General features: G+C 44.8%; 56 protein-coding genes, 1 tRNA gene and 1 other annotated feature (1 of these 58 running past the window's edge). Of the genes, 44 read left to right on the top strand and 13 right to left on the bottom strand.

Features of this window, described 5'->3' with window-relative positions:
• Positions 1-11 precede the first annotated feature (11 nt).
• From PIL01S_RS05470 to PIL01S_RS05500, 7 genes are all read left to right on the top strand, one after another.
• Positions 12-92, top strand: a tRNA-Leu gene (locus PIL01S_RS05470).
• Positions 93-315: 223 nt separating this feature from the next.
• Positions 316-1098, top strand: a complete 783-nt coding sequence (locus PIL01S_RS05475; protein ID WP_127536635.1) for a cupin domain-containing protein — start codon at positions 316-318, stop codon at positions 1096-1098.
• Between the two features lie 92 nt (positions 1099-1190).
• A complete protein-coding gene (locus PIL01S_RS05480) occupies positions 1191-1637 on the top strand; it encodes a carboxymuconolactone decarboxylase family protein (protein ID WP_127536636.1) in 447 nt (148 codons plus the stop codon).
• 35 nt (positions 1638-1672) lie between these two features.
• Positions 1673-2602: a sigma-70 family RNA polymerase sigma factor gene (locus PIL01S_RS05485; RefSeq protein ID WP_127536637.1), complete on the top strand. Its 930-nt coding sequence runs from the start codon at positions 1673-1675 to the stop codon at positions 2600-2602.
• 258 nt (positions 2603-2860) lie between these two features.
• Positions 2861-3544 carry a DUF1361 domain-containing protein gene (locus PIL01S_RS05490; RefSeq protein ID WP_127536638.1) on the top strand — a complete coding sequence of 228 codons (684 nt, stop codon included), beginning with the start codon at positions 2861-2863 and terminating at the stop codon, positions 3542-3544.
• Positions 3545-4257: 713 nt separating this feature from the next.
• Positions 4258-4740, top strand: coding sequence for a hypothetical protein (locus tag PIL01S_RS05495; RefSeq protein WP_127536639.1), 483 nt, complete (start codon positions 4258-4260; stop codon positions 4738-4740).
• Positions 4741-4817: 77 nt separating this feature from the next.
• A complete protein-coding gene (locus PIL01S_RS05500; RefSeq protein ID WP_127536640.1) occupies positions 4818-5846 on the top strand; it encodes a serine hydrolase domain-containing protein in 1029 nt (342 codons plus the stop codon).
• Between the two features lie 96 nt (positions 5847-5942).
• Here the strand turns inward: PIL01S_RS05500 and PIL01S_RS05505 are convergent, their stop codons facing one another.
• Positions 5943-6965, bottom strand: a complete 1023-nt coding sequence (locus PIL01S_RS05505) for a serine hydrolase domain-containing protein (RefSeq protein WP_127536641.1) — start codon at positions 6963-6965, stop codon at positions 5943-5945.
• 184 nt (positions 6966-7149) lie between these two features.
• On the opposite strand from PIL01S_RS05505, the gene PIL01S_RS05510 reads away from it, so the two are divergent.
• From PIL01S_RS05510 to PIL01S_RS05525, 4 genes are all read left to right on the top strand, one after another.
• Positions 7150-8217: an ankyrin repeat domain-containing protein gene (locus tag PIL01S_RS05510; protein WP_371859918.1), complete on the top strand. Its 1068-nt coding sequence runs from the start codon at positions 7150-7152 to the stop codon at positions 8215-8217.
• Positions 8218-8521: 304 nt separating this feature from the next.
• Entirely contained in the window at positions 8522-9826 is a 1305-nt protein-coding gene (locus tag PIL01S_RS05515; RefSeq protein ID WP_127536642.1) for an SPFH domain-containing protein, read from the top strand.
• The gene (locus tag PIL01S_RS05520; RefSeq protein ID WP_127536643.1) at positions 9826-10557 is read left to right on the top strand and encodes a hypothetical protein; all 732 of its coding nucleotides are present in this window, start codon (positions 9826-9828) and stop codon (positions 10555-10557) included. The genes PIL01S_RS05515 and PIL01S_RS05520 overlap by 1 nt, the downstream gene beginning before the upstream one ends.
• 19 nt (positions 10558-10576) lie before the next feature.
• Positions 10577-10981: a hypothetical protein gene (locus PIL01S_RS05525; protein WP_127536644.1), complete on the top strand. Its 405-nt coding sequence runs from the start codon at positions 10577-10579 to the stop codon at positions 10979-10981.
• A 237-nt stretch (positions 10982-11218) separates the two neighbouring features.
• On the opposite strand, the gene PIL01S_RS05530 is transcribed toward PIL01S_RS05525, so the two are convergent.
• Entirely contained in the window at positions 11219-11941 is a 723-nt protein-coding gene (locus tag PIL01S_RS05530) for a hypothetical protein (protein WP_127536645.1), read from the bottom strand.
• Between the two features lie 181 nt (positions 11942-12122).
• Here PIL01S_RS05530 and PIL01S_RS05535 point away from each other — a divergent pair, with 181 nt between their 5' ends.
• Positions 12123-12695, top strand: coding sequence for a cupin domain-containing protein (locus tag PIL01S_RS05535; protein ID WP_127536646.1), 573 nt, complete (start codon positions 12123-12125; stop codon positions 12693-12695).
• Positions 12696-12847: 152 nt separating this feature from the next.
• Complete coding sequence (locus PIL01S_RS05540; protein ID WP_127536647.1) at positions 12848-13528, top strand: hypothetical protein; 681 nt, start codon at positions 12848-12850, stop codon at positions 13526-13528.
• Positions 13529-13668: 140 nt separating this feature from the next.
• On the opposite strand, the gene PIL01S_RS05545 is transcribed toward PIL01S_RS05540, so the two are convergent.
• Complete coding sequence (locus tag PIL01S_RS05545; RefSeq protein ID WP_095286386.1) at positions 13669-14553, bottom strand: LysR family transcriptional regulator; 885 nt, start codon at positions 14551-14553, stop codon at positions 13669-13671.
• A 112-nt stretch (positions 14554-14665) separates the two neighbouring features.
• Between PIL01S_RS05545 and zwf the strand changes: the two genes are divergently transcribed.
• The 9 genes from zwf to PIL01S_RS05590 all read left to right on the top strand — a co-directional run bounded on the left by zwf (position 14666) and on the right by PIL01S_RS05590 (position 25783).
• Positions 14666-16189: a glucose-6-phosphate dehydrogenase gene (gene zwf / locus PIL01S_RS05550; protein WP_127536648.1), complete on the top strand. Its 1524-nt coding sequence runs from the start codon at positions 14666-14668 to the stop codon at positions 16187-16189.
• A gap of 32 nt (positions 16190-16221) precedes the next feature.
• The gene (gene fsa, locus PIL01S_RS05555) at positions 16222-16887 is read left to right on the top strand and encodes a fructose-6-phosphate aldolase (RefSeq protein WP_095357317.1); all 666 of its coding nucleotides are present in this window, start codon (positions 16222-16224) and stop codon (positions 16885-16887) included.
• 72 nt (positions 16888-16959) lie between these two features.
• Positions 16960-18378 carry an NADP-dependent phosphogluconate dehydrogenase gene (gene gndA / locus PIL01S_RS05560; protein ID WP_127536649.1) on the top strand — a complete coding sequence of 473 codons (1419 nt, stop codon included), beginning with the start codon at positions 16960-16962 and terminating at the stop codon, positions 18376-18378.
• A gap of 308 nt (positions 18379-18686) precedes the next feature.
• Positions 18687-19790 carry a metallophosphoesterase gene (locus tag PIL01S_RS05565; RefSeq protein WP_127536650.1) on the top strand — a complete coding sequence of 368 codons (1104 nt, stop codon included), beginning with the start codon at positions 18687-18689 and terminating at the stop codon, positions 19788-19790.
• 155 nt (positions 19791-19945) lie between these two features.
• Positions 19946-20386 carry a hypothetical protein gene (locus tag PIL01S_RS05570; protein ID WP_127536651.1) on the top strand — a complete coding sequence of 147 codons (441 nt, stop codon included), beginning with the start codon at positions 19946-19948 and terminating at the stop codon, positions 20384-20386.
• A 313-nt stretch (positions 20387-20699) separates the two neighbouring features.
• Positions 20700-21542 (top strand): BglG family transcription antiterminator LicT, encoded by an 843-nt coding sequence (gene licT / locus PIL01S_RS05575; protein WP_127536652.1) that lies wholly within the window; start codon positions 20700-20702, stop codon positions 21540-21542.
• 127 nt (positions 21543-21669) lie between these two features.
• Positions 21670-23586, top strand: a complete 1917-nt coding sequence (locus PIL01S_RS05580) for a beta-glucoside-specific PTS transporter subunit IIABC (RefSeq protein ID WP_127536653.1) — start codon at positions 21670-21672, stop codon at positions 23584-23586.
• Positions 23587-23616: 30 nt separating this feature from the next.
• Positions 23617-25080, top strand: a complete 1464-nt coding sequence (locus PIL01S_RS05585) for a glycoside hydrolase family 1 protein (protein ID WP_127536654.1) — start codon at positions 23617-23619, stop codon at positions 25078-25080.
• A 136-nt stretch (positions 25081-25216) separates the two neighbouring features.
• Positions 25217-25783: a 5' nucleotidase, NT5C type gene (locus PIL01S_RS05590; protein ID WP_127536655.1), complete on the top strand. Its 567-nt coding sequence runs from the start codon at positions 25217-25219 to the stop codon at positions 25781-25783.
• 29 nt (positions 25784-25812) lie between these two features.
• Here PIL01S_RS05590 and PIL01S_RS05595 read toward each other — a convergent pair whose 3' ends face one another.
• Positions 25813-26682: a helix-turn-helix domain-containing protein gene (locus PIL01S_RS05595; protein WP_127536656.1), complete on the bottom strand. Its 870-nt coding sequence runs from the start codon at positions 26680-26682 to the stop codon at positions 25813-25815.
• Between the two features lie 136 nt (positions 26683-26818).
• Here PIL01S_RS05595 and PIL01S_RS05600 point away from each other — a divergent pair, with 136 nt between their 5' ends.
• From PIL01S_RS05600 to PIL01S_RS05640, 9 genes are all read left to right on the top strand, one after another.
• Positions 26819-29515 (top strand): alpha-L-rhamnosidase, encoded by a 2697-nt coding sequence (locus PIL01S_RS05600; protein ID WP_127536657.1) that lies wholly within the window; start codon positions 26819-26821, stop codon positions 29513-29515.
• A 111-nt stretch (positions 29516-29626) separates the two neighbouring features.
• On the top strand, positions 29627-30166 hold the full coding sequence (locus PIL01S_RS05605) for a GNAT family N-acetyltransferase (RefSeq protein WP_127536658.1): 540 nt from the start codon (positions 29627-29629) through the stop codon (positions 30164-30166).
• A gap of 133 nt (positions 30167-30299) precedes the next feature.
• On the top strand, positions 30300-31388 hold the full coding sequence (locus tag PIL01S_RS05610) for an acyltransferase (protein ID WP_127536659.1): 1089 nt from the start codon (positions 30300-30302) through the stop codon (positions 31386-31388).
• Positions 31389-31543: 155 nt separating this feature from the next.
• Complete coding sequence (locus PIL01S_RS05615) at positions 31544-32104, top strand: DEAD/DEAH box helicase family protein (protein ID WP_127536660.1); 561 nt, start codon at positions 31544-31546, stop codon at positions 32102-32104.
• A 45-nt stretch (positions 32105-32149) separates the two neighbouring features.
• Positions 32150-32788: a pyridoxamine 5'-phosphate oxidase family protein gene (locus PIL01S_RS05620; RefSeq protein ID WP_174818669.1), complete on the top strand. Its 639-nt coding sequence runs from the start codon at positions 32150-32152 to the stop codon at positions 32786-32788.
• 30 nt (positions 32789-32818) lie between these two features.
• Positions 32819-33124, top strand: a complete 306-nt coding sequence (locus tag PIL01S_RS05625; RefSeq protein ID WP_127536661.1) for a hypothetical protein — start codon at positions 32819-32821, stop codon at positions 33122-33124.
• A gap of 383 nt (positions 33125-33507) precedes the next feature.
• The gene (licT, locus tag PIL01S_RS05630) at positions 33508-34347 is read left to right on the top strand and encodes a BglG family transcription antiterminator LicT (protein ID WP_127537188.1); all 840 of its coding nucleotides are present in this window, start codon (positions 33508-33510) and stop codon (positions 34345-34347) included.
• Between the two features lie 355 nt (positions 34348-34702).
• Positions 34703-36625 (top strand): beta-glucoside-specific PTS transporter subunit IIABC, encoded by a 1923-nt coding sequence (locus PIL01S_RS05635; RefSeq protein WP_127536662.1) that lies wholly within the window; start codon positions 34703-34705, stop codon positions 36623-36625.
• A gap of 31 nt (positions 36626-36656) precedes the next feature.
• Positions 36657-38099, top strand: coding sequence for a 6-phospho-beta-glucosidase (locus PIL01S_RS05640; protein ID WP_127536663.1), 1443 nt, complete (start codon positions 36657-36659; stop codon positions 38097-38099).
• A 134-nt stretch (positions 38100-38233) separates the two neighbouring features.
• On the opposite strand, the gene PIL01S_RS05645 is transcribed toward PIL01S_RS05640, so the two are convergent.
• On the bottom strand, positions 38234-39394 hold the full coding sequence (locus tag PIL01S_RS05645; protein ID WP_127536664.1) for a S8 family peptidase: 1161 nt from the start codon (positions 39392-39394) through the stop codon (positions 38234-38236).
• A 220-nt stretch (positions 39395-39614) separates the two neighbouring features.
• Here PIL01S_RS05645 and PIL01S_RS05650 point away from each other — a divergent pair, with 220 nt between their 5' ends.
• From PIL01S_RS05650 to PIL01S_RS05665, 4 genes are all read left to right on the top strand, one after another.
• Positions 39615-40139 carry a GNAT family N-acetyltransferase gene (locus PIL01S_RS05650; protein WP_246058101.1) on the top strand — a complete coding sequence of 175 codons (525 nt, stop codon included), beginning with the start codon at positions 39615-39617 and terminating at the stop codon, positions 40137-40139.
• A gap of 101 nt (positions 40140-40240) precedes the next feature.
• Positions 40241-40699, top strand: coding sequence for an SMI1/KNR4 family protein (locus tag PIL01S_RS05655; RefSeq protein ID WP_127536665.1), 459 nt, complete (start codon positions 40241-40243; stop codon positions 40697-40699).
• A gap of 116 nt (positions 40700-40815) precedes the next feature.
• Positions 40816-41676 carry a Cof-type HAD-IIB family hydrolase gene (locus PIL01S_RS05660; protein ID WP_127536666.1) on the top strand — a complete coding sequence of 287 codons (861 nt, stop codon included), beginning with the start codon at positions 40816-40818 and terminating at the stop codon, positions 41674-41676.
• A gap of 303 nt (positions 41677-41979) precedes the next feature.
• Positions 41980-42162, top strand: a complete 183-nt coding sequence (locus tag PIL01S_RS05665) for a YjfB family protein (protein WP_095357337.1) — start codon at positions 41980-41982, stop codon at positions 42160-42162.
• Between the two features lie 97 nt (positions 42163-42259).
• Here PIL01S_RS05665 and PIL01S_RS05670 read toward each other — a convergent pair whose 3' ends face one another.
• On the bottom strand, positions 42260-43147 hold the full coding sequence (locus tag PIL01S_RS05670) for a hypothetical protein (protein WP_127536667.1): 888 nt from the start codon (positions 43145-43147) through the stop codon (positions 42260-42262).
• Between the two features lie 112 nt (positions 43148-43259).
• On the opposite strand from PIL01S_RS05670, the gene PIL01S_RS05675 reads away from it, so the two are divergent.
• Complete coding sequence (locus tag PIL01S_RS05675; protein WP_127536668.1) at positions 43260-43952, top strand: pseudouridine synthase; 693 nt, start codon at positions 43260-43262, stop codon at positions 43950-43952.
• A gap of 125 nt (positions 43953-44077) precedes the next feature.
• Here the strand turns inward: PIL01S_RS05675 and PIL01S_RS05680 are convergent, their stop codons facing one another.
• From PIL01S_RS05680 to PIL01S_RS05690, 3 genes are all read right to left on the bottom strand, one after another.
• The gene (locus PIL01S_RS05680) at positions 44078-44998 is read right to left on the bottom strand and encodes a DMT family transporter (RefSeq protein WP_127536669.1); all 921 of its coding nucleotides are present in this window, start codon (positions 44996-44998) and stop codon (positions 44078-44080) included.
• A complete protein-coding gene (locus PIL01S_RS05685; RefSeq protein ID WP_127536670.1) occupies positions 44995-45849 on the bottom strand; it encodes an AraC family ligand binding domain-containing protein in 855 nt (284 codons plus the stop codon). Before PIL01S_RS05685 ends, PIL01S_RS05680 begins: the two co-directional genes overlap by 4 nt.
• A 153-nt stretch (positions 45850-46002) precedes the next feature.
• A complete protein-coding gene (locus tag PIL01S_RS05690; RefSeq protein ID WP_127536671.1) occupies positions 46003-47256 on the bottom strand; it encodes a cytochrome P450 in 1254 nt (417 codons plus the stop codon).
• 106 nt (positions 47257-47362) lie between these two features.
• On the opposite strand from PIL01S_RS05690, the gene PIL01S_RS05695 reads away from it, so the two are divergent.
• The 8 genes from PIL01S_RS05695 (at position 47363) to tyrS (ending at position 55807) form a co-directional block, all read left to right on the top strand.
• Entirely contained in the window at positions 47363-48511 is a 1149-nt protein-coding gene (locus tag PIL01S_RS05695) for a YhgE/Pip domain-containing protein (protein WP_246058131.1), read from the top strand.
• A gap of 75 nt (positions 48512-48586) precedes the next feature.
• On the top strand, positions 48587-49132 hold the full coding sequence (locus PIL01S_RS05700; protein ID WP_127536673.1) for a PadR family transcriptional regulator: 546 nt from the start codon (positions 48587-48589) through the stop codon (positions 49130-49132).
• A gap of 187 nt (positions 49133-49319) precedes the next feature.
• Entirely contained in the window at positions 49320-49628 is a 309-nt protein-coding gene (locus PIL01S_RS05705; RefSeq protein ID WP_095357344.1) for a Dabb family protein, read from the top strand.
• Between the two features lie 301 nt (positions 49629-49929).
• Positions 49930-51249, top strand: coding sequence for a nucleobase:cation symporter-2 family protein (locus tag PIL01S_RS05710; protein WP_127536674.1), 1320 nt, complete (start codon positions 49930-49932; stop codon positions 51247-51249).
• Between the two features lie 292 nt (positions 51250-51541).
• The gene (locus PIL01S_RS05715) at positions 51542-53011 is read left to right on the top strand and encodes a protein adenylyltransferase SelO (protein WP_127536675.1); all 1470 of its coding nucleotides are present in this window, start codon (positions 51542-51544) and stop codon (positions 53009-53011) included.
• A 184-nt stretch (positions 53012-53195) separates the two neighbouring features.
• A complete protein-coding gene (locus tag PIL01S_RS05720; protein WP_127536676.1) occupies positions 53196-53666 on the top strand; it encodes an Imm63 family immunity protein in 471 nt (156 codons plus the stop codon).
• Positions 53659-54105: a DMP19 family protein gene (locus PIL01S_RS05725; protein ID WP_127536677.1), complete on the top strand. Its 447-nt coding sequence runs from the start codon at positions 53659-53661 to the stop codon at positions 54103-54105. The genes PIL01S_RS05720 and PIL01S_RS05725 overlap by 8 nt, the downstream gene beginning before the upstream one ends.
• A 100-nt stretch (positions 54106-54205) precedes the next feature.
• Positions 54206-54428: a binding site (T-box leader), on the top strand.
• A gap of 119 nt (positions 54429-54547) precedes the next feature.
• Complete coding sequence (tyrS, locus tag PIL01S_RS05730; RefSeq protein ID WP_127536678.1) at positions 54548-55807, top strand: tyrosine--tRNA ligase; 1260 nt, start codon at positions 54548-54550, stop codon at positions 55805-55807.
• A 158-nt stretch (positions 55808-55965) separates the two neighbouring features.
• Here tyrS and PIL01S_RS05735 read toward each other — a convergent pair whose 3' ends face one another.
• The 4 genes from PIL01S_RS05735 to PIL01S_RS05750 form a co-directional block, all read right to left on the bottom strand.
• Complete coding sequence (locus tag PIL01S_RS05735) at positions 55966-56244, bottom strand: YxcD family protein (protein WP_095286418.1); 279 nt, start codon at positions 56242-56244, stop codon at positions 55966-55968.
• 5 nt (positions 56245-56249) lie between these two features.
• The gene (locus PIL01S_RS05740) at positions 56250-56747 is read right to left on the bottom strand and encodes a hypothetical protein (protein WP_127536679.1); all 498 of its coding nucleotides are present in this window, start codon (positions 56745-56747) and stop codon (positions 56250-56252) included.
• 100 nt (positions 56748-56847) lie between these two features.
• Positions 56848-57414 carry a PadR family transcriptional regulator gene (locus tag PIL01S_RS05745; RefSeq protein ID WP_095286420.1) on the bottom strand — a complete coding sequence of 189 codons (567 nt, stop codon included), beginning with the start codon at positions 57412-57414 and terminating at the stop codon, positions 56848-56850.
• Positions 57415-57603: 189 nt separating this feature from the next.
• Positions 57604-57671 carry the 3' end of a beta-class carbonic anhydrase gene (locus PIL01S_RS05750; RefSeq protein WP_127536680.1) on the bottom strand. It continues 493 nt past the right edge of the window, so the window shows 68 of its 561 coding nt (coding positions 494-561); its start codon lies beyond the right edge, outside the window; the stop codon is at positions 57604-57606.

Below are 57671 nucleotides of genomic sequence, written 5' to 3' on the forward strand. Positions count from 1 at the left end.
TAATACGATATGCGCGTGTGGCGGAATTGGCAGACGCACTAGACTTAGGATCTAGCGTCTTTGACGTGGGGGTTCAAGTCCCTCCACGCGCATCTCAGCATTGACAGAAAGGATCTAGAGTATAAGGTTAATTACCTTCACTCTCGGTCCTTTCTGTGTATAATCAGAACCCTTGAAATGGCTCAAGGTTTTTTTTATGTTTATATTTGCCCCGAAATCGGCTCCTGCAAAATTGGGCTCACGCATATATGCCCAGGGCATAAGCTGGCGTATAGGTTTTTACCTAAACCATGAGCGAAGGGCAGGCGTTAACTTTTGGCGACTTCTTATATGGATTATACGTTACCAACCACACAGTTCACGTATGATGTGAACCAGAATCAATTGTTCAAAAAGGATGAAAATAACTACATCAATTCCCTATCCATTAAACAGTTAAATACATTGGGGAATGCATCCCTGTTGGATATTTATTTGAGTACTGGCAATGTCGTTGAACCTCACATACATCAAAATGCAACAGAACTGGTCTATTGTATTAGTGGTTCTGCTGTCGTATCCCTCATTAACCCCTTTACCAACAAATTATTAAACTTCCCTATTAGTCCTGGCCAGGTAGCGAATGTTCCCCAAGGCTGGTGGCATTATGAAGTTGCAACGGTTGATCAGACTCACCTGCTGGCCATTTTCGATGCTCCGGTCCCAGAAGCGATATTTGGTTCAGACATTCTGCGTCTGACGCCTGCGAGTGTGCTGGCCCATACGTATTGTCTGGATGAGAACAAGGTGAAAGAGACTTTAGCTCCTATTCAAAAGACGGTATTCATTGGACCGCCTGCAGATTGTGCAACTCAAGTGTCACCAGCTGACGATAACATGCCTAAACCAAACAGCCAGCCGAACGTCCAACCAAACATCCAACCAAACGTTCAGCCTTATGTACAGATGCAATACGCGCCAAGTCCGGAATATATTTACCCCGATTCAATGAATCCAACGTATGGGCATAATCCAAATGCTGCTTATGTACCAGCAGAGTCCGAATATATGCCGTACACTGTACAGCGTCCTATTATTGGTAATGGTTGGAGATACTAATTATATTTCATAATTTTTTTTTGAAATGAATGTCACAGATTCATCTGTTCATTTGTCTTCAGTATGTACACTACAATACGGAGGCGAATGAGATGACTTTGAGAATGAATTACAGAGCAGCGAATCCCGGGGCTTTCAAGGCATTAATGGCAATGGAGCAGTTTATATCGGGTCAATTTGAAGATAAAGTATTATATGAACTGTTAAAAATCAGAGTTTCACAAATCAACGGCTGTGCTTTCTGTCTTGATATGCATGCCAAAGATCTGATGAAGCTTGGTGATTACGCAGATCATATCCTGCTGCTTAGCGTTTGGCGCGAAACTCCTTTATTTACGGAAAAAGAGCGTGTTATGCTTGAACTGGCTGAAGCTGTGACCCGAATTTCTGAACAAGGGGTTTCACTGGAATTATACAATAAGGTCCGGGAACACTTTAGTGAAGAAGAACTGGTAGATCTGGTTATGGCGATTAATACCATTAACAACTGGAACCGAATTGCAATCACGACAGGCATGTATCCAGGCTGCTTTAATTAAAAATTTCAAATACCGCTTCCAGAGGAGGCCTTCATATGAATCCTGATAAACTCACCACTGAACCGGAAGAGTCTTCTCTGGAAGTTGGTGAACTGTATATCCGTTATAAAGCTTATGCGTTCTCCATTGCTTATCGAATGCTTGGGAGTGTTGTGGAGGCAGAGGATGTCGTACAGGACTGCTTTGCAGGGCTGCATAGCAAATCTGACGAGGTTATCCGTAATCCCAAATCCTACATTGCCAAACTTGTAGTAAATCGAAGCCTGAATCTGCTGAATTCCGCGCGCAATCAAAGAGAACACTATGTTGGTGAGTGGCTTCCGGAGCCGATAGGCGAGACAGTGGATCTGCCTGAGCAAACCTATGAGCAGAAAGAAATGATCTCCTATGCTTATATGGTACTGCTGGAACGTTTGACGCCCGTGGAGCGGGCTGTATTTGTACTTCGAGAAGCCTTTCAGTATGAGTACCGGGAGATTGCTGATTGGCTTGGCAAAACGGAGAGCAATTGCCGACAAATTTTTAGTCGGGCCAGACGTAACCTGCCGGATCAACTTCCGGATAAGGTCCAGACCACCACAGATGATGCTACTAAAGAAAAATTGCTCGCACGTTTCACGACTGCCTTTCTTGCTTATGATGTGACGGCCATGCTCGATCTGCTCTCTGAACAACCTGTATTCACTGCTGACGGTGGTGGGAGGGTACATACGGTGATGAGAACGATGAAGGTTCACAAGGGTGTCCTAGCTCTTCTGACTTCACGGCGTGTGCTTACCCGATTAAGGGAGCGGGAGTGGGTGCCAACGATTATCAATGGAGAAGTCCAGGTTGCACTCCTGAACAATGGTGAGGTAAGCGAAGTCATATGCCTTCAGTCCGACTTGTCCGGTCAACGAATTGAGGCCGTTTATCTGGTTGTGAATCCAGATAAATTGAAGACCATTGCAGCAGGAAGTCATTGAACGGCAACGGAGAAGAAGAAGTGAACAATTAAAAGCGGCTTGCTCCTATTAACGGAACAGCCGCTTTTGTGCTATGCAAGTATGGATTCCAGTATCGGCATAATGTTTTTCAACGGACCTCATAGTAGTACCGAACTCAGATAAATTTGATTCTCGCGGAGTACGTGGTATGATCCTAATGTGGTGATTAATTCAATTTTTAGGTTGAGCATGGAAGGGATCATTCGCAATTTTCGAAAATAAGTGAGGTAGGCACTATTGAGACAGCTGAATTATTTTAAAGTTTTTATTTTCCTAAGCTTAGTTACTGTGGTGACAGTAGGACTGTACTTTGCAGCTGCTGATTGGCTGGACCAACGTTATTACCGATTTCTCATCTGGAATCTCTTCTTGGCTTGGATTCCTTTTGTTTTCTCTTACATATCATATGGCTTCAGTGTATCGAAGTGGAGAGCTGCTCCATGGCTTGCGGTGGCAAGTGGGCTCTTATGGTTGCTGTTTTTCCCGAATGCGTCTTATATCGTAACGGATCTTGTTCATTTGACGGCGCGAAGCTCCCGTTATTATGTTGGCAGCGGTCTGGATTACAAGTACTGGTACGATCTGATTGTCTTGTTGATGTTTGTCTGGACAGGTCTGCTGCTCGGTTTTTTGTCCATGTATCAGCTCCAGGAGGTCATACATCGAAAATTGGGGAATGTGGCATCATGGGTCTTTGTATTGGCGGGTTGTGCGTTGGGAAGTTACGGTGTCTTGCTAGGTAGGGTCTACCGACTCAACAGCTGGGATGCACTAACTAACCGTGATACGCTGTTTAACTTAATGATAGAAAGTATCAGTCGTCCATCGCTTGCATTTTGCTTGTTTTTTGGCGTATTTATTCTTACCATCTACGTGACGCTGTATTATCTCGTTAATGCAGAGTCTAAATATAAAATGTGATTATTAACTATCTGGGCTTTCTTCAGATGTCGAGAGACAAGAAGATATTTTCATTAATGTCGCTAATCTAGCGGCTTTTTTATTTTATCGGAAACATTCAACCAGAGGGCAGGATATTTTAGTGGTAAAAAAACAAACAAAACCATAAGAAATAGCGTTTATTAAATGACATGTTTCTAAATAAAGCTATACTTGGAACGTATGGGTTATTAAACTAAGTGAGGTGAATATATGAAAAAGTTATTGTCAAATAACTTGTTTGTTTATTTGGGATTTTTACTAATAATGATCTTAGTCTTTATATTTGGGTTAAAATATCAACAATATTTACAGTTAGAAGCTCAGAAGACGTATCAACTTCAAGCTAGTATTGTTTTCTCTGTCCTATTTCCAATGTTCATTGGCGTATTACTCGGTTTGATAAGATTATTAGATTTAATGCGAAAGCCTGGAGAATGGAAAATAAATTGGATTAAACTCTGTATATTCGGCATACCTTCACTCTATGTCTCTTTAGTTCCGCTGTTGTATTGGTCTAGTCTACCTATTTCTTATTATGATTTAACCTTGGGTTATCTATTGATCACTTCTGGAACAACACCTCATACCATATGTGGGCTTATATTCGGTTTTTTATTATTTTACGTCATCGAAAGGAAGGTCATAGAAAGATAGAATCGGGAATATCTAAGTGGTGATGAAAAGAGGAGAGTATGAAAAAATCAGACTGGTTTAAAGTAATTTTAATATTCTCACTGCTCGGGAATTTGGCGTTTTTTCAAAATCATGAACGTGCAGGCAGGAAACAAGAAATTAAAAATGAATTATTGAATTCTTCCATTTACAGAGATCTAGCTCAACTTGAAGAGACGATACAGTACCAAATCGATCATAATTGGCAAAATGAAACCCTTGTTACAGAGAAACTTGATGATGCCCTTGATTCTATTCTCTTAAATCATGGAATGGAGGAAGACAATTATAAAGATGATACGTTCTTGGAATTGCTCGACTACTTGGATAAGTTCAAGTATAGTGAAGAACTTTTTGATGTGAGTTTAAACGATGAGCAGCGTGCTAATTTCATTTATTTAGGCGAGAAACTCCGTTCAAACGGGTGGAGCTTTGAAAAGGGGTTTGATTTAAAGTGGGATGTATTTGAAACAAAAGTAAAGGGGCTTATAGCGGAATCATAATAGGATAGAGAAAAGCTACATATTGGGGAGATATGGTGTTAAGAAAAGAAATGAAAAAGAAGATAGGTGAATAATAAATGACCAATATAATGGATGCAGCACGTAAAGTGGAAGAACTAATGGATTCTAAGGATTTTTCAGGTGTAGTTTTGTTAAGACAAAACGGACAGACACTCTTGAATCTGAGCCGGGGATACGCGAATCGCAGCGATGAGCTTTTCAACCAGATCGATACCCGATTTGGAATTGCATCAGGGTGCAAAATTTTCACGGCAGTGAGCATATGTCAACTGATTGAACAGGGCAGGCTGTCATATGAAACAAAGCTTGTGGATGCATTGAATATTAATTTTTCTCTGTGGAACAAGGAGATTACCATTCATCAATTGCTAACGCACACCTCAGGCATACCGGATTACTTTGACGAAGAGGTCATGGAGGATTTCGCTGAATTGTGGAAAGAGCGGCCCGTCTATTCCATGCGGAATGGGAGCGACTTTTTACCGATGTTCCAGCATCTGCCGATGAAGTCAGCTCCGGGTGAACGTTTCCACTATAATAATGCGGCATTTATCGTGTTAGGCTTAATTGTGGAAGAACAATCGGGGCAACCTTTCACGGAATATGTACAGGAACACATTTTTAAACGTTGCGGAATGACGAATTCCGGTTATTTTTTGACCGATCAGCTTCCTCGAAACACAGCAATTGGATATATCGACAACGAGGATGGAACCTGGAACACCAATATATTCTCAATCCCAATCAAGGGCGGGGCCGATGGTGGGGCGTATACAACAGCACCTGATATGATTCGTTTCTGGGATGGACTGTTAACTTATCAGTTATTGAGTGAATCGACAACACAACATTTGATTACACCTCATGTTCATGAAGAAGGCGAGACTTACTATGGACGTGGTGTTTGGGTTGATCAAAAAAATGAAGGGATATTCAAAATACATGTCATGGGATTTGATCCTGGCGTGTCGTTTATGTCTTCGGTATACCCTGGACATGCTGCACAACTAGTTGTACTCTCCAATAAGGAGTCAGGTCCCTATCCTATAACGCGTGCAATTGAAGAGACACTTTTTGAGGTGTAACGAAGTGAAAATGTACGCGAGCAACCCCAACCGATCGGAAAATATCCGGTCATGGTTGGGGTTATACGGGGTTACATATTAACTGATAGATGCGGTTTACAATAGGCTAAGTAACTGTGGAGCGATCAATCTAGGGAAAACATCCAGAGGAGGCTTTTCCTTTTTTCGCTTGTCGTTCGTCAGGACCGTAACAAGCTCAAGCTCAGGAACAATGTATACAAACTGACCGCCGAATCCACGGGCGTAATAATAGTCAAGTACAGTTAAGTTTCGGTCAGAACTGTTAATGGAGGTGGAATCTGACTCCGAAGATTGTTTACGTTCTTCACTATATTCAGATCGTTCATCCCTCTTGCAAGTATCGACCCACCAGTGCCAGCCGTAGCTCCCACGATTCGGTGGTGTCACGGTAATGAATGCTTCTGTGGAACGGTTAACCAGTTCACTTGAAATCAAACGCTCACCATGCCACATGCCTTCCTGCAAAAAGAGCTGACCGAATTTCAGCAAATCATCGGGCAGCATCTTTAACCCGAAGCCTCCTGTATGTACACCCTGAGGATCACACTCCCACTGATACTCCGTAATCCCCAATGGACCAAACAAATACCGTTCAGCGAATCCGGCTACACTCATTCCAGTATGCTGCATTAGAATGGCCGCAAGTATTTGCGATACCCCCGAATTGTATTCCATGTGTGTTCCGGGTGTATGACTGAGACGTTGTTCCAACGCAAAGTTCACCCAATGCTCCGTGCGTGTCATACGTGGAAACGAATTCTGTCCACCAAACTCATCCCAGTTGAAGCCGGCTGTCATGGTGAGCAGCTGTTCCAGAGTAATTTGCGGTTTGCGGGGGTCAGGATCTGAAACCAGCGCCGGAAAAAAGGCAGACAGTGGAGTAGATGCATCTGGCAGCCAACCGTGATCCATAGCGATACAGATAAGTGCAGACAGCACGCTTTTGGTGCAAGAATTAACTTTGGCGATCTGGCTTGCTGCTTCCTTATTGCGATAATGCTTGTATATGCTCTCCCCTTGCATGCTGACGAGACAGCTTCGCAGATCCAATGACGGAATATGTTGTTGAAAAATAGATTGTACGGATGAAGGATTCATAATGTTCCTTTCTGAGGCTGTTTATAAAATAGGTGTTCATAATATTAGCATAGGAAAGTGCTGAGCTCAAATGAAGTAAAGGAGATGAGATCCATTTAGGCAAAAATATATATCGAAGTTATAATAGAGTAGATGCTTATAAGTAGTTTTCATATCAATATATACCAACTGGGAGGGTACACCTGTGTTCAAAATTGGAAGTCAAGGAACGTTTGAAACGCTGCCTGATTTCGCCATGGCGATCTATAAGGGAGACACTGCTGCCGTAGAAGAAAAGATCAGAGAGGGTGTGGATCTGGATGCACCTATCTCTCTCAGCAAATACATAGCATTGACACCGCTTGATCTTGCTTTGATCACCAATCATCAGAAGATCATAGAGTTATTCGTAGAGAACGGCGTCAATCTCAATATGAAGGATAAACCATCTATTCTTACCGCAGCCAGATATGGCGGAGAAGAGGTCGTCCGGTATCTGCACCAAAAGGGTGCGAAGTTGACTGGTTTAAACAAGGTGAAATCGAGTGCGTACGATGAAGCCTATTACGGCAACAAAAAGAATATAGCTGTACTGAACGAGCTTGGACTGGACATTCGCAAATATGGTGGGAAAACATTGCGCACAGCAGTGTCTGGCCATGATATGAGAACGATACAGTACTTGCTGGATGAAGGGGTAGACATTAACTATAATGAACCGGATATGGTGTACCCTTATAGGCCAACCCCGCTTACTGTTGCTGCTCGTAACAACAATATGAAGATGGTTCAATTTCTCGTGGAACAGGGGGCAGATGTGACCATCCAGGAAAAGGACGGGGAACGGGCATACACGATTGCGGTTAGTCAAAAAAATGACGTGATGGCCGATTACTTAAAGGCTCGCGAACCGAAGGAATTCCATGACTTAAGTAACAAGTTGCATGCGTTAAAGCCTTACAAGCTGCCGAAGGAACTTGTTCATTTTCTTAAAGAAGGACCGCGGAGAGTGGAATTGCCTGATAACGAATCAGGGATTACATATGTAGATTTCTTTAGTCTGTTAGATACTGTGGAGATGAAGATGGGCAGACAGAAACTGCTTCGTTTATCTGCGGATGTAGATCAATACTCCCATATTCATCTCGTCTGGAATCCCAGTAAAAAGCTTATTGGTTACGTTGATTTAGAACATCAGGAATATGCAAACCTCGGAACGTTTGATGCATTTATAGGGGAACCTGTACCATTTATCGAAGCGATTTTAAACTAGAAGACATTATGTATACTTTTCATAACGGAACGACGAAATTACATTTACGCGTCTTTTGCATTCTAAATGCCTAAAGGCGTTTTTTTGCCTGGAGCAGAAATAATTTTTTTAGGAAAAACAACACGGGAAAAATGAACTATTTTGATGCGAAAAGAGGTTAGAAATGGTAAAATAGCAATGCTTAAACAAGAATTCCGTAGAATAATATATAGTCGTTTTAACTAGTTCGTTTAATAATGAGATTTTAGAATCATAGTCTGATTGAGCTTTTGTAGTAATCATATACTGAAGTGAGGAATTGAACATGGCAATTATTGATGTAATTAAGTATGATGGCTCACCCGATGTGTTTGCCTGGAAGCATCCAGAGAACGAACTGGGAACTTGGACCCAACTGATTGTGAATCAGTCACAACAAGCCATACTTTTCAAGGATGGGAGGGCGCTAGATTTATTCGGTCCAGGACGCCATACGTTAAGTACCGCCAATATTCCGATTTTAAACCGGATTGTTAACCTACCGTTCGGTGGGAAGTCACCTTTTGCAGCAGAAGTATGGTATGTAAACCAAGTAAGCGCTCTGGATGTCAAATGGGGAACAGCGAATCCGATTCAGATTCAAGACCCCAAATATAACATTATCGTTCCTGTAAGGACTTTTGGTCAGATGGGAATCAAAATTGCTGATTCACGCAAATTTCTGGTCAAGTTGGTAGGAACATTGCCTGAATTTAACCAAATCAATCTGGTCAATTATTTCCGCGGGTTGATCATTATGAATATTAACTCCATGTTGTCTTCCTACTTAGTACATAGAAAAGTTAGTGTCTTGGAAATCAACGCCTATATCGCAGAAATATCCCGACATTTTGCAGATACAATAGCTTCAACATTTGATGAGTTTGGCATCGAATTAATTAATCTGTATATACACAATATCAATCTGCCTGAAGAGGACCCTTCCGTCATCCGGTTGAGGGAAGCACTGGCACGCAAAGCCGAGATGGATATTATCGGATACACCTATCAGCAGGAACGCTCTTTCGATACGCTTGAAGGGGCAGCCAAAAATGAAGGAAGCATGCAGTCCGACATTATGGGTGCAGGGCTTGGAATGGGTATGGGTGTTGGTCTCGGAGGTTCCTTCAGCAGTGAAATGTCCCAAATGTCACGGGTAATGTCTACTACTGAAACGCCACCCATGCATATGTGCGAGCACTGCCACCATCCGAATCAGGAACAAGCCTCTTTTTGCAGTAAATGCGGTAAGTCTTTGAAAAAGGAAGCAGCCTCAACGGATTGCAACAATTGTGGACATTCATTACAAAAGGGGACCAAATTCTGTCCTAATTGCGGTGACAAATATCATGCATGCCCTTCGTGCGGAGCAGATAATCCGGAGACCGCTGTAGAATGTATTCAGTGTCATCAGCCCATGCCAAGTCCTTGTCCAAAATGTAGCCACATGAATTCTGGAAACACCAAATTTTGCGGCAATTGTGGCACCAATCTGGCATTAAAATGCAGTCAATGTCAGCATGAAGTGAAACCGGGTCAGAAGTTCTGTCTGGATTGCGGACACAATCTGCAAAAGGGGGGACAGGTCTAGTGACTACGAAACAAAGTAACTTCCTGATTTTAAATGCGATCTATCTGATCTGTATCGTGGTAACCTCTGTCGTTTCATTTACGATATTCAATGATGCGGTAGGGTCTGTTGCATTTTGGATCAATCTGGTCGCTTCCTACGTCGCGATTACCGCTATCTGGATATATGTACGTTATATCATGAGCAATTTGGAACAGGTTAAACGGTTTGTGCCTGGTTATACAGCATTGGGTGTAGTTGCAGTCATGTACCTCCTTTGTGTAGTCTTTTACTCTCTATTCACAAGCATAGCTCATCTTTCATTTCGCTTATTCACGTTAGTACATATCGTAACATTGGCACTGGCATTGGTTCTGTGCGGCATTATTATAATTTATATTCGAAATACGCAACGTCAGGAAGCAGGCATGCAAACGAAAATGGTAACACTGCAGCTAATCGAAAAAGCTCTTCAACAATTACATCATACGCTGGGAAATCCTCTAACAGCATCAGTGGATGAGCAGAGGAGAGATGTCAAATCTCTCATTGAGCTAGTAAGATACAGTGATCCCATTACTCCAGATTCACTTATATATAACGATCACCAAATTTTGCTGGATATTGAATTAATGAATAGTGAAATTGCCACGGGTGAAGGGGTTAACAGCGAGCGGCTTGCTGGGCAATTATCACAATTAAAACACCGGTTAACTGAGCGGAATCGACAATTAATCGCTAGCAAATCATGAGTTTTCAGGAGGAAAAGCTGTGAAAAAATTTTTCGGGATCATCTTAATTTTGATTTCATCGCTAACTATTCTTTTCTCGCTGTTTTTAGTATCAGAAGGCACGGATGTTGCCGTCATTAGTACCATTATATTCTTTGTACCTGGTGTTATCGTGCTTGTTACGGGGATTAAAATGTGCAGTAAACCGAAGTTTCACTCTCACGCGTATGCCGCTGATACTTATCACCACCACTCCAATCATGATGAGTATTATGAGGAAGAATATGATGAAGAGTATGAACAATATGAACAATATGAAGATGAGTTTGAGAAACCCCAAGAGGCTGTTTCGGTAAATTGCCCCGGATGTGGAGCCAAAGCAAAAGTATATCCGAATATGTCGACAGAATGTGAATACTGTGGAACGACAGTTCGAATATCCTGAAGCGAAAATCTATCCTAAACAATCAACAGATTATGAGTATTGTGGAACAACGCTGCGGGCATCTTGATCTGGCTCGACTGAAGTGTAATTCAATTCTATAGGATAAAGTTTGCGTACAAAAACCTAAATTAGAATATTATAGGCATTCAAAAACGCCTCAGACCTCATTTCCATTCAGGTCGGGGGCGTTATTTATATTGCAGTCTGGGCTATAAGAGTGCTAGAAAAGAAGTTTTATCAGGGTATCCCTTGATCATGGACGATACCAATAAGGATGTGGTCCTGACCGATCTGCTCAAATACCAGACGCAGTGTATGCCAATCTTTTCCCTCGGCGTCTGTGCCTTTAACATGGAATTCAACGAAATCATGATTGGCCTCAGGGTATATCTCGTGTAAATTACCAGGATGAGCATCTTTGCCAAGAAGAACATTTACAGCGTTTTCGCCATCATGAATAAAGTCCTTGTTATACACATATTTAAGATGATAATCTGCATAGGTCATTTTGATTTTGTCATCGTCCATATCAGGTAGTGTTCGCCATACATATCTGGTAGGATCTCTCAGTAGGTTGCTAATCTCATCTGGTGTGAACACCAGATCATGGACTGGGTCAATGTTGGCAAAAGGGGAGAAGCGGACTCCATCCGCTGAAGCCCATGAAGCTACAGTCTCCATGTCTTTTTCTGAAAGAGCTTTAATAATACTTGTGGATGCTTCGGTAACGGACAGTGGTTGACGCTCCTGGGATTCGACGGGCTTCTTGTTAGTTCTGGCTCCTTGTGATAATGCTTCACCTTCCGCCGCTGGATAGCTTTTCATCTGGATTTCCTGTCGTTTCTGCATGTTCTCTGAGGTTTGAATCTTCGAACGCTCCTCAGGAGCTGAACTATAGGCCGCCAGAGCTAAAGTGACGATGATCCCGAGTGCAAGATATGTGATTGTATTCCACTTCAAATGATAACCCCACCTTTCCGTCCTTATATGTTCTTACCCGCATATACGCCATGACTCACAAGAAAATAAAGATAGACCAAGGAAGAAAGATATGCACCGCCCCCTTTAACAGCATGATCTCAGCGCTCCGGGCATACATTACAACAATGAGATGTTCGCCCATAAGGAGGAAAAAATTAGCATGATCAATCCGATTTTGCAAATCCCGAATATTCAGCTCGCGGGTGATTCCACTGCTGTACTGAACTATCAGCGAGATCCGCGAAATTATGTTACGCAGTTATTCGGGGAACAACTGCCCACCATTCAAAATGGCTTTTTCAATGTACACATGAGCAAGGGGATTATTGTTCAGCCTCACTGGCATACCAACACGACGGAAATGATTGTCCTGATTAGTGGAGAGATTACTACATCCGTATTTGATCCCTTTTCCCGCAGGCGGATTAATTATCATTTGAAACCCGGTCAAGTCTCCATTTTCCCCAAGGGATGGTTCCACTGGTTTGTGGCAGATACGGACGATGTTCACTTGCTGACCATCTTTGATCAGCCCACTCCTGATATTGTGCTGGGGGCAGACTTCCTGGCTGCAACACCTCCTGAGGTGGCGCATAGAGCCTACTGCATTGACGAAGAAGCTTATGCCCAAGCGGTTGCATCCATACAAAATGATGCGATCCTGGGACCGCCAATTGGTTGTGTGGAGTCCGTTTCGGACCAAGTGAACCCAGCATCTAAAAGCAAAGGATGACTTTAGTTTCATTTCAGATCATGGCGAAGCCTGTGACCAGAATACACGTCTGGTTACTGGCTTTTGTTTTGCACAAATATACACAACCAAGTTTCTTGGTTAATATAGATTTAGCATGTAATCACACTTAGGGTTTACGGAGGGGAACATGGATGACGACAATGGATATGGTATTGCTGGAAAAAGCGATGAGTTATGCGCCCATTCTGATGTTTGATCAGAACGAACCGTTTTATCCGGATCTGGTTGGTATTTCACTGCTCGAGAAACCTGGTCCTTCACCTTCGTTTAGGCGTGAGATCCTTTTCCCGGTTGAGGCCGTGCAATTTGTGATTGAGTATGCGATATGGTGGGATTATGAGATAGGGCACCTGTATGAAATGGAACATGTATGGATCTATGTGGGTCATGATGGAGAGGTAGTGGATTGTGAAGCCAGTTTTCATGGTAAAGTGCTGCGCGGGATGCTGAGGGATCGGGTGAATATGGTTGATCGTCACGTCTGCCTCTATTCACAGCCAGGTAAGCACGCGTTCTCCCCGCTTCCTGTCGTGTTTGAGCTGCTTCCCGATTTGTATTCCTCTGCAGGTATCCAAGCCGGATGTGACGGCCTATTGGTAAACGACTTGTTCCAAAATTATTATGAGACCAATGAATTCATTGATGCCCGGGTAAGGAAATATCTCCAGACCAAAGCCTTTGTGCCGACAATGCTGTTTGAGGAGTATATACTTGGACCGGAGAAGTTTATCCTATGGGACGAGTTATTTGAGATAATTCCACATCGAATCAAGAGCCGTCTGCTGGAGCTGGAGCAAATGTTTGGAACATAATGAGCTTTCTGCAGCGCAAAGTTTTACAAGAGTACAGCAATAAATAAAAATAACTAAAGCAATAATCGCTATCAAGATCAATAATAAGTGCTTCTTTTCCTAATCAGGAGTAGAAGCACTTATTTGTGTTAAGGATTTATTTAACTTTTAAAAATGAGATCCATAAATCGGTTGGCCGCCAGGGAAATAGGCATGTTCCGTTTGGTCATAATCCCCACATGTGAAGGGGGAAGAGGGACATCGAGCTGAATTTCAAACAGTGAACCTTCTTCCAGCTCCTTGGAGATAAATTCACGGGTTACATAAGAAATACCCAATCCCCGCCGTGCGAATTCAATGAGCAGATCAACGCTTCCGACCTCAATTTCAGGCTTCAGTGTGTAACCGTAGCTATTAAACAATTCCGTTATGGCCATACGAACCCGGCTGTTCCGCGAGAAGAGAATAAGCTGGTGCTCAAGCAGCATATCCAGTGTCATCACTTTGTCCTTCAACTGAGCATAACGTTCGCCCGCGACGAAGCAATCCTTGAGCTGTATGCTTTCACGGACCTCCAGCTGTGGATCAACAATCGGCATCCGTACAACACCGAGATCAATTTTGCCCTCTTTCAGAAACGTAATGACTTCCGGCGTTGTCCCATGACTTAGATGCAGCTTAATGTTGGGATAGAGGGTATGGAATTCTTCCAGGTAAGCAAGCATGTAATGTTTGAACAAGGAGTCACTGCCGCCGATTCGAAGCTCTCCACTGTCCAGACTTTTCAATGCAGCCATTTTCTCTTCTGCTAGAGAAATCAGAATCTGGGATTGTTCAATATAGGAATATAGGCTAACGCCTTCCTGCGTCAATGCCACCCCTTTGGAATTCCGATAAAACAATGTAAGGCCGAAACTTTCCTCCAGCTGCTTGATGGCATGGCTGACACTGGGTTGAGTGATATAGAGTGCCTTGGCAGCTTGAGTCAAACTTCCGGTTTTGGCAGCCCAGTAAAAGACTTTATATAACTCATAATTTGTTGTCATAGATATTGTCTATAGCTCCTGTGAAATATATTAATTACTTGTATGGCTATAAAACGTATTATAGTGTAACTACAGAAAAGAAACCAGAGTTACTTGGAAGGAGAACGGTGAAATGGAACCAACGAGCATTATTTTATTTGGTGCTACTGGCGATTTAGCCAAAAGAAAAATATATCCTGCCTTATACAATTTATATATTGAGCAGAAACTTCCTGAAACCTTCTCACTGATTGGCCTGGGCCGCAGAGAATGGTCTGATGAATTTTTTCAGGCACAAGTTGAAAAGTCATTGAATGAATTCTCTAGACGCAAGCCGGATCCAGAACGTGTGAAGTCATTCGTGCAGGCTTTTCGATACAATGTATTGAATATTAGCCATAAGGAAGATTATATACAGCTGTTAAAATTGGTTGAACAGAGAGAAGCAGAGCTGGGCATTCCGTCCAATCGCCTGTTCTATCTGTCTGTCGGCCCAGAATTCTTCGAACCGATCGCCGAAAATATCCAAAGCAGCGGACTTGGATCCACTGAAGGCTGGAAGAGACTCGTAATTGAGAAACCTTTCGGTCATGATCTGCAATCGGCCCGTGATCTTAATCACAAACTGAGTGAGGCATTCACGGAAGAAGAGATCTATCGGATTGACCATTATCTCGGCAAACCAATGGTACAGCGTTTGGAAACCTTGCATCAGAGCAATCCGATCATGAAAGCATTGTGGAACAACCGTTACATCTCCAACGTGCAAATCACGGCTAACGAGACTGTTGGCGTGGAGGAACGTGCTTCTTACTATGATCATGTAGGAGCCGTGCGGGATATGTTCCAGAATCACATGCTGCAATTGCTCATGATGATGGCCATCCAGCTTCCATACAACAGCACGACCGAAAAGGTTGGGCAGAAGAAAAAGCATATTATGGAATCGATCGAGCCGCTGCAGAAACAAAATGTGGGTGCAAGCGTGATTCGTGGACAATATGCTGAAGGATTCATCCAAGGCAAAGCGGTAAGCGCGTATGCTGCCGAGCCGGGCGTTGCCGAAAATACAATGAACGATACCTTTATAGCTGCGAAATTGCAGATTGATGACTTCTTCTGGCGCGGGGTTCCATTCTACATCCGCACAGGTAAACGAATGAAGGAGAAATCAACACGTATCGTCATCGAATTCAAGGAACCGTCTGGTCAATCAAATGCAGCGAAGAGCAATGGCTCTAAGCCAAACCTGCTTGTCATTGAAATGAGTCCTGATCAAAGCATGACACTTCAGCTCAATGCGAGCGACCCTCAGAACAAAGGGGAATTCAAGCCGGTTCACATTGATTTGGCACCTGATCGGGAAGATCTGGCCGAAGCATATGAGAACCTGATTCGTGACGCGCTCCAAGGGGATCCAACGTTCTTCGCTCATTGGGATGAAGTTGAATTGTCCTGGGCTTGGGTTCAACCAATCTTGGAGGCATTTGAGGAAAATCTGCTGCCGCTTCATCTCTACCCTGCAGGTAGCTATGGTCCTGTGGAATCAGACGAGATGCTTGCTGCCGAAGGTCATCACTGGTGGTTCGATGAGCCGTCAGAACAATTCGCTGAAGATGCACTGGCTGCACCACTCGCTGTAAATTCAAACTTGTAATTCAAAAAACAAATTAACTGGAGGGTTTTAACATGAAATTTTTCATCGATACAGCAAACTTGGAAGACATCAAAAAAGCATACAAAATCGGCGTCCTGTCCGGTGTAACAACTAACCCATCATTGGTAGCCAAAGAAGGCATTAAATTTGAAGATCGCATTGAGGAAATCTTGCGTGAAGTACCTGAAGTTGAATCCGTATCTGCAGAAGTAACACCGGATGCCCTTACAGCTGAAGAAATGATCGCTCAAGCGAACGAACTGATCAAAATCAACAATAACGACAAAAACATTACAATTAAGCTGCCAATGACACTTGCAGGACTTGAAGCTTGCCGTTACCTCACCAAAAAAGGTGTGAAAACCAACGTAACGTTGATCTTCACTGTGAATCAGGCACTCCTTGCAGCACGCGCAGGCGCTACTTATGTATCTCCATTCCTCGGACGTCTGGATGATATTTCGGAAGATGGTGTTCAATTGGTTGCCAAAGTAGCTGAATTGTTCCGTACACATAACCTGGATGCTCAAATTATCGCAGCTTCCGTAAGACATCCAGACCACGTTACACGTGTAGCTATGGCTGGAGCACATATTGCTACGGTTCCATTCTCTGTCATTGAACAAATTTCCAAACACCCACTGACGGATCAAGGCATGGATAAATTCGCAGCGGACTGGAAAAAAACAGTTCAATAAGGGTAACTTCTGATTAGCGAATTCAATCAGACTAAACGTTTCCTATAAAACAAAGAGCATGGGGAGGACATAATGAGTAAACAACAGATTGGTGTTATTGGACTTGCAGTAATGGGCAAAAACTTGGCCCTGAATATCGAAAGTAAGGGATTTTCCGTATCGGTGTTCAACCGTTCGCCGGAGAAAACGAATGATCTTTTGAAAGAAGCTGAGGGAAAAAACCTGACTGGCGCGTTCTCCATTGAAGAGTTCGTGGCATCCCTGGAATCCCCGCGCAAAATTCTGATCATGGTTCAAGCCGGTAAAGCGACTGACGCGACGATTGAACAATTGCTGCCTCATCTGGATGAGGGCGATATCATTATTGATGGAGGTAACGCCTACTTCCCTGATACCCAGCGCCGCAGCAAAGAGCTGGAAGCGAAAGGATTCCGTTTCATTGGCGCTGGTGTATCCGGCGGCGAAGAAGGCGCACTGAAAGGCCCAGCAATCATGCCAGGTGGTCAAGAAAGTGCATACGAACTGGTTGAACCGATTCTGACAGCGATCTCTGCCAAAGTTGGCGATGATGCCTGCAGCACATACATCGGACCAGACGGTGCCGGACACTACGTCAAAATGGTGCACAACGGTATTGAATACGGAGATATGCAGTTGATTGGGGAAGCCTACCACCTGCTCAAATCCGTTCTGAATGTTTCCGTTGAGGAACTGCACGAAATCTTCACAGAGTGGAATCAAGGCGAACTGGACAGCTATCTGATTGAGATTACGGCGGATATCTTCTCCAAATACGATCCGGAAACCGGCAAACCGATGGTTGACGTTATTCTGGATGCGGCCGGACAAAAAGGTACAGGCAAATGGACAAGCCAAAGCGCACTGGATCTCGGCGTACCATTGTCCATGATTACGGAATCCGTATTCTCCCGTTTCCTGTCCGCGATGAAGGACGAACGTGTAGCTGCGAGCAAAATCCTGAATGGACCGAAAGCTGAAGCGTTCTCCGGCGATAAAAAAGCGTTCATTGAAAGTGTACGCAAAGCATTGTTCGCAAGTAAAATCGTATCCTATGCACAAGGCTTTGCCCAAATGCGTGCGGCTTCCGACGAGTATGGCTGGGATCTGAAATACGGTAACATCGCGATGATCTTCCGCGGCGGCTGCATTATCCGTTCACAGTTCCTGCAAAACATCAAAGAAGCTTATGACAAAGATGCAGAACTCAAAAACCTGCTTCTGGATCCATATTTCCAAAATATCGTTGAATCCTACCAGGATGCTTGGCGTGAAGTTGTAGCAGCTGCTGTAAAACAAGGTATTCCGGTACCTGGCTTCTCCAGCGCGCTTTCCTACTACGACAGCTACCGTACAGAGCGTTTGCCTGCAAACCTGCTGCAAGCGCAACGTGACTACTTCGGTGCTCACACCTTCAAACGTGTGGACAAAGAAGGTTCATTCCACTTCCAATGGATGGATACAAACGAGTAAGATCTGTTGATTCAATGTACTGAACACAACAAGCAAGCATGCTTGCATCGTTTAGAAGTGTTATATTCTAGACGAATGCAGGCATGTTTTTTTTATTTTAACTAGGTACCATACTACTCAATATTATCAATTGCGAGTGGTTGGAATTTAATCATTCCCAAATTGTAATAAAATGTACGTATCTATGCTGGTGAAGGTGATGCCTCGACCCTGCAAACTGCGTTATACTGGTTCAGACAGACTACTAGTTATGGTTTGTTTGGTGTAAATTCAGCAATCAACTTACTGACGTGGAGGTTAACCGGAGCATGTTCGTATTGGCAGGCATTTTGTTTTTGGTGGTATACGGTTTATTGGTGTTTTACATAGGTTGGAGCGGCTGGAGCTGGATGAAGCCTGTCGTGTCAGCCAGATTTCGATGGTTCTATATTGTGGCCCTTGTATTTCTTGCAGTTTCATTCATTCTGGCCCGGCTGTTTGGAAGTATATCCTTCTTAAGTGTAATTGGTTCTTACTGGCTTGCAATTTTTTCGTTGCTGCTGCTGATCTTGCCCGTTATCCATTTAACATTGTGGTTGCTCCGATTAACGCGGATTCCCAGACATCACACGCAGAAGTGGGCGGGTGTAGTTACTTTGGTGTTACTTCTCTCTACGATGGCATACGGGATCTACAATGCGTATAGTCCAGTCGTCAGAGAGTACAGCATTCAGATTGATAAAAAGGTGGAAGGAATCGACAGTCTCAACGTTGTTATGGCTGCCGACATGCATTTTGGGCTTCTATCAGGACCGGCACATGCCAAGCGCATGGTGGAGGAAATTAACGCTTTGAAGCCTGATTTGGTCCTCTATCCCGGTGATATTATCGATGACAATCTGGACATGTACCTGGGTAGTGGCATCGCAGATATTATCAGTGGTATCCAGGCGCCTTACGGAGTCTACGCTTCATTGGGCAATCATGACAAGTTCGACGGTCCGATTGAAGATCTGATTGCTGCGCTGGAGAAGAGCAATATGCAGGTTCTCTACGATGATAAGATCATATTGGACGACAAAATCACTTTGATTGGACGGAAAGACAGAACGGAAGACGATCGTGCTGAAGTGGCAACGTTGATGCAGGATACCGATCTCAGCAAGCCGGTGCTGATGATGGATCATCAGCCGTATGATCTGGATATAGCGGAGCAGAATCATGTAGATCTGGTTGTGTCCGGTCACACCCACCGTGGCCAGATTGCACCAGCTCAATTCATCACGCAGGCGATCTACGAGAACGATTGGGGTTACTTGCAAAAAGGTTCGATGCATTCCATTGTGACCTCGGGTTATGGCTTCTGGGGACCGCCAATCCGCACGAGCAGTCGCTCTGAAATTGTTCAGATTCATGTGACATTCCAACAATAATAGTAAAAGGCCCTTCAAAGGAAGGGTCTTTTTTTATGGAAGTGTCTTTGCTTTAAGCAAACCAAAAGCATCTAACCTGTGTTTATATAAATAGAGCTTATATATTTCGGAAACTAGGATATTAACATACATACTTCTAAGAAAGAGATGATCAGTTGAACACAAAAAGACATTCCCGAATACGAAATCGATTAGTGCGCGTCATGGGTCTGATGTTGGTTATATTGGCTGGCTATCTCTACTGGATTAGAGACCAGTCCCAGATTCCTGAAGTTGCTTTTGAGACGATTGAACTTGCTCAGGCACCACTTGAGGTCATGGAGGTAATTGAAGACGAAGCGGGCAAAGCCAGAAAATTTGAAGTGTTAGCTGCTGAGCATGAGGGGTGGATTTACGTCTATTATGGCATTGATGAAATTGAATATTCTACTGTAGATGTGAAGTTAACGGAGTTAAAGAAACAGTACCTCGCAGAAATAATTGTATTAAATGCAGTAAGCGAAGAATGGATTAACAGTTATAAGCTCGTACGATTTCAACCGTTAAGTGACAAGCCTTTGCTTACTGAAGTAAAAGATGATACCCGAATGAATTAGAATAACCAGTATATATTAATAAGGTTTCACACCACCGTTCGATGGCAATACTCTATAGGGGTAAACAGGTGAAATACCTGATAGGAAGTAAATCGCTAAGTTTAAAGCCCTAATAAAAAGGATTTTTCTATGTAATTATCCGATGCAAATAAGACAGTGGTAGCATTTTTGGTTGACACCGTTTTCAGGTTGTGATAAATTATACCCGAGGCTTGTTACCGGTAATGCGGGCAAAACCACTATGGAAATGATTTTATTATTTCTATTTTGGTTTTGCCCTTTTTTAATCCTCAAAAAAAACGGGTGGTCCAAAATGATTATTAAACAGATATTTAATAACAATATTGTCAGTACCGTGGATGACAAAAATCAGGAACTGCTGATCCTCGGCCGGGGTATCGGGTTTAAGTTCAAAGTCGGTGATGAAATTGATGAGGAACGGATAGAGAAAGTATTCCGTCTTCAGGATGCATCGATCTATGAGAAATTTAAGTCCATCGTCACAGAAGTGCCGATTGAAATTCTGCAGGCAACGGATGATATCGTAACGCTGGCGCGTACGCAACTGAATAAAACCATCAGTGACGGGATCTATGTCTCGTTGTCGGATCACATTCATTTTGCTGTCCAGCGAATGGAAAAGGGCATGATTACAAGGAATCCGCTTTCCTGGGAAGTGCAGCACTTTTACAAGGCGGAGTACGATGTCGCCCGAGAAGCGCTCACGCTGCTCAAGGAAAGACTGGATATTGATTTTCCCAAAGATGAGATTTGCAATATTGCACTGCATTTCATTAATGCGGAAGTCAATGATTCCATGAATGATGTGACTCATCTCATGCAGCTGCTTCAGGAAATCATGAACATTATCAAATATCACTTCAATGTCGAGTTGGATGAAGATAGCGTTAACTATTTCCGTTTCATCACACATTTGAAGTACTTCTGCCAGAGAGTCATCACGCATTCAACTCATGATGATGCAGAGGAGTATTTATACGAGGTGGTTCGGAAAAACTATCCGGAAACCTTCAAGTGTATCGGCAAGATCGAAACGTTTATCCATAAGAATTATCAATACGACATGACACACTCGGAACAGTTATATCTCACGCTCCATCTGGAGCGGTTAATGAAAACCAAGCGAGAAAATTAGATGTTAACTGAATATCCCATGGGCTTGTTACTGTTCAATCAGGCAATACCCGAATGAAATGACGCGCACATGACGTGTCGTATTCGTTCGGGTATTTTTTATTGGAAAATATGAGGAGGAAAACATCATGAACCATCAGGAAACGGCACAGGAAATTATCAAAGCCGTTGGGGGCACAAATAATATCAACTCGGTGTACCACTGTATTACCCGTCTTCGCTTTGAATTGAAAGACAATGACAAAGTGGATAACGGTACACTCAAGAAGCTGGACAAGGTCATGGGGACCAACATTTCCGGCGACCAGTTCCAGGTCATTATTGGTAATGATGTACCAAAAGTGTTTGATGCGATGGTCAAAGAACATCCAGCACTGCAGCAGAGCCCGGAAAAGAAAGAGACCAAGTCGGATAACAAAAAAAATGTAATTCTTAAAATATTTGAAACGATTGCAGGCGTATTTGCACCCATGCTGCCAGCGATCACCGCTGCAGGTATGCTCAAAGGTTTGCTTGCCCTGTTTGTATCTCTCGGCTGGATGTCAGCAGGTACGGACACCTATCGTATTCTCTCAGCCATCGGTGATGGTGTATTCCATTACCTGCCACTGCTGATTGCAGTCAGCGCTGCCCGCAAGTTCGGCAGTAATCCGTTTGTTGCGATTGCATTAGGTACGGCGTTGATGTATCCGGATATGAGCACACTGCTCTCCAGCGGCGAATCCGTTGCTTTTATCGGCATCCCGGTAACGGCAGTAAGCTATGCATCATCGGTTATCCCGATCTTGCTGGCCGTATGGCTCATGTCCTATGTTGAGAAGTGGGTTGACCGCGTAATTCCGGCCGCTTTGAAGCTGCTGCTTGTTCCGTTGATTACTTTGCTTGTTATGGTTCCGGTTACGCTGATCGCGATCGGTCCATTGGGTACATTCGTAGGTAATGGATTGTCCGGCGGTATTAACTGGCTGCTGAATGAAGGCGGATTGGTTGCAGGTATCGTGCTTGGCGGTGCAATGGCGCTGATTATTATGACAGGAATGCACTATGCACTTGTTCCGATTATCCTGAGTAACATTGCTACACTGGGCTTTGATAAATTCTTGCCGCTGACGTATATCTCCAATATGGGTCAAGCCGGTGCAACTCTCGGCGTATTTTTCCGGGCAAAAGACAAAAAGCTCAAAACCGTTGCATTATCGACCAGCTTTACAGCCCTCATGGGTGTAACTGAACCGGCAATGTACGGGGTAAACATGAAATACAAAAAGCCATTTGCTGCAGCCATGATCGGTAGTGCTGTAGGTGGCGGATTCGCACTGGCCTTTGGAGCCAAAGCTTATGTACTTGCGGGTAACGGCGGACTTCCTGGACTGCCTTCCCTGATTGGACAAACGTTCTGGTATTCCCTGATTGGTATGATTCTTGCTTTCGTGGTAGGTGCGATTATGTCCACGGTATTTGGAATTAAGGAAGAAGAAGGAGACGCAGAAGCGCTCGCTCAATTCTCCCCTGGTGCTTCTTCTACGCCAGCAGCAGCGCCTTCCAATGAGGCAGCAGTGAACGTGGATGATATGGGTGCACCAACACCAACAAGTGATGCGACAGCTGTAGCCCCGATGACAGGAAAAGCAATTCCGCTGAAAGAAGTCAATGATCCAACGTTTGGCGATGAATTAATGGGTAAAGGTGTTGCGTTTGTTCCAAGCGTGGGCGAGCTTGTATCTCCAGTTACAGGAACGGTTATGAATGTGTTCAAAACAAAACATGCAATCGTTGTTCGCAGTGATAACGGCATGGAACTTCTGATCCATGTAGGGATCAATACGGTCAAACTGCGCGGACAATACTTCGAATCCCATGTTGCTGCCGGAACTCGTGTCCAGGCCGGGGACAAGCTGCTTTCCTTCGAACTCGATCAAATTGCAAAAGAATATGACATTACAACGGCCATGGTTGTTACGAACACAGCTGATTACAAAGACATTCAGCCAGTAAATTTGGGTGAGATCACGATGGGTCAAGAGGTATTGAAAGCCCAAATTTAATCTTAATCAACGAGAAGAGGAGAGATACGCATGATTAATCGACAAGGATTTCCGGAAGGCTTTCTGTGGGGCGGCGCTATTGCCGCCAATCAGGCTGAAGGTGGATTCGATGCAGGTGGCAAAGGCTGGTCCACGGCGGACATGGTTCCTTATTTTGAGAAAAAAGACTACACCAATCTAAGAGAGCTCATGCATGTGACGACTGCAACCGTTGAGAAAGCGATGTCCCACCATAGTGCGGAGGGTTATCCGAAACGCTACGGCATTGATTTTTATCACCGCTTCAAAGAGGATATTGCGCTATTCGCTGAGCTTGGTTTCAAGACATTTCGTCTATCAATCAACTGGCCGCGTATTTTCCCGAACGGTTATGATGCGGAACCTAATGAAGAAGGACTGCGCTTCTATGACCAAGTATTCGATGAACTGCGCAAGCACAACATTGAACCACTCGTAACACTTTCTCATTATGAAATGCCAATGGCACTGGTACTGAAGTATAACGGCTGGGCTGGCCGGGAAGTGATTGGCCATTTCTTGAGATACGCCGAAACGGTGATGACCCGTTATAAGGACAAAGTGAAATATTGGCTGACGTTTAATGAAATCAACACAACCATCATCGAGCCGTTTACAGGTGGAGGCATTATCGAAGACCGTGTGGATAACGTGATGCAGGCTTCGTATCAGGCACTTCATCACCAATTTGTTGCCAGCAGTCTGGTTACGGAAAAAGCACGTCAAATTAATCCGGAGTTTCGGATTGGCTGCATGCTCGCTCGCATGATTCACTATCCGGCCACTTCGAAACCGGAAGATGTGTTACAGGCACAGATTGATAACCAACTGAATCTGCTGCATACCGATGTGCAGGTTCGCGGAAGTTACCCAACCTTCATGGCACGTTACTGGGCTGAGCATGGGATCTCCATTGTCATGGAATCAGGCGATGAAGAGCTGTTGAAAAAGCACACAGTCGATTTCATCTCATTCAGTTATTACACTTCTCTGGTATCTGCCGTAAATCCTGAGGAATATGGAGTGACCGGTGGCAATCTGTACAGCACGATCAAGAACCCGAATCTGGAGCGTACAGAATGGGGCTGGCAGCTTGACCCAATCGGTCTTCGCGTAGTGCTCAAGGAGCTGTATGACCGCTATCAATTACCGTTATTCGTTGTGGAGAACGGATTAGGTGCCAAGGATACAGTTGAGGCTGACGGTTCCATTAACGATGATTACCGGATTGACTACCTGAGAAAACATATTACGCAAATGAAGGAAGCCGTTATGGATGGTGTGGACCTCATGGGTTACACAAACTGGGGAGCGATCGACATCATCAGTGCATCCACCTCCGAGATGTCCAAGCGTTATGGCGTAATCTACGTCGATCAGGACGATAACGGACAAGGTACATTGAACCGTTATAAGAAAAAAAGCTTTGGCTGGTATCAAAAAGTCATTGCTTCCAACGGTGAAGATTTGGCTTAATTCATAATGGCAGCCCCAGGCGCAGCAGATGAGCGGCGCAGGGGGCGGCTTTTTTTTACCCATAGAGGAGATGGTAAAAAGAATAGCTTCATGACACCCGGGGTGATATACTGTGTTCGTACGGGGGAGGGATAACATGAAGAAACCAATTATTGCTGTAGACATGGATGATACGATCTGTCATCTGGTCCGGCGAGCCATTTACCACAACAACATCAACTTCCCGACCCATCCGCTGCGTTATGAGGATATGACTCATTGGGATACGTCTCACTTGCGTCATCCGGAGAGTACTCATGATGTTTTTTATGGTCGGCCGGGACTATTCGAGGAATTGGAGCTGTATGACGAGTACGTTGTGGATGAAATGCAGAAGCTGAATGAAGCTTATGATGTTATTATTGTAACGGCAGCAGACCCGAAGACCGTGGTGGAAAAGTGGAACTGGCTTCAGCGCCATATGCCCTTTATCACGCCGGAGCAGTTTATCACATGCAAACGGAAAAATTTGATTAACTTTGACTTGTTAATTGATGACGGAGCACATAATTTGATTCCTGCCTGGAAAGAGGGGAAAAAAGTCATTTGCATTCCGCATCCATGGAATGGGAGTGAACGGGAACAATATCCGTTTCCCTTGATGTCCAGTTGGAAAGGTGCCAAAGCGTACATAGATGATTTGTTTGAGACTGCAAGTGGCTAGTCAAAGTACCAAAAGGAAGGTCCAGGACTTCAGGTTCTGGACTTTTTGCGGTATGTCAGCGGAGTTTCCCCTGTAATTCGTTTGAAAACGGCGTAGAATGTATCTACATCACGGTAGCCGACAAGCTCAGCGATGAGGCTAACTTTATGCTGTGAATTCTTCAGGAGTTCACGGCTTTTTTGTATGCGCAGGTGCTGGAGGTAAGAGCTGAACGTCTGGCCCGTATAGCTCAAGAACATGCGACCAATTTGCTTTTCGCTCCAACCTGATCGGTGAGATAGATCACTCATGCGAATGCGCATGCTAAGATGCTGATCCAGATATTGAAGAATGTATTCAAAATCGGAAGATGGCCTTTGTTCACCGTGCCTTTTCTGATGAAGCTGTCTGTAGGTCGTTACGATAAGCTGGCAAACGAGGGTGTACAGCATGGTGGAAGATCCGATTCCCGCAACCGAAGTTTCGTGGTAGAGCTTCAACATCAATTCTTCAATCTGACGATTCTGATCACCAATGGATATATAAGAGACCTCATTGTTGGCCAAATCGATCAGGTGGCTTCGAATGTCCTCTTCCTGAATGGTGAGGGACAGTTTATGTATCAGCTCGGTATGGAACAGACAGTTATATATGATGAGCGGATGCTCTGAGACATTGGAGGATGATGGACGAAATACATGGGGAACACCGACCGGGATGACAAAGAGCATGCCTTTTTGAACCGGGACAATGTCCTGATCAATGTGATGGAAACCTGCGCCTTCCGCAACATAACTGTATTCCAAGAAATCATGGGCATGGAAAGGGAGGTTGAAGTCCTCGGTACATCTATTAACAAAGAGCTGCAGTTCGGAGTTGAAGAAGAGTTCACTTTTTAACAGGTGCACAGAAGAGTTCATGTCTTCACCTCCTTATGGTTATGGCCGAATTACCGGGTTAAACAGTCCTCATTACCGGGTATTTCCTTGAGCGGGATCAGTATAATTATAGCGTAAGCCTGTGTTGGAAACCACGATGGAAAGGAATGTTTATCCTATGTTGACCATCAATCATCTTCGTTGCGAGTATAAAGTAAATCCGATTGGACTGGATGTAAAATCACCCCGATTAAGCTGGCAATTGCAGTCGGACCAGCGAAACTGTGTTCAATCCGCCTATCAAATTCAATTGTCTCTAACGGATGGCCATGAACAGACTGAATGGGATTCCGGGAAAGTAATCTCCGATCAGTCCATTCATGTGGAACTGGCTGGTTGGGAGCCTCAGGCACGAACCCGGTATTATTATCGCATTCGTGTCTGGGACACTGCTGAAGAGCAATCTGCCTGGTCAGCAGCAGCGTTCTTCGAGATGGGACTGATGGACAGCAAGAATGCTTGGCAGGCTGATTGGATTACGTCAAGACCCGAAGATGAGCATGATACGGCCTGTCCTCGCCTACGTACGACTTTCGAACTGAAACAAGAGGTAACTCGTGCAAGAATATATGTAACAGCTCTTGGACTCTATGAATTGCACCTGAATAACAAGAGAGTGGGTCAGGATTATTTTACGCCTGGATGGACCAGTTATGGTAAGCGGTTGCAATACCAGGTGTATGATGTCACTGATCTTCTTCAAGCAGGTGGGAATATTCTGGGTGCATACCTTGGTGACGGTTGGTATAAAGGTCATTTGGGATGGAATAAAGAAAAGAGGATATTCGGAGATCAAGCAGCTTTACTGCTGGAACTCCATATTCACTACGCGGATGGAACGGTAGAAACCCTTCTGTCTAATGGAGACTGGAAGACGGCGAGCAGTGCCATCCGTATGTCGGATATCTACATGGGGGAGACATACGATGCGCGCTTGGAGACAGATTGGACAGATAACACTTCAAACCGTTGGTCAACTGTAGAAGTACTGGAATATACCAAGGATATTATCGTTGCTCAGGAGAATGTACCTGTTACCAAGGTGCAGGAGCTCGAACCTATCGCCTTGATCACAACACCACAGGGAGACCGCGTGCTGGACATGGGGCAAAATATGGTGGGATGGGTGAAATTCAACATCGAGGGTAAACAAGGGCATACCGTTGAGTTAAGACACGCTGAAATTTTGGATCATGAGGGTAATTTTTATACCGAGAATCTGCGCGGAGCAGCGCAGTCTATTCGATATACCTTAAAAGGTGAGGGGGTTGAGTCATATGAACCCCATTTCACATTTCAGGGATTCCGTTATGTTAAGCTCATTGGATTCGCGGAATCCATAAATCTTGATGACTTTAAGGGAGTGGTGATGCACTCCGAAATGGAGCGAACAAGTGATTTTCAATGCTCCAGCCCGCTTGTAAACCAGCTTCATCACAACATACTTTGGGGACAAAAGGGGAATTTTCTTGACGTACCGACAGACTGTCCACAGCGGGATGAACGTCTTGGTTGGACCGGCGACGCCCAGATGTTTATTCGGACAGCTTCATATCTAATGAACACGGGTCCCTTCTTCACGAAATGGCTGCGGGATCTTCAGGCAGATCAGGGCGAGGACGGCGGTATTCCCTTTTTCGTTCCGGATCTAAGAAGTTCAACTTCAGAGGGCTGGGGAGATACCAGTCATTCGTCGGCTGCTTGGGGCGATGCAGCGGTCATCTGTCCCTGGACCATTTACGAGATGTATGGGGATGTCAGATTGCTTGCCGAGCAATATGATAGCATGAAACGTTGGGTTCATTATATTTATGAGCAAGGTAACGATCCATACTTATGGAACACGGGATTTCACTTTGGGGACTGGCTTGGACTCGATTCCAAGCCGGACAGCTACATTGGTGCCACGGACAAGGACTTTGTGGCAACTGCGTTTTATGCCTATTCGGTCTCACTTGTGAGAAAGGCGGCCGCAGTTCTTGGGCAGGGCGAAGATGAAGCATACTATGCAAATTTGCATGAACATATTGTAACGGCCTTCCGTGAGGAATTTGTTACGCCTTCGGGGAAATTGGCGGTTCCTACACAAACAGCCCATGTTCTTGCCCTGCATTTTGAATTACTGGATTCCAAGGCAAGACAGCGGGCTATCGACCAACTGAGAAAACTGGTTACAGATGCAGGGAATCATCTGACAACCGGTTTTGTTGGAACGCCATACCTGAATCCGGTACTCAGCGAAACGGGGCATCATGATCTGGCTTACACGCTGCTCTTTCAGGAAGACTACCCGTCCTGGCTGTATCAGGTAACGAAAGGGGCGACGACCGTCTGGGAACATTGGGACGGAATAAAAGAAGATGGAAGCCTATGGAGTGCAGATATGAATTCATTCAACCATTATGCGTACGGTGCCATTGGAGAGTGGCTATACCGTTATGTTGCAGGCATTCGTTCCGGTGAGCAATCTCCGGGTTTCCATGTTGTGCATATTGAGCCGCAGCCTGGTCCGGGTCTGGATTGGGTGGAAGCAAGTCTTGATACAATGTATGGACGTGTGGGTTCAAACTGGTATCGCCGGGAACACAATGAGATGGAAGTGCACGTAACCATTCCCGCAAATGCAACTGGTACCGTTGTTTTGCCGGGTGCAAGCCTTCAGACAGTTATGGAGGGTGGCCTTCCTTTGCACAAGGTGCCTCATCTTCAGGGGGTTCAAACGAGAGAATCCCACGTGAAGATTGATTTGGGATCGGGAAGTTACCATTTCACATACAAGTGTGTGGAGGAATCGGAGCACGTAATCATAAAGTAATATAGATAGAGGAATATAAGAATTGTGAAAAAAGGAGCTGCATTAACGCAGGTCCTTCTTCATTTTTATTTAATGTAATTGTAGAATCAGGGAAAGGAGAGTGTACTTCGTATGACAAAAGAACAAGTCAGACTCGTTAGACCATCGATTGCGTATAAAGAAGCTTACATGGCATTTTATCAGGATTGGCTCCAAAGTGGAGAATTGATGGTACCTTGGGTTATTGCAAAAGATCCAAGTGATTTTGAAGGAATGATAGCCTCTCTTCATCGAAGTGAACAAGGAATTGACATTCCGGAAGGGTGGGTCAAGGATAGTACATACTGGCTTGTAACAGAGACCGGCAAGATGGTTGGTGCCGTAAATATCAGGCATGAGCTTACGGACAAACTTTTCAACAGTGGTGGACATATTGGATATGGAATTCGTCCAGATGAGCGTCAGAACCATTATGGTTCACAGATCCTTGAACTGAGCCTGGTTAAGGCTCGGGAGCTTGGAATTACCAAAGTGCTGGTTGTGTGCGACGCCCACAATATCGCTTCCAAAAAAGTCATTCTTCGTAATGGGGGAGTGCAGGATCAACATTATGTTGAGCCAGATGGTAACGTAGTGGAGCGATTCTGGATTGATAATGTCGAAAAATGTTGAATATGGGTGTGGATTGACGAAAATAATATGGATATCGATTGTATAACCCTCTCAGGCTGATTACAATGAAGTGTAGAATCTGGATTGCGGCCGGAAACTATCATCCTATATCAGTCATAAGTGAGGTTTTATCATGAATCAACCGGTTAATCGGCCCCGGCGAATTGAATATCTGGATCTGTTTCGGGCTATTGCCATCATGGCGGTGGTTGCCATCCATGCAACATCCACAGCAGTTACACATTACCCAACTCATTCGCAAGGCCATGATTTTTATTTTTTCTGGAACAGTATACTGCAATTTGCGGTGCCTGCGTTTCTGTTTTTGTCCTCCCTTGTCTTGTTCTACAATTATAGTGCCAGGGTGAAGGAAACAGGGTGGGTGTTCGGATTTTATAAAAAGCGTCTGCTCTATGTGTTTGTGCCTTATGTGATGTGGTCATTCATTTACTTTGCGGTCAAACAGCTGCTGGCACGTCATGATCCAATGTCTCATTTTACGTTTTTTCTTAAACAATTGCTCACAGGAACAGCCCATACGCACTTATACTTTTTTCTTATTATTCTTCAGTTTTATGCGGTATTTCCGTTACTGTTATCACTAACCCGGTTTCGTTTATTTAAGCGTTATCTGCCCTTATTCTTTGTTGCAGCTCAGGCTGTCTTTTTTGCGCTGCATCTTCAGTTTCACTTCGAACGAATGGGAAGTCTACTGCCGAGTTACCTGATCGTTATTGGATTTGGCGCGTGGATTGGCCTAAACTTTAATGTTTCTCTGGGGAAACTGCGTTCATACCGCTATGGCTTAATTTTGGCCTTTTTAAGCGGAGCTTTTATATTTGTATATGGCAGTGTCTACATAAAAACATCCTTAACTGCAATTCCAATCATGATGTATAGCTTGCTGTTTTTGTTCCGGAATTTGTTTACACTTTCTGCATGTTTGTTATTGTTGATGGGATGTGAACGAATGGCGGCAAAAAAGCGGGATCGAGCACATCGGATTCATCGTCTTTTCGACTCACTGGGTACAGTTGCTTTCGGAGTTTTCTTGATGCACCCATTAGTATTGTTATTCTGGAGACGGGAGTTCTCGGTGGAACTGGCCCGGCATTTTAGTCTTGGCATACTACTGTCATACGTCGTTGCCCTGCTGCTCTCTTGGTTGATAGCGATTGGATTACGGCGAATGAAATGGGGCTGGGCGCTGATTGGGCGATAAATTTGAATATTATTTTTAAAAATATGAATGAGATTCTAAGGCTCCTGATGAAAAAAGAGGGAACTTGAATCTCTTTTTTATTTGCTTTTAAAGAGGTATTATGGATGAATGTCCAGAAAATTCAAATCATTTATACCCAAATGAGGAGTGATGGGATGAAGTTTGTCATCATTTTTGGTCCACAAGCGGTCGGGAAGATGACTGTCGGCCAGGAACTAGAGAAGATCACGGATCTGAAGTTGTTTCATAATCACATGACCATTGAACTGGTAGCTCCCTATTTCAGTTATGGTACACCTCAAGGTAAACGACTGGTGAGTCTGTTTCGCCAGGAAATTTTTGAAGAAGTGGCGAAGAGCAATCTTCCCGGCTTGATCTTTACATACGTGTGGGCGTTTGATTCTAAAGAGGATGCAGAATATATCCGTAAAATCAGTGAGCTGTTCACTGCTCATGGCGGACAGGTGTGTTATGTCGAATTGGAGGCAGATATGCCTGAGCGATTGAAACGTAACCGGAGTCCTCACCGGCTGCTGCATAAGGCAACGAAGCGAAACGTAGAATGGTCCGAACAGGATTTGCTAGATAGCATGAACAAGCACCAACTGAATTCAGTCCCTGGAGAATTTACACATGAGCACTATATTCGAATCAATAACACACATAAAAGTCCTGAAGAGGTGGCAGAAGCCATCAAGAAAAGATTTGATCTATAGTCAGCTAATCACCAAGATATTTAGAAGGATAGAAAGGACGTGGTCATGTTGACCAACAACATATTTAAAGACATCATAGCGTCGGAGGACGTTCTTCGAGAGATCTGCGGTACACCGGGAGAATTGGTGAAGAATAAATCGATTGCCTATCTGGATGAGCATTGTCAGCAATTCATTGCCCGTTCTGGCCTGCTCTTTATGTCAACCAGTGATCGTTCTGGCTCTTGTGATGTATCTCCCCGAGGTGACGGAAAAGGATTCGTACACGTCGTCGATCAGCATCATCTGGTCATTCCTGAACGGCCGGGCAACCGACGTTTTGACTCGTTGCTAAACATTTTGTCCAATCCGCACATTGGATTGATTTTTGTTATTCCTGGACTTGAAGAGACACTGCGTATCAATGGCAGAGCGATGATTATTCGGGATATGGACATGATGACGCAAATGCAGGCGCAGGGCAAAACACCCAAACTAGGTATCGCTGTAACGGTAGAAGAGTGCTATATGCATTGTGGCAAAGCCTTTAAACGTTCGCACACATGGGAACCTGAGAACTGGCTCGTCAAGGAGGAATTACCCAAACCAGCACGTATTATCGCTGCGCATGCTAGCAAATTAGGTGTTACGGAGGACGATGTCGACCGTTCTATGCAAGAATCGTATGAGAAACGATTGTATTAATATTTACAAATTCTAAGGAGTTGAATCATTTTGTTTGTATTAGTCTTGATGATTGCAGGAGCCATTGTTAGTCTTTTGGTTCCGTACGGCACTGTCATCGTCATTGGCATTATACTTGGTCTTGTGGTGGATAATTATCGAAATACGTTGTATCTTCGTGAGGACATTCGTGCGATTAAAAATCATTTGGGGCTGATGAACAATAAGGAATCAAAAGAGTACGAATTCGATAAAGAGTTCAAGCAAGTGGATCAACTTAGTTCCGATGAGATGAGTGTGATTAACAAGAGGATTGAAGCTGAACTGGAGAAGGAAAATAGAAATAAGAAAAACTAGGCGTGCAAGTCTGTTACGTCATGCAATTTAATGCAAAAAAAGAGATAGTTCTCCTCGGGTCGGTAATACATGCCGCTTTCTCTCATTAACCATGAATGGTATGGAATACTGGCTATCTCAGACCAAAAATTAGATGAGTTTTGCTCTTCATTTTTGGGTGTATTCTACTAATTCCAGAGGAATTAATGCAAATGCTTCAAGAACATACGGGAGAGACTGAATAAAATAAAACAGATAGAACCAAATTAAATTTATTGTTGCACATTGTAGAAAATTGTAATACCATGAACGCACATATCGTAGATATTGAAGTTGAAAAGGGCAGGACCTATGACCTCGTTGAAGGTATGGCTTGTCTTTTTCTGTATATTGGGGTGGATAAAGTGAAAATCGAGAAGGTGCTGAACAATAATGCTGTAGTTGCCATTCAGGATGGGCGCGAAGTCATCGTCATTGGCCGAGGAATAGCTTTTCAGAAGCGGGCAGGTGATCGGGTCTCCGAGGAGCATATTGACAAGATCTTTACTTTGCAAAACGAAGATATCCAGGAAAATTTCAAAACATTAATCGCCAGCATACCGCTGGAATACATGAAAGTTTCCGAAGAGATCATCGCGTATGCCAAACTGAAATTGGGCAAAAAATTGAATGACAGCATCTATCTCCATCTTACAGATCATATCCATTTCGCCATTGAGCGATATCGCAACAACCTGCCTATACGAAATGGACTACTGTGGGAAACGAAACAGTTGTACAAGGATGAGTACGAAGTGGGACTCGAGGCCCTCAACATGATTTGTGATCAATTTGGTGTCCTGTTACCGGAAGATGAAGCCGGATTTATGGCATTGCATTTTGTAAATGCAGCACTTAACGAAGAAATGCCGAACATTCGAAGCATGACGCAGGTGATGCAAGAGGTGCTGACGATCATCAAGTACCATTTCAAAATGGATTTTGACGAGAACTCGCTGAACTATTACCGATTTGTGACACATCTGAAATTTTTCGCCCAGCGTTTGGTGAAAGGTAAGCACTATAAAAATAACAATGATGATGAATTGTTTGAACTGATCCAGAAGAAGTATCCCGAAGCGCACAAGTGCTCCGAAAAAATCAAAAAATTCATTGAAAATAACTACACGTATCAACTTACTAACGAGGAAATGATGTATCTGTCGATTCATATTGAACGCGTGGTGCACGCCACTTCAGAGTAGATCGATATAACCAAAATATTCCATTAAAAAAGCGCTTGCAAAAGATCAGAAGTTATACTATTATGAATCCATAAAGTAAGCGCATACAAAATCGGATTGTAACTGTTCAATCAGGCAATGCCGATCACTCCAGGTCAGTAGACTGGTTGCAACTTACTTTAAGATGAAGTTGTTGAAGTAACAACCGAATATCGCTGTGTACAGCCTTACAGGGTTGCAACCATTAAGGGCAAAACCTGAATTGCTGAATAACACGACTTGTTTCCGGATCATCCGGCACGTTGTGTATGTTCAGTAGTTCAGGTTTTCTTTGTTTCACAAGCATGGGGAGTCTACTTAGAGAGGGAGAATAACTATGAATTACGATCAACTGGCCAAAGACATCCTATCCCGTGTAGGTGGTTCTGGAAACGTGAACAGCGTTTTCCACTGTGTAACCAGATTACGTTTTAAACTGAAAAATGAAAGCGTTGCTAAAACAGAAGAGATTAAAAATCTGCCTGGCGTTATTACGGTTATGCAGAGTGGAGGCCAATATCAGGTAGTCATCGGCAATGAAGTGCCGGATGTATATAAAGCGATTGTGAAGGTGGGCAACTTGCCGACAGAAGGTCAGGTTGAAGAGAACAAGGACGAATCGGGGAAAAAAGTAGGGCTGTTCAGCCGATTTATCGATATGATCTCGGGAGTTTTCACTCCACTTCTCGGCTTGCTTGCTGCAACAGGGATGATCAAAGGGTTTACAGCCATGTTTCTATCCTTCGGCTGGTTGACGGACACATCCGGAACGTACCATTTGCTGAATGCAACAGGTGACTGTCTGTTCTACTTCTTCCCGGTATTCCTAGGTTATACGGCTATCAAGAAATTTGGCGGCTCACCGTTTCTGGGTATGGCCATCGGGGCTACACTGGTTTATCCTACGCTGTCCGGTTTGACTGCGGGAGATCCATTGTACACACTATTCGCGGGTACGTTGTTTGAATCACCGATTCATATTACATTCCTTGGTATTCCTGTGATCCTGATGAACTATTCATCGTCGGTTATTCCAATTATTATTGCTACATTCTTTGCCGTAAAAATCGAAAGATTCTTCAAAAATGTTATTCCTAAAGTGGTTAGCACATTCCTTGTTCCATTCTTTACGCTGCTTGTTATCGTTCCGGCAACGTTCCTTGTAATTGGTCCAGTATCCACTTGGGCTGGACAGTTGATCGGTGCAGGAGCAACCGGAATCTATGATCTGAGCCCACTTCTTACAGGACTTATCATTGGCGGCCTGTGGCAGGTGTTCGTACTGTTCGGTCTTCACTGGGGTCTAGTTCCAGTCATGCTTCTGAACCTCAGTACGTCCGGAGCGGATCCGGTGGTTGCCATGTCGTTCGCTGCTTCCTTTGCTCAGATTGGTGCGGTACTTGCCGTAATGTTGAGAACTAAAAATGCCAAACTGAAATCTTTGAGTATTCCTGCCTTCATCTCAGGCATCTTCGGTGTAACCGAGCCGGCAATCTATGGTGTGACCCTTCCACTGAAAAAACCGTTTATCATGAGCTGTATTGCAGGTGGTATTGGCGGCGCCATACTGGGATTCTTCGGTTCGAAAATGTACATGTTTGGTGGACTTGGCGTATTCGGTTATCCGACCTTCATTAACCCGGCCACAGGTGTTGATTCTTCATTCTACATGGCACTTGTTGCAACAGCCGTTGCGTTCATACTTGGTTTCGTTCTTACGTATGTCATTGGTTTCAAGGAAGCTGCTGCACCAGTACCAGCTCCGGCAGCTTCACCAGCACCTGCACTCGATCCCAATCCGAACAGCAAATACGAAATCTTCAGCCCAATGGCTGGCGAAGTTATTCAATTGAAGGAAATTAACGACATTACGTTTGCTGGTGAGCATATGGGTAAAGGCATTGCGATTCGACCAACAAGTGGCCGAGTGGTATCTCCAATCACAGGTGTTGTACAAACGGTTTACCGCACAAAGCATGCCATTGGACTTGTGACGGATGATGGTGTAGAGATGCTGATCCACATTGGACAAGATACGGTACAACTGAAAGGTCAACATTTCAATGCTCATGTGAAAGATGGTGACCGTGTCAACGTTGGAGATTTGATTATGGAGTTTGATCTGCAGGCCATCAAGGATGCCGGTTATGAGACGGTTACTCCCATTATTATTACGAATACTTCAAATTACCTGGATGTTGTGGGCACAGAGAATGCATCGGTGAACGAAAAAGACAAATTGCTGACGGTGCTTGGTTAAATCAAGTTACGATGAAGAGGAGGAGTGCTTTATGTTTGAAAAGCCAACTTCCTTCCCGGAGAATTTTCTCTGGGGAGGAGCAACAGCAGCGAATCAGCTGGAAGGTGCCTATTTGGAAGGGGGGAAAGGATTGACTACGGTCGATCTGATCCCTACCGGGTCTAGGCGTTTCCCCATTGCGATGGGTAACCTGGACTCGTTCGAACCCAAGGAAGGCGAGTTCTACCCTTCTCATGAAGCTATTGATTTCTATCATCGGTACAAGGAAGACATTGCTTTATTCGCCGAGATGGGGTTCAAATGTTTCAGACTTTCGATCGCCTGGTCCCGAATCTTCCCGAACGGGGATGACGCCGAGCCAAATGAGGCAGGTCTGCAATTCTATGATGATGTCTTCGATGAATTGTTGAAATACAATATCGAACCAGTCGTTACCATTTGTCATTTTGATGTACCTGTACATCTCGTGCAAACATATGGCGGCTGGAAGAACCGCAAGATGATTGGATTTTTTGAAACCTATGCGAAGACGTTATTCCATCGATATAAGGACAAAGTGAAATACTGGATGACGTTTAACGAAATCAACATGCTTCTGCATCTTCCGTATATTGGTGCAGGTATTGTCCTGCAAGAGGGAGAGGATAAGCAGCAGGTCCTGTATCAGGCGGCGCATCATGAACTGGTAGCCAGTGCACTTGCCGTCAAGGCGTGTCACGAGATGGTTCCCGGTGCACAGATCGGATGTATGCTGGCTGCAGGTACGGTGTATCCCTACACTTCCAATCCGGAGGACGTATGGAAGGCGATGGAGCAGGATCGCGAGTCTTTTTTCTTCATTGATGTTCAGTCCAAAGGGGCATACCCGGGCTACACGAAGCGTTTCTTCAGAGAAAACGGGATTCATATTGAGATGCAGCCAGAAGATGCCGAACTTCTTATGCAGAATACGGTGGACTATATCGGCTTCAGCTATTATGCCAGCCGCTGCACTAGCACAGATCCGGAGATTTTGAAAGATTCAACGGAGGGCAATGTATTTGGTTCCGTGAAAAACCCTTATCTTGATGCATCGGAATGGGGATGGACCATTGACCCGAAAGGTCTGCGAATTACCTGCAATCAGCTGCACGACCGCTACGGCAAGCCATTATTCATAGTGGAAAATGGTCTTGGTGCTACGGATGTATTGCTGGATAATGATACGGTGGAGGATGATTACCGCATTGACTATCTAAACCGTCATTTTGCCGAGATGGCAGAAGCCATTCAGGACGGAGTCGAGATCATTGGATATACGAGCTGGGGCCCGATTGATTTGGTCAGTGCAGGTACAGGAGAAATGAAGAAACGTTATGGTTACATCTATGTAGATCGAAATAATGACGGCACGGGTTCGCTTAGAAGAGTGAGAAAGAAAAGCTTCCACTGGTACAAAGACATCATTGCTACTCATGGGGCACAATACTTCTAAGTGCTGTCCAGTAAGTGAAATTCAGAAAAAGGGAGGAGCAGTCCTGTGTTACACACGGTTCTGCTCCTCTTTTGTTCAAATGAACAGAACTTTGGAAAATTCACTTTTTTATGTTTATCTAAGAGAAGAACCAATTAAGGGACTTGCAGACTCCGATGAGCGTTTAGCCTGCCATACTGCCAATAGACACCGGACCCGGATACGGGATCGGAGGCAAAGCACAACGCATCGCGGATCTGGGCGTTGGTTTTGCCTTGGGCTGCAAGCAAGGCAGCCGCACCTGCAACCTGCGGTGCAGCCATCGATGTACCACTCATATAAGCGTACGAGCTGCCGAGATATGTCGACAGTATGCTGTCACCCGGAGCAGCCATATCAACCCATGCACCATAGTTGGAGAAATTGGATTTCAGATCGGAAGGATTGGTGGAGGCGACGGAAATCACATTGGGGTAGGAAGCGGGCACGATTGGATACGAAGTATTGTCATTGCCGGCAGCAGCAATAATGACTGCCCCGCGGTCCCAGGCATACTGTACCGCAGCTTGCAAGAAGGCATCACCTACAGGTCCGCCCAGGCTCAAATTAACCACTTGTATACCGTTATTGGCAGCATAGACCAGCCCGTTGCCGACATTGCCCATGGTTCCCATCCCGCTATCATCCAGCACACGAATGGGTACGATGGACGCCAGCGGAGCAACGCCAGCGATGCCAGCTCCATTATTCGTGACGGAAGCCGCAATTCCGGCCACATGTGTGCCGTGTCCGTTCCCGTCCTCGGGGATGGCGTCATAGCTGACATAGTCATAACCTGGAAGGAGCTTGCTGGCAAGCTCGGGGTGGTTTAGCTGTACTCCGGTATCAATAATGGCAATTTTGATGGAGCTGTTGCTTTGGCTAATATCCCAAGCCGCAGGTGCGTTAATCTTTTGCAGGTTATTCTGATAAGGGAAGTAGGGGTCATTCGGGGTATAGGATGCCTGAGCGAGGTAATTGGGTTCTACATGTTCAATGAGTTCATGATCCTTATAATTCTTTAGCATGCGATGCATGATTCTGTTTGATTCTACCCGATACCAGCCGAGATCTTCATACGTTTCGGCAACTTTGCATCTTCCTTTTTTATGCAGAGTGTGCATTTGATCTGCCGTGGTGCCTTCCTTAAATTTGATCAAGAGCTGCTTGGGAGCATGGGGATGAAACTTTCGCGTTTCTAGGATGTCTTCTACGTAACGATATATAAATCCCAGCATGAGCAGAAATGCAGCAGAGATACCAAGCCATAGCCACATCAATTTTTCCCCCTTGTGAGTTTGATTTGGTAACACGTCTTATCGTATGCAGAGTCTCTCACATCGCGCGGGCTTTCTATCATTTTGGATAGGAGTACAGCTAGATTGATAGAAGAAATTAAATTAGGTAAGATGATGAAAGAGAGCGAGCTCGCTAAGAATGCGGGTTCGGGGGAGCTGCTATCAGCCAGGCTCTAATCTACAGGATAGGAATGAAAATATGGTGACACAGCTTCAGACAGTGCCCAAGGTAATGAAGGTTCAGCTCCATCAGATTGAGCAAGCTGTTGATTTTGCCATGCGTGTCCGCAGAGAAGTATTTCCAATGATGAATCATGAACAGATACCTGCGGATCTGATGCAATTTAGAGAACATTATATGGAGACAGCGGGTGCAGTCTTTCTTGTAGCCGTAACGGAAGAAGCAAGCATTGTAGGCTCCATCGGCATTGTGCCATATGATGGACGGATTCAGGTGATCGAAGGTCGGTACCCGGAACAATCCGCAGCTGAAATTGTAAAATGTTATGTCGATCCTGCCTATCGCAGATACGGTATTGGTTCACTTCTGGTGAAAGAGCTGGAGCGTGTGGTAAAAGAAATGCCATACACTACGCTATACCTACACACCCACCGTTTTTTGCCTGGGGCTGTGGATTTCTGGCAGCGTCAAGGATTTACAATCGTGACCGAAGAGCATAATGAGTGGCAAATTGTGCATATGGACAAGCCAGCTGGGAAGTAATCTTTACTGTAAAGAAGGTAGCAATGATCAAGTCGAAGCAAGCAAACGAGCGCAGTTGGTAACGGTCAAATCGAAAACGTTGAGATCGGAGAGACGTATCTATGTATACAAGTCTGATTGATAAACTGAAACATACCGAGGCTATACGCTGGTTCCCCAATCATCAGGTTCAGGAGAGCTGGATTACTGAAGTAGAACAGGAACTCGGCTTCGCATTGCCTCCTTCCTATCGCTGGTGGCTCCTGAATTATGGTCAAGCGATGCTAAGCGGGACAGAAATTCTAACGGTTGCGCCTCCAGAGGACCGAGAATATGCAGACACGGATATTCTGTATATATACCGGCTTGCTGATGAACAGGCGAAGCAGGAAGGCAAGTTGGAACTGTTTATTCCGGATGAGGACGAGTATTACTACTTTGATACACGCACCGCTGATGAACGTGGGGAATACAAGGTTATGCGGCTGGATTATTTTAATGGCGAGCCTGAAGTGTACGCGGACTCCTTCGCCGAATTTTTGGAGAAATTAATTGATCAACGAACCCCTCGGAATCCGTAATTTCATTATGCTGTTTATGTGCTAAGACCGGCTCGTTGGGAAATCATAGAGGAATACGTGTTTTGCCTGAATGGATGGTTACAACATGGCATGAGACATAATGGGGGCAGATGCAGATGAACACACGGACACAGAAAATAGTCTTTATCGATATTGACGGAACACTTGTGGATGATGATGGGAACATACCTGTTTCAGCTCAGCAAGCTTGTAGGCAGGCACGTGCGAATGGACATCTGCTTTATTTGTGCACAGGGCGTTCGAAAGCGGAAATTTATGATTCCATCTGGGACGTCGGATTCGACGGTCTGATTGGTGCAGGTGGCGGATACGTGGAGTTCGGTGATGAAGTTCTCTATCATAAAAAGGTAACGGCTGAAGACGTTCGGCATATGGTCGATTTTTTCAATGAACATCAGATTGATTTCTATCTGGAATCCAATTCGGCCCTCTATGCAAGTAGCAATCTTCAAACCCATCTCGAACGTCGCATATACGGTGATGTGGAGAATGATCAGGTAGCCAGAGCGAAAAAGGAACAGAAGCCACATCCCTTTATTACGGGTCTGACCTACGGTGAAGCCAACTTATATAAGGATGATGTTAATAAGGTTTGTTTTCTGGAAAGTGCTGTCGTTCCGTTCGAACGGATCAAGCAGGAATTTCAGGGCAAATTCGAGGTAATCCAATGTACCGTACCTATCTTTGGAGAGGGAAGCGGGGAGCTTATGATTCCTGGCATTCATAAAGCAATTGCGATTGCGGATCTGCTGGAACACTTGGGCATGTCTCGGGAAAACACACTGGCCATAGGAGACGGCATGAATGATGCCGAGATGCTGGAATTTTGCAAAATAGGCATTGCCATGGGCAATGCGAAGCCCGGTCTGAAAGCCATCGCCGATGACATTACCGGAGCCATTGAGGAGGACGGGTTGTATCACAGTTTTGTGAAGTATGGCTTGATCCAGTCCTAGTGTTCTTGCCAATTAAAATAGTAGGGCGATCAGGCAGCTCCTGTAATGGAGATGTCTGTTTGCAATGTTAAGACTCAGAGAGAAGGGTCAGGATCCACAAGAGGAGAGCGCCGAAACCTCCCACGCACAGTCCGCATAGGAGCGTAAAAAGAAATACAAATTTTTTCCCGTTCATCAGATCCCTCCCGCTTGAGTTGTAACATAGAGTAAGATCATGGCGTGTGTTAGATTACATAATTCCTGTACAGTATCCGATATATATTAGGTACGCTCATTTACTAGAAACATAAAGGAGTGCAGAACATGGATATTGCAGCATTATCAATGGCCATGAGTCAAACGTCGCTGGCGCAGTCGGCGAGTTTGCAGGTGATGTCATTGTCGAAAAACATGGCAGAACAACAAGGTCAACAGCTTACGGAAATGTTAAAATCTGTTCCAGCCCCACATCCGAATCTGGGAAGCAGTCTGGATATTTCAGTTTAGACGTTTTCTAAGAAATGCATGTTCAAAAACAATTGCAGCAAGCGAACCCAAACGGTTTCAATTCATCGAATTGAAGCTGTTTGGGTTGTTTTTTCGATTAAGAATGATGGAGGATCATATTTCCAAAAAGCTGACGGGCCTTATCCCAATCCACACCGAGTTTACCTTGCCATCCAGCCCAAGGCATCTCCATGTCGGAGCGGCCTTTCGTATTGCTGAGCTGTAATTCGGCATTCAGCAGCTCTTCGATATTGGTCCAATGATCAGGACGAAGGGGGAGAATCTGGTTTGGCAGAACCCCTACTCGGGATAAAGATTTTAATATGCCTCGGCGGATGCCAGCCTGTCCTTTGATCAATTTCTCCGCTGTGAGCCGTTTCTCATATTTTCCCGGAGATTCATCGCTCTCTGCCTGATCCAAACTATGAAGCAGTTGATTGAAGGTGTGAATGTCCTCTTCACTCGGTGTAATGGATTCATGTTCAAGCAGGGAAACTAACTCTGTCAAATCAGCGTATGTCCCTAAACTATTCGAGCTGTAATCATGTCCCAAGTGAACGGCATAGCGAATAAAGGACAAATTATCCCATGCGTCATTGCTGTTACGGCTTAAACCGCAGTATTTACAACAATGGAAATGTTTCGCTTCTTCATAAGCATGGTGCTGCATGTGAACCATCATATGATAGCTTCCAAGTGTAGTTATGCCTCGGGGATAACTTCCACCAACACCCGCCACAAATGCATTGGTGATCGTGGTCCAGGATAGATGTTCATTTTGCTGCAAATCAATTAATTGTTGAATGATCTCGTCATGAGCAATTAGCTCCAGATCATTAGGAATCCAGCCGTGCGTATGTAATACTTCTTGTTCGTCAGCAGTTAGTGTATCCGTTTGATACACCATCACTTGGCGCTCCCTGTCATACTTGCCATTGGTATGCAGATACAGCTTTTTAAGCACTTTAATGCATTTTTTGTCCATGAGCATCTCCTCAAAAGTTAGTTGCTTATTCTAAGACTTTCGCATAGGCTTCATTGCTTCCTTTCATTATAAATGAGATGATGGCTATATTACAGATGAGAAGCGGTGAAGCATGCGAATTAATAAATACATAAGTGAAACGGGATTCTGCTCACGGCGAGAGACAGACCGCTTAATTGCAGCTGGGCGCATTACGATCAATGGTAAGGTATGTGTAAAAGGGGCAGAGGTTGTAGCAGAAGATATCGTCCTTATCGACGGCAAGGAAATCCCTCAGGTTGATCGCCAACCTGTATACCTGGCTCTCAACAAACCAATAGGTATTGTCTGTACGGCAGCACAACAAGTCGAGGGCAATATTATACAGTATGTAAATTATCCATCACGCATCTTTGCCGTTGGCAGGCTGGATAAAGCCTCCGAAGGTTTGATTTTGCTTACGAACGATGGAGAGATTGTTAACAAAATGATGCGCTCAGAGCACAATCATGAGAAAGAGTACGTGGTGACCGTGGATAAACCGATTACAGATGAATTCCTAAGAATGATGTCCCAAGGAGTCGAGATTCTGGACGTAATAACCAAGCCATGCAAAGTATATCGTCACCGTGAGAATGTTTTTCGGATTATTCTGACACAGGGGCTTAACCTGCAAATTCGCAGAATGTGCAAAGCCCTGGGGTACAGAGTGCTGAAACTGGAGCGCATCCGTATTATGAATATAACACTGGATCAGCTGGAACGAGGACAATGGAGGCATCTGGAGAAGCATGAGCTGAGTACGCTGCTTGCCAGGCTGAATTAGCTGACTACTCCTAGCTTGGATAATAACATTTGTGCAAAAGGTAAGTCATCGCACGCAAACATAAAGAAGGCACTAATCCTGAAAGGATGGATGGTGCCTTCTTTTGCGTTCCAAACGACCAGAGCCTAATGGATCTCGGACAACTTCGATCCGGGGGCATGCTTCCGAACTTTTCGTTCTGAGATGATGGAACCCAGGAGTGTTAACACCGCACCCAGCATGGTAACCCAAGTAATGGGTTCATGCAGCAGCAGTGCAGAGGCTAACAATGTAATTACAGGCACCAAATAAATGTAAACGCTGGTTTTCACTGCTCCCAGAAGGCTTACCGCCCTATTCCAGGTTACAAAACACAATGCAGAAGCGCCTACCCCGAGAAAAAGAAGATTGGAAAGGTTGGTCAGATCGGCTAACCGCTCCATGTCAAAATGGAATTCGAACAGGAATAAGGCAGGGAGCATGAACAAAAGCCCGTAAAAGAACACTTTGCGTGTAGCACCAATGGTGTGATAGTGAAGATCGCCTATCTTACGCATAAGGACGGAATAGATTGCCCAGACAGCAGGAGCCACAAAAGCAAGCAGATCGCCCAGCGGATTCAGCTGCAGGCTGTAACTCCCATTGAACGCAATGATCACAATGCCTGTCAAAGCAATAGCAAAACCGACGACAAAATGCCGAGATAACGGCTCATCCTTCAGGAAGAAATGCGCAAGCACAGCGGTGAAGAAGGGCGCAATGGACACAATGACACCTGCGTTTGAAGCCAGTGTGAATACAAGCGCGATATTTTCGATCAAAAAATACAATGTGACTCCGCACAGTCCGGCCGCCATAAAAAGCATCTCATCCCGGACCGTTGATATCCGCATCACACGAGGGTAGATCAGAAACAACACCACATATCCAATCAGAAAACGAAACAACAGGATTTCGACAGGTGTGAAGTCGATGAGCAGAATTTTAGTGGAGATAAAGGTGGTCCCCCAGATCAAAATCGTAAGCAAGGCGAGCAGGTGACCAGCCGTATGTTTATTTTCACTCATCGTGAAACACGGTCCTGCAGCCGTTGGGACTCGTATTCGTGGTTAAAAATTCGATGATATTGTTTGGGCGTCAAGCCGATAAGTTTTTTGAAAAAGTTCGTAAAATGGCTCTGATCGCTGAATCCCGTCTGGGCGGATACCTCAAGCGGCAGCGTTCCTTGTTCCAATAAGCGCTTGGCCTGATTGATACGAATAGTTTCCAGATACCGATACGGTGAGATGCCTTTTTGGCGAGTAAATAGACGCACCAGGTGATACTTGCTCATTCCACTTAGGTCGGCTAACACATTGAGCGATATACTTTCCATGTAATGAGACCCTATGTATTCGCAGATACGCTTGATTTCAATTGTGACATCCTGAGAAGAGACGGGGGATTCAGCATCCGCATAATCCCGAAGCAGCTGTTCCAGCAGCAGGAGCAGCAGCTCTTCTTTGCCAAAATCGGATTGCTCCTCCAAAATCATCAAATGCAGGTCATGCAAAGAGCCGACCAATTCGTGTTGATAGAGTACGGGTGCTGTAAAGTGTGGCAAATAGTCTTGTCCGGTAATTTCGCGGGTGTATTCTCTCATGACCTCTGGCTGGATGTTGATACAGCGATAATCGAGCGTTCTTCCGTCAATCCCTTCACAGGCATGGGGGTCATGAGGGTTAAATACGATCATGTCGCCTGTATTCAGCACATACTCCTGATTATTGCAGACCAGATGTCGCTTGCCCTGCTCAATAAAACCAATGACGTAATAGTCATGAAAGTGATTGGGGAATTTCTGCATAATACCCTGGAATTGATAAGCTTCAAGCTGCAGATCGGTATCAAATACAACGGTTCGTACTTCACGATTCATGCTGCACCTTCTTTCTCGTAAGTTCTTGTCAGTATAAACTGAAAAGAAGGTTAGTTCTTGGACGATATTGCTCCCTCGCATGCTATTAATAGCGGGGAAGCAGCAAAAAAGAGCAGATTTCCTGCTCTTTTTCTGTTATCCCTCTATAGCGTACTACTTATATAACCTCATGGGAAGGCTTGTCAGAGATTGTCCTGCTGCAGACGGGGTCAGGTGGTCTTCCAGCATGAATCCGCTGACGGGTTCAATACTTGAGAAGGTTTGCAAAAATGTCGTCAAAACAATTTTGGCTTCCAGCCTAGCCAGAGGTGCACCCAGGCAGAAGTGTGTTCCGAAGCCAAAAGCGAGCTGTTTGTTATTGTTCGGACGATGAATATTCAATGTGAATGGATCCTCGAACATGTCCTCATCCATGTTGGCTGCACTCATCCAGGCTACGATGGCGTCTCCTTTTTTGAGTTCAACCCCAAGCAGGTTATTATCCGCCTTGACCATGCGGTCCATTTTACTGATATGGAAACGGTACCGCAGCATTTCTTCCACTGCATTTCCAACTAGCTCTGGATTATCTCTCAGCTCCGTGTACAGTTCAGGCTGATCATAGAGCAGCGCATAGAAGGAATTGGCCAACAGGTTGCTTGTCGTTTCTATTCCTGCGCCCAGAATGAACATGGTGGTGCGTACAATTTCCTCATCCGTAAAATGTTCACCATCCACTTCGACCTGGATCAGGTCCGAGATAATGTCCTCGGCAAGATTCGTTCGTTTGGACACAACAAAAGGGTAAAGGTATTCGAAATATTGCTGACCCGCAATTTTCTTCATTTCATTGATATGGCTAAAGGTTGCATCCGTTGTTGGCATGAAGAGAATATCTACCCATTCCTTAAATAAGAGCCTGTCTTTGGAAGGAATGCCAAGCAGATCAGACATGATGATTACTGGAAACATACTTGTGTAGGCTTGTACAATATCCACCTCGGGAAGCTGAGAAAATTCCGCGACTAACTTGTCTGCTACTGCCTGAATGCGCGGCTCCCAAAGTTTGAGACTTCTTGGGGTAAATGCACTTGCTAATAATGATCTTCGCTTGCGGTGTTCCGGAGGATCGACGTTGTGAATATCCAGCTTGTCCGGAATGTGGTGCTCGCTGTCCGCACCTTCTCCCTCACTTGAATACCCCACGTTCACAATCGATCTTTCTCTTACACTGGAGAAATGTTCATGATCATTCAATACGGTTTTGACCAAGTCATACTTGAACACATGCCAGGAATCCGTCTCTTCATTGTAAACTACAGGTTCCTGTTTGAGCATGTGGCGATACCAACGATAAGGACTAAACTCTTCTTCTTTCGATTGGAATTTCGTGATTTCAGACAGAGGAATAATCGTGCTCTTCTTCATTCATCTTACCTCCTTAGTTGGGGTCATTGACAAATATAACAAACAAAAGTACTTTAATTCAAGTAGTTTAATTTATAATAATAAGGTGGAGTAGAGAGTGAAGAGCATGCTGAAGCATAAAGGAGTCAAAGCGGGGATATTCATGATTGTGTTCTATCAGATTGTGATGCTGACCGTTTTCATGTCCGGATATAGCGCGATCCCCAAAAACGTAACGAATCTTACCGTGGCCATCGTTAATGAAGACCAACAATCCGGTACTGAATTTGTTCAGAAGCTGCAAGAGCAGCTCCCGTTCAATATCGTAACCGATGAGTCGCTGGAACAGGCGAAGATGGGTCTGGAAGACCGTGATATCCATATGGTGATACGTATACCTGGTGACTTTACGGAGAAACTGTCTGAACAGAGCGGCGAAGCGCAGCTGGAATATTTGATTAATGAATCTAACCCAACGACAATTACCAGTTCGATGAAAAGTGTAGCAGCAGAAATTACCGCTCAGATCAGCGCACAGGTTCAGGCTCAAAGCTTCGAAGCGGTATTGAACGGAATGCAGGTTCCTGCGGATCAATCCAAACAGATTGTGGAATCAACCACGGGTAAGGTCTCATCCAATATCGTCATGAGTAACCCACAGCCTGCCGGTATGCAAAATCAGATGGCACCGATGTTTATCACGATGGCACTCTATGTTGGAGCCATGATCTATGCCATGCAGAGCGTGGGCGGAATGCAGCAGCTGCGTGCACAAATGGGAAAATGGAAAGCCTTTTTTGCCCTGCGGGGGGCGAACCTGCTCATTTCCCTGATTGCTCCTCTGGTTGGAGTAGGCATCTACTTCATGGTTCAAGGATATGGGGTGGAAGTGTTTCTGAAAATGTGGCTGGTGCACAGTCTGCAATTATTCGTGTCGATCGAATTTACAAGTATCTTCATCATGCTTCTCGGTCAAGGAGGTATGCTGATCAACATGATATTCGTGCTTAGTCAATCCATTGCCAACGGTACGTCCATGTCACCCGAAATGATGCCTGGATATTTTAAATTCGTCAGTCAGATCACGCCGATGTTCTATTCCACGCATTTGGATTACAATATTCTCTTCGGCGGTGGCAGAACGGCCCATTACGCCATTGGATTAGCGCTGGTTGGACTGGTCGCTTTCGTTCTCAATGCAGCCATTCACCATTTCAAACATGCCAAGCAAACCAATCCGCTGCAAGAGTCTTCACAACAGCCCGCTATCGTATAAAATAAGAAATAAAGGGCTCAGGCGAATTTGTAAGAAGCTGTGCCCTTGGTAAGAGAGCAGAATGGGGGCAGTCACATGTCAATTCAAATATTTATTCTTGGTGCATTAAGTGAAGGGAATTGTTATCCCTATGATATTAAAAAGCAAATAGGCAAACATTTGGATCAGACCGAGGCGAAAATTACGGAAGGGACGATCTATTACAATTTCGAAGTGCTGCATAAGAAGGGGCTAATCGAGAAGATTGAAACGATCCAGAGTGAGAATAGACCAGACAAAACGATGTATGGGATCACCGATCAAGGGCGGCTCGCACTGGAAGAGAGCATCTATAAAGTATTTCAGAAATTCACGACCATTCAGTCCCTTTATGCAGCGCTGGTTAATCTGGATAAGGTGGATAATCAGAAGATTGCATACCTTATTGAAGATATCATCGTGAAACAAAGAAAAAAACTCGATTATATTGACGAGCAGAAACCAGAGGAGATCGAGGTAAGTGAGGATTTGATGGATGCTCTGTGGCTGATGAGGGATCATGCTTATCACACGATTGAGAGCAACATTGCATGGTTGGAGAAGCTCCTTCACCATGTTCAGAGCAGGGCGTTAAGGCATTAAGCGCGTTTAGCGTCACTGTGTCTGCGTAGAGGTGCGTCAGGTCAGCGACAGTCTGGCTTTGAACGCGCCTTTTTTCGTCTATATTGCGAAGCAGAACCAGGAGCGCGGATTGAAACAAATGGTAAAAACCTATAGAATCTGAACTATGTCGTAAATGAATATTTTGTAACGAAGGAGAGGGAATTTCATGTTCGAACATCTGGTGGTATTCAAATTCAACGATAAAATTACGCCGGCAAAACAGCAGGAATTTGTCTCACAATTGCTAGCCTTGCAGGACGAGATTCCTGGGATCATTGATCTGACTGCCGGGATCAATGTAACGGAAGAGACGGATCATATTCAGGGATTCACACTTGGATTAAGAGTGACGTTTGAAGACCAAGAAGCCTTGCGTGCATATGGTCCACATCCCGCCCATCAGGCTTTTGTAGCTTCCCTTAACGGATGGGTAGAGAATGTTATTGTAACGGACTTTCCGATCCCTTCGAAATAAGACAGGTCATGAAGGAGAACACTGATGATTAAAACGATTGAACAGCAGGCTGGCACATGTAGTGCTGGCTTTTTTCTTTTCTCCTGATATTCAGTAAAAAATGTAGTGAGATGTTATATAATATTACACTAAAAATCCGTTGTTTTGTTTCGTTTGCCCAAAAAGATACGATCTCTTTATCTCCTGTAACAATTCTCGTTCATGTATCATGGAAGTTTTCGAAATAGTTTATATAATGTGAATCAACATAACATGATTATTCAGTGCGATGGGTTGATTCTAATTTCGGGGGCGAGCGCGGATGAACGAAACAAAAAAGATGAGAATTTTTTCACTGGGGATTCAACATGTATTGGCAATGTATGCCGGGGCTATTCTGGTACCTTTACTCGTGGGAAGAGCTTTGAATCTGACTGCAGAGCAGCTGGCATATCTGGTATCCATTGACCTGCTCACATGCGGTATTGCAACGTGGCTGCAGGCTCGGAAGGGAAAGTATCTGGGCATTGGTTTGCCGGCAGTACTCGGTAGTTCATTTGTAGCTGTTACGCCCATGATCGCCATCGGATCTCAGTATGGTATTCCAGCCATTTATGGGTCCATCATAGCAGCCGGTTTATTTATCGTCATCTGTGCCGTATTTTTCAGCAAAATCGTCAAGCTGTTCCCTCCCGTTGTCATTGGTACCGTGGTAACCATTATTGGTCTAGCACTTATTCCTACCGGAATCAAGAATATGGCTGGCGGGGCAAATAGTGAGAACTTCGGAAGCTTGGACAATCTGGCACTTTCTTTCGGAGTACTGCTCTTTATTTTGATACTGAACCGGTATGCTCGGGGTTTCGTTAAATCTCTTGCGGTCCTGATTGGCATCATCGCAGGAACTCTCATTGCGGCCCTCATGGGAAAAGTGAATTTCTCTCCTGTACAGGAAGCATCATGGTTCCACTTGCCACAACCCTTTTATTTCGGAATGCCAACATTTGAGATTGGCCCGATTATTACAATGATCATCGTAGGTACTGTCGTGATTATCGAGTCAACAGGTGTGTTTATGGCTTTGAGCAAAATTTGCGATCAGCCCATCAATGAGAAGGATCTGGCTCGCGGTTATCGTGCAGAGGGCTTGGCTTTTGTACTTGGCGGTATATTCAATGCCTTTCCATACAATACATTCGCGCAGAATGTCGGGCTCGTACAATTGTCCAAGGTGAAAACAACAAATGTCGTGGTTGCAGCCGGAGGCATACTGGTCTTCCTCGGACTCATTCCGAAGGTAGCGGCATTTGCAACCATTATCCCAAGTGCAGTATTAGGCGGTGCGACAGTGGTTCTGTTCGGTATGGTCGTATCCTCTGGAATCAAAATGCTGCAAACCGTCGATTTTGGCAAGCAGTCCAACCTGTTGATCGTCGCTTGTTCGGTTTCGCTCGGGCTTGGTGTCACAGCCGTACCAGACCTGTTTGCCCAGCTGCCACAAAGCATTCGGATCATTGTGAGCGATGGTATCATTACAGGAAGTCTGTCAGCGATTCTGCTTAATATCTTTTTCAACCTTGGTTTCAAAAAGGAAAGTCTGCCTGTTCAGCCTGTAGCGGGAACTCAGGAGGCACATACCTGATTCCATCTTAACTGAATAATAGCGAATTAAACGAGTAAGCCCACATAGGATTCATTGCTGGAAAGAGTGGAAAATATCCTTCTTCCTAATGAATACCTTGTGGGCTTATTTGGCTGTCGGATGCGATGAAACATGCAAACACCCTACAAATATGCTAAAGTTTCCTTATGAACATATGATATGTTCATCATTTCGAAATTCCATGCGACTACATAAATGAGCATTGGTTCACACAGGCTACATGAATACAAACAGAGGAGTTCCTTTGTTGAGGAGAAGGAGTGGAGTGCACATGGAAAAGGATAAGTTAGGGGCAGGCTGGAATTTGGACAATAGTTATGCCCGGCTGCCGCAGACCTTTTATACGAGTCAGGGTGCAGTACCGGTACAGTCACCTGAGCTTGTCATCTTAAATGAAACCCTTGCGACCAGCCTCGGACTGAATGCTGAAACGCTGAACAGCAAGGAAGGGGCAGCAATTTTTGCAGGCAATGAAATTCCGCCTGGAGCCGAGCCTCTGGCTCAAGCTTACGCAGGCCATCAGTTTGGCAATTTCAACATGCTTGGTGATGGACGGGCATTGCTACTGGGTGAACAGATTACGCCACAGGGCGAGAGGGTGGACATTCAGCTCAAAGGTTCGGGCAGAACGCCATACTCCCGTGGAGGGGATGGTCGGGCAGCGATCGGACCGATGCTGCGTGAATATATTATTAGCGAGGCCATGGAAGCACTAGGTATCCCTACAACGAGAAGTTTGGCGGTAGTGACTACTGGAGAAAGCATTTTTCGTGAAACGGAACGACCGGGTGCCATATTAACCCGTGTGGCCTCCAGTCACATCCGCGTGGCAACCTTTCAGTATGCAGCTAGATGGGGAACTGTAGACGAACTGAGAGCACTGGCGGACTATACGCTGGAACGGCATTTTCCTGACATTCCTTTAGATCATAACCGTTACTTGAACTTCCTCCGGGAAGTCATCAAACGACAGGCTTCGCTGATCGCCAAATGGCAGAATGTTGGATTTATACATGGTGTCATGAATACGGACAATATGGCCATCAGTGGAGAAACGATAGATTACGGCCCTTGTGCATTTATGGATGCTTATAATCCGGCTACAGTCTTTAGTTCAATCGATACGCAAGGCCGTTATGCCTACGGCAATCAACCCTATATTGCGGGCTGGAATCTGGCTCGTCTTGCCGAGACATTACTGCCGCTGCTGCATGATAATGAAGATGTGGCCATACAGATTGCACAGGATGCCATTTCCCAATTTTCAGAGCAGTATCATCATGAATGGTTATCCGGCATGCGTGCCAAGCTGGGATTATTGACAGAAGAGGACGAAGATGAAACGCTGATGAAAGATCTTCTGGAACTGATGGAAAAGCAATCGGCGGACTTCACGAATACGTTCTTAGCTTTGACTTTTGATAAGTGGGAGAACTCGAATCTGAACGAAGCACCGGAATTTGCGGAATGGAACGAACGCTGGAAAGCCAGACTGGGCCGGCAGTCTGAATCAAAAGAGGCTGTAGAGCAATTGATGAAGAGCAGCAATCCTGCAGTCATCCCACGGAATCATAGAGTGGAAGAAGCGCTCGAACGGGCAGAGAATGATGGGGATTATAGCGTAATGAATCAGCTGCTAGCCGTTCTCCGGAAACCTTACGCACATACACCGGAACAGGAAGAATACGCCACATTGCCGGCGACCTGTGATCCATCTTATCGGACATTTTGCGGAACCTGATGGGAGTGCAGATTCAGCATTCAGATTGAAAATTTCAGATTAAAAAATACAATCATGAGTTGCAATAGGTACCTTGCGAGTACAACAAGCAACCTGGTGATCACGAAGAAGCTGCCACCGGCAGCTTTTTCATGATCAGGTCATGGGGAATGCAATTTAAATGAATTACAGGTGGTGAGCTGCCATGTCAGATGTTTTAACCAAACAGGAATTAGCAGTCAAGCTGCTTGAACTGTTATCCCTAACAGACTTTGACCAAGAACAGAGCAATACATATGTTAACCGTCTATTGGAGCCTTTCAAATGGGAAGGTGTGCCTTATGTTGAAATGGAAAGTGGAACCTATATCGTCACCATCTATGAACGTGGAATGCCCATGTTGGAGAAAAAGTTGAAGCAGACCGAGATGGTTATCTACTGGCTGCTGGAGGATATTATTTTTACCACGGTGCATGTGGAGATGTTGAAAAAATATGATGTTGATAATATCAACACGCATTTGAAATATACGAGCGAAGTGATACAGGAAATGGATCGCAACGTAACGAACGCGTTTCAGCAATTGGGAGAACCCTATTTGCACTGGCATCAAACTGGTAAACGCCAGGAACTGGAGAGCATGCAGCCTAAGGGAGGGGAAGAAGGGCTTGACTAATCAAGATATTCATGATGTATGGTATGATTATGCGTTGAAGTTTGTAGACAAAAAGAACAAACATGAACAGGGATGGTCGGGATTAACATCCGAGGAACAGGAGATTGCAGCCCTATGGCTGTTGGAAGTAGACGTATATAACGGTGGGTTCATTCAATTTTTCTGCAACTGGGGAGAAGAGGCATATCTTCATGTTTTACGGGCATTACATAGGATTGGTGCGAACCAGGTGCTGGGCAATATTCAAGAGCAGTATCGCTTGATAGAGCATTTGGCGGATGATGAAAGGCTTAAAGCATTATGGGACATTCCCCGTTTACTCACGACAGAAGAGGAACTAAGGTTGGATACTCTGGATCAGCGATTGTGGGATAACGAGGATCAAATTGCGGAGAAGGCATACACGCATTTTCATAGGAAGCTGAATATAGAGGCATAGTATATAAGATCAGAGTCTCTTTTGCTGTACGGTGAGCAGATTAAATACAGGCTCTTGCAATGGGTTGAACGTTCGGCTATACTGGCTATAATCTAATACATGAATTACGTTGATGGAGCGCAGTAGCGGCTTTGTCCCTGTTACAGAAAGTCAGGGGTTGATGGAACCTGATACATACAAGGGCTGCGAATTACACTCTGGAGTACTTGGGTAATGCCAAGCGGAATGGGCAAACGATATATTGCCAAAAGCGGTATGAATAATGCGTAAGCATCTGTTCATGCAAGTTGGGTGGTACCACGGTTATGATAATCGTCCCTATGTCTAATGAAGACAAGGAGGCGATTTTTTTGTGTCCAAAAAAGCTGCTCCCATCTGTATTTTTGACCATTAACGTAGTCCATGACTGAAGAACCATTAGAAGAGAAAGGGGTTGTTTGGGTTGAATATTATTGATGAACTTGAATGGCGTGACGCCATAAACCAACAGACGGATGCGGAGGGGCTGCGTGAGCTGACCGAAACCAAGTCGATATCCTTGTACTGTGGGGTTGACCCTACTGGAGACAGTATGCACATCGGTCACCTGATTCCGTTCATGATGCTGAAACGTTTTCAACTAGCGGGACATCGTCCGGTAATCCTGATTGGGGGGGCAACGGGTACAATTGGTGACCCAAGTGGACGTCAATCCGAGCGTTCGCTGCAAACACTGGAACAGGTCCAAGAGAACGTCAATAAGCTGACAGCACAGATGAAAAAATTGTTTGTAACCGAAGGCGACAACCAGGTTCGCATGGTAAACAACTACGACTGGACACATCAAATTAACGTCATCGAGTTTTTGCGTGATTACGGGAAAAACTTCAATCTTAACACGATGCTGGCTAAAGATGTCGTGGCAAGCAGATTGGAAGGCGGAATCTCGTTCACCGAGTTTTCCTACCAGATCCTGCAGTCTTTGGATTACCACCACCTGTTCCAAAACGAGGATGTGCAGCTGCAAATCGGTGGTTCGGATCAATGGGGCAACATCACGAGCGGTCTGGATCTGATCCGCAAGAAAGAAGGATCTGAAGCAAGAGCATACGGTTTGACGATCCCTCTGATGCTCAAAGCCGATGGTACGAAATTCGGTAAAACCGCGGGCGGCGCGATCTGGCTGGATCCGGACAAAACGACACCGTTCGAATTCTACCAGTTCTGGGCGAATACGGATGATCGCGATGTCATCAAATACCTGAAATACTTCACCTTCCTGAGCAAAGAGGAAATTGAAGCTTTGGCTGAAAAGGTAGAGACTGAGCCGCACAAACGTGAAGCGCAGAAGGCACTCGCCGAAGAAATGACAAAATTCGTTCACGGCGAAGAGATGCTGGAGCAAGCTAAACGTATTACCGCAGCCCTCTTCAGTGGAGATATTCGCTCCCTGACAGCCGATGAGATCGAGCAGGGCTTCAAGGAAATGCCGACATTTGAAACTGACGGCGAAGCCAAAAACATCGTGGACTGGCTGGTGGATCTGGGCCTTGAGCCATCGAAACGCCAAGCCCGTGAGGATATCACCAAAGGTGCGATTTCTATGAACGGAGAGAAGATTACAGAGCTGGAATTCACAGTGTCTGCGGAGCATGCGATTGGTGGAAAGTTCATCATTATTCGCAAAGGCAAGAAGAACTACAGCCTTGTGAAATTGAAGTAGGAACGTACCGTATCATGGATATCTTGGGAAGAATAACGTTAGTTTAAATTCCCAGGATATTCATAACTCTTCAGGTAAACAAAAGGGCCGTCTCCACTAATGTCAATGACATTAGGGAGACGGCCCTTTAACAATTCATCCGCAAATAATTGATTTGATTATTGATTCACAATGGCTGTAATCTCTTCGTCCAGATCAAGCCTGACGTTTTCACGGTAAGCCCGGATGTTGTATTCGCTGTGCAGGTAGCGCAGGATCGCTTCTATCATGTTGGATTCAACCAAGTATTGGCTACGGCCTTGAATCCAGACTTCAGCGGAGTATCCCGTATCTTCTTCCCAGCTCAGTTCAACATTGACATCGGTCGGGCGCACACCTTTGCGTTCAGCCATGTGAAGACAGATTGCATTAACAATCTCATCCATGCTTAGAACCATAACGATTAGTACCGTCCGTTTCTGTTGCGGTCATCATCATCACGATCATTGCGGCGGTCATAACGACCATCTGCAGCCGGTTTGCGACGATTCGTGATCGCTCTGAAGAGTGCCATTGCCAGCATCACGATCAGCATAATTGCAGCGACGTTGACAAGCAATCCAAGAATATTTCCGAGGGCTCCCATGCCGCCGAACAATCCGCCGAACAGCATACCTGCCAGACCACCCAGCATCATGCCTTTCATGAATCCACCGCCACCGCCGAAGAATCCCCCACGGTTCGTTGCAGCTGTACCAGTACCCGATTTGTTCGAGTTCGATTGGCTCACATTATTATCGGATTTCTTAGGTGTATTGGTATAACTTTTCGTACCTGACTTGAAACCGCCACCACGTCTTGCATCAGCAGAATCCGGATTTGCTACGCCAACTGTTGCGAACAGCAGAGTGAAAGCCATAAAAACCATCATCAGATGTTTAATTCCAAATTTTTTCTTCATTGTAAAGATCGTAACCCCCCGATTAAATTGTGTGATTAGCCCTAAAAATGGGCCTTACTCATGTAATACGGTCAAAAAGCAGGAACGTTTCAAATTTTGTTTAATTTTCCGAAATAATCGGACAAGGGTCCTGAATGGCTGCCTGACCATCGAGCAGCTGAGTCACCCAGTTGCACCATTCCAGGCCGGTCTGGGCATTCATTAATCCCTTTTGAACTAAAATGTAGCTCCCAAATTCCCGGCTGCCTACGCGGAGGTTATCCTGAGGGATGCGGGACTTCAGATCCTCGAAATAACGGATGCGCTCCATAAACCAGTTTTTGCGCTCATTCAGAATGCGTCTCATGCTCCCATCTTCGGCAATGCCGACACACAAAATCCGCAAATTGAATTCGTCACGCGTTACCGGAGCGGTAACAGGAGTGATCATCCATCCGAGCAGCTTCTCAATACCTTTTTCCGTGACTGCATACATTTTTTTGTCCGGTTTGTCAGACTGTTGCACCCAGCGGGAAGATAATAGTTCATCATTTTCCATCTTGGACAGGAGCGGGTAGATCTGACTGTGTTTGGCTTGCCAATGAGGCTGGATTTTCAGCATCAGATCGTAACCAGACGACTCCTCGCGGGTAAGCAGCCCGAGCAATCCGTAGGAAAGTATGTTCATGCACATGTCTCCTTAATATTAGGGCTAGGCCAGTGAAAACAATGGATATTGCCATCAATGACCGCTTTCATAAAAGTGTACACTGAAACTGTATGGTTTGACAACCTGACAGCATAACTGCCTCAATTTAGACAAAAAAAGAGTGCGGACCCTGAGGTCCGCACCCAAAACCAATTAGAGAGATGCCTGTTACTCGTACCCTTCAACTACAAGCTCAAGCTGGCCTGTGGAGGAATCGATAATCATGCCGTGAACGG

Source organism: Paenibacillus illinoisensis NBRC 15959, from assembly GCF_004000925.1.
In the GTDB taxonomy this organism is placed as follows: Bacteria; Bacillota; Bacilli; order Paenibacillales; family Paenibacillaceae; genus Paenibacillus; species Paenibacillus illinoisensis.

Bases quoted from the DNA above. Each gene is read 5' to 3' on its own strand.
- PIL01S_RS05635 (WP_127536662.1), top strand. From the start codon at position 34,703: ATGAATTACGATCAACTGGCCAAAGACATCCTATCCCGTGTAGGTGGT.
- licT (WP_127536652.1), top strand. From the start codon at position 20,700: ATGATTATTAAACAGATATTTAATAACAATATTGTCAGTACCGTGGAT.
- PIL01S_RS05565 (WP_127536650.1), top strand. From the start codon at position 18,687: ATGTTCGTATTGGCAGGCATTTTGTTTTTGGTGGTATACGGTTTATTG.
- PIL01S_RS05515 (WP_127536642.1), top strand. From the start codon at position 8,522: ATGGCAATTATTGATGTAATTAAGTATGATGGCTCACCCGATGTGTTT.
- PIL01S_RS05745 (WP_095286420.1), bottom strand. From the start codon at position 57,414: ATGAACATACTTTCCTACGGATTGCTCGGGCTGCTTACCCGCGAGGAG.
- PIL01S_RS05605 (WP_127536658.1), top strand. From the start codon at position 29,627: ATGACAAAAGAACAAGTCAGACTCGTTAGACCATCGATTGCGTATAAA.
- PIL01S_RS05600 (WP_127536657.1), top strand. From the start codon at position 26,819: ATGTTGACCATCAATCATCTTCGTTGCGAGTATAAAGTAAATCCGATT.
- fsa (WP_095357317.1), top strand. From the start codon at position 16,222: ATGAAATTTTTCATCGATACAGCAAACTTGGAAGACATCAAAAAAGCA.
- PIL01S_RS05715 (WP_127536675.1), top strand. From the start codon at position 51,542: ATGGAAAAGGATAAGTTAGGGGCAGGCTGGAATTTGGACAATAGTTAT.
- PIL01S_RS05545 (WP_095286386.1), bottom strand. From the start codon at position 14,553: ATGACAACAAATTATGAGTTATATAAAGTCTTTTACTGGGCTGCCAAA.
- PIL01S_RS05580 (WP_127536653.1), top strand. From the start codon at position 21,670: ATGAACCATCAGGAAACGGCACAGGAAATTATCAAAGCCGTTGGGGGC.
- PIL01S_RS05660 (WP_127536666.1), top strand. From the start codon at position 40,816: ATGAACACACGGACACAGAAAATAGTCTTTATCGATATTGACGGAACA.
- PIL01S_RS05495 (WP_127536639.1), top strand. From the start codon at position 4,258: ATGAAAAAATCAGACTGGTTTAAAGTAATTTTAATATTCTCACTGCTC.
- PIL01S_RS05675 (WP_127536668.1), top strand. From the start codon at position 43,260: ATGCGAATTAATAAATACATAAGTGAAACGGGATTCTGCTCACGGCGA.
- PIL01S_RS05645 (WP_127536664.1), bottom strand. From the start codon at position 39,394: ATGTGGCTATGGCTTGGTATCTCTGCTGCATTTCTGCTCATGCTGGGA.
- PIL01S_RS05610 (WP_127536659.1), top strand. From the start codon at position 30,300: ATGAATCAACCGGTTAATCGGCCCCGGCGAATTGAATATCTGGATCTG.
- zwf (WP_127536648.1), top strand. From the start codon at position 14,666: ATGGAACCAACGAGCATTATTTTATTTGGTGCTACTGGCGATTTAGCC.
- PIL01S_RS05505 (WP_127536641.1), bottom strand. From the start codon at position 6,965: ATGAATCCTTCATCCGTACAATCTATTTTTCAACAACATATTCCGTCA.
- PIL01S_RS05705 (WP_095357344.1), top strand. From the start codon at position 49,320: ATGTTCGAACATCTGGTGGTATTCAAATTCAACGATAAAATTACGCCG.
- PIL01S_RS05500 (WP_127536640.1), top strand. From the start codon at position 4,818: ATGACCAATATAATGGATGCAGCACGTAAAGTGGAAGAACTAATGGAT.
- PIL01S_RS05640 (WP_127536663.1), top strand. From the start codon at position 36,657: ATGTTTGAAAAGCCAACTTCCTTCCCGGAGAATTTTCTCTGGGGAGGA.
- PIL01S_RS05650 (WP_246058101.1), top strand. From the start codon at position 39,615: ATGGTGACACAGCTTCAGACAGTGCCCAAGGTAATGAAGGTTCAGCTC.
- PIL01S_RS05655 (WP_127536665.1), top strand. From the start codon at position 40,241: ATGTATACAAGTCTGATTGATAAACTGAAACATACCGAGGCTATACGC.
- PIL01S_RS05540 (WP_127536647.1), top strand. From the start codon at position 12,848: ATGACGACAATGGATATGGTATTGCTGGAAAAAGCGATGAGTTATGCG.
- PIL01S_RS05585 (WP_127536654.1), top strand. From the start codon at position 23,617: ATGATTAATCGACAAGGATTTCCGGAAGGCTTTCTGTGGGGCGGCGCT.
- PIL01S_RS05735 (WP_095286418.1), bottom strand. From the start codon at position 56,244: ATGGTTCTAAGCATGGATGAGATTGTTAATGCAATCTGTCTTCACATG.
- PIL01S_RS05670 (WP_127536667.1), bottom strand. From the start codon at position 43,147: ATGGACAAAAAATGCATTAAAGTGCTTAAAAAGCTGTATCTGCATACC.
- PIL01S_RS05700 (WP_127536673.1), top strand. From the start codon at position 48,587: ATGTCAATTCAAATATTTATTCTTGGTGCATTAAGTGAAGGGAATTGT.
- PIL01S_RS05535 (WP_127536646.1), top strand. From the start codon at position 12,123: ATGATCAATCCGATTTTGCAAATCCCGAATATTCAGCTCGCGGGTGAT.
- PIL01S_RS05685 (WP_127536670.1), bottom strand. From the start codon at position 45,849: ATGAATCGTGAAGTACGAACCGTTGTATTTGATACCGATCTGCAGCTT.
- PIL01S_RS05720 (WP_127536676.1), top strand. From the start codon at position 53,196: ATGTCAGATGTTTTAACCAAACAGGAATTAGCAGTCAAGCTGCTTGAA.
- PIL01S_RS05595 (WP_127536656.1), bottom strand. From the start codon at position 26,682: ATGAACTCTTCTGTGCACCTGTTAAAAAGTGAACTCTTCTTCAACTCC.
- PIL01S_RS05740 (WP_127536679.1), bottom strand. From the start codon at position 56,747: ATGAAGAAAAAATTTGGAATTAAACATCTGATGATGGTTTTTATGGCT.
- PIL01S_RS05590 (WP_127536655.1), top strand. From the start codon at position 25,217: ATGAAGAAACCAATTATTGCTGTAGACATGGATGATACGATCTGTCAT.
- PIL01S_RS05665 (WP_095357337.1), top strand. From the start codon at position 41,980: ATGGATATTGCAGCATTATCAATGGCCATGAGTCAAACGTCGCTGGCG.
- PIL01S_RS05695 (WP_246058131.1), top strand. From the start codon at position 47,363: ATGCTGAAGCATAAAGGAGTCAAAGCGGGGATATTCATGATTGTGTTC.
- PIL01S_RS05615 (WP_127536660.1), top strand. From the start codon at position 31,544: ATGAAGTTTGTCATCATTTTTGGTCCACAAGCGGTCGGGAAGATGACT.
- gndA (WP_127536649.1), top strand. From the start codon at position 16,960: ATGAGTAAACAACAGATTGGTGTTATTGGACTTGCAGTAATGGGCAAA.
- PIL01S_RS05690 (WP_127536671.1), bottom strand. From the start codon at position 47,256: ATGAAGAAGAGCACGATTATTCCTCTGTCTGAAATCACGAAATTCCAA.
- PIL01S_RS05480 (WP_127536636.1), top strand. From the start codon at position 1,191: ATGACTTTGAGAATGAATTACAGAGCAGCGAATCCCGGGGCTTTCAAG.
- PIL01S_RS05710 (WP_127536674.1), top strand. From the start codon at position 49,930: ATGAACGAAACAAAAAAGATGAGAATTTTTTCACTGGGGATTCAACAT.
- PIL01S_RS05620 (WP_174818669.1), top strand. From the start codon at position 32,150: ATGTTGACCAACAACATATTTAAAGACATCATAGCGTCGGAGGACGTT.
- PIL01S_RS05485 (WP_127536637.1), top strand. From the start codon at position 1,673: ATGAATCCTGATAAACTCACCACTGAACCGGAAGAGTCTTCTCTGGAA.
- PIL01S_RS05680 (WP_127536669.1), bottom strand. From the start codon at position 44,998: ATGAGTGAAAATAAACATACGGCTGGTCACCTGCTCGCCTTGCTTACG.